Source organism: Thalassobaculum sp., assembly GCF_040219615.1.
In the GTDB taxonomy this organism is placed as follows: domain Bacteria; phylum Pseudomonadota; class Alphaproteobacteria; order Thalassobaculales; family Thalassobaculaceae; genus Thalassobaculum_A.
Window position 1 is genome coordinate 169,577 of record NZ_JAVJSE010000003.1, and the last position, 57,114, is coordinate 226,690.

At 70.1% G+C, this 57,114-nt stretch carries 52 protein-coding genes, 1 tRNA gene and 2 pseudogenes (1 of these 55 running past the window's edge); 25 read left to right on the plus strand and 30 right to left on the minus strand.

All coding sequences use genetic code 11. From position 1 onward, the window contains the following. Positions 1–62 precede the first annotated feature (62 nt). From RIC31_RS01440 to RIC31_RS01455, 4 genes are all read right to left on the minus strand, one after another. A complete protein-coding gene (locus RIC31_RS01440; protein WP_350100317.1) occupies positions 63–377 on the minus strand; it encodes a hypothetical protein in 315 nt (104 codons plus the stop codon). Between the two features lie 124 nt (positions 378–501). After that, positions 502–1,926 carry a ribosome biogenesis GTPase Der gene (gene der / locus RIC31_RS01445; RefSeq protein WP_350100319.1) on the minus strand — a complete coding sequence of 475 codons (1,425 nt, stop codon included), beginning with the start codon at positions 1,924–1,926 and terminating at the stop codon, positions 502–504. A 13-nt stretch (positions 1,927–1,939) separates the two neighbouring features. Then, positions 1,940–3,274 carry an outer membrane protein assembly factor BamB family protein gene (locus tag RIC31_RS01450; RefSeq protein ID WP_350100321.1) on the minus strand — a complete coding sequence of 445 codons (1,335 nt, stop codon included), beginning with the start codon at positions 3,272–3,274 and terminating at the stop codon, positions 1,940–1,942. A gap of 17 nt (positions 3,275–3,291) precedes the next feature. Further along, a complete protein-coding gene (locus RIC31_RS01455) occupies positions 3,292–3,930 on the minus strand; it encodes a tetratricopeptide repeat protein (RefSeq protein WP_350100323.1) in 639 nt (212 codons plus the stop codon). 187 nt (positions 3,931–4,117) lie between these two features. Between RIC31_RS01455 and RIC31_RS01460 the strand changes: the two genes are divergently transcribed. From RIC31_RS01460 to RIC31_RS01485, 6 genes are all read left to right on the plus strand, one after another. Next, entirely contained in the window at positions 4,118–4,456 is a 339-nt protein-coding gene (locus RIC31_RS01460; protein ID WP_350100325.1) for a DUF2794 domain-containing protein, read from the plus strand. Positions 4,457–4,569: 113 nt separating this feature from the next. Then, on the plus strand, positions 4,570–4,929 hold the full coding sequence (locus tag RIC31_RS01465) for a hypothetical protein (protein ID WP_350100327.1): 360 nt from the start codon (positions 4,570–4,572) through the stop codon (positions 4,927–4,929). A gap of 202 nt (positions 4,930–5,131) precedes the next feature. Beyond that, a complete protein-coding gene (locus RIC31_RS01470) occupies positions 5,132–5,485 on the plus strand; it encodes a PilZ domain-containing protein (RefSeq protein WP_350100329.1) in 354 nt (117 codons plus the stop codon). A gap of 21 nt (positions 5,486–5,506) precedes the next feature. Next, entirely contained in the window at positions 5,507–6,091 is a 585-nt protein-coding gene (locus RIC31_RS01475; protein WP_350100331.1) for a hypothetical protein, read from the plus strand. A gap of 134 nt (positions 6,092–6,225) precedes the next feature. After that, entirely contained in the window at positions 6,226–7,002 is a 777-nt protein-coding gene (locus RIC31_RS01480; protein WP_350100333.1) for an SDR family oxidoreductase, read from the plus strand. Between the two features lie 7 nt (positions 7,003–7,009). Beyond that, a complete protein-coding gene (locus RIC31_RS01485; protein ID WP_350100335.1) occupies positions 7,010–7,909 on the plus strand; it encodes a CAP domain-containing protein in 900 nt (299 codons plus the stop codon). A gap of 47 nt (positions 7,910–7,956) precedes the next feature. Here RIC31_RS01485 and RIC31_RS01490 read toward each other — a convergent pair whose 3' ends face one another. Both RIC31_RS01490 and RIC31_RS01495 read right to left on the minus strand, forming a co-directional pair. Continuing rightward, positions 7,957–8,805: a phytanoyl-CoA dioxygenase family protein gene (locus RIC31_RS01490; RefSeq protein ID WP_350100337.1), complete on the minus strand. Its 849-nt coding sequence runs from the start codon at positions 8,803–8,805 to the stop codon at positions 7,957–7,959. Positions 8,806–9,044: 239 nt separating this feature from the next. Further along, entirely contained in the window at positions 9,045–9,668 is a 624-nt protein-coding gene (locus tag RIC31_RS01495; RefSeq protein WP_350100339.1) for a LysE family translocator, read from the minus strand. A gap of 145 nt (positions 9,669–9,813) precedes the next feature. Between RIC31_RS01495 and RIC31_RS01500 the strand changes: the two genes are divergently transcribed. Then, positions 9,814–10,221, plus strand: a complete 408-nt coding sequence (locus RIC31_RS01500; RefSeq protein ID WP_350100341.1) for a hypothetical protein — start codon at positions 9,814–9,816, stop codon at positions 10,219–10,221. Positions 10,222–10,230: 9 nt separating this feature from the next. Here the strand turns inward: RIC31_RS01500 and RIC31_RS01505 are convergent, their stop codons facing one another. Continuing rightward, the gene (locus tag RIC31_RS01505) at positions 10,231–11,088 is read right to left on the minus strand and encodes a hypothetical protein (protein WP_350100343.1); all 858 of its coding nucleotides are present in this window, start codon (positions 11,086–11,088) and stop codon (positions 10,231–10,233) included. Positions 11,089–11,119: 31 nt separating this feature from the next. Then, the gene (locus RIC31_RS01510; protein ID WP_350100345.1) at positions 11,120–12,088 is read right to left on the minus strand and encodes a nucleoside hydrolase; all 969 of its coding nucleotides are present in this window, start codon (positions 12,086–12,088) and stop codon (positions 11,120–11,122) included. 148 nt (positions 12,089–12,236) lie between these two features. Between RIC31_RS01510 and RIC31_RS01515 the strand changes: the two genes are divergently transcribed. The 8 genes from RIC31_RS01515 to RIC31_RS01550 all read left to right on the plus strand — a co-directional run bounded on the left by RIC31_RS01515 (position 12,237) and on the right by RIC31_RS01550 (position 16,757). Continuing rightward, positions 12,237–12,452 (plus strand): DUF3126 family protein, encoded by a 216-nt coding sequence (locus RIC31_RS01515; protein ID WP_502989804.1) that lies wholly within the window; start codon positions 12,237–12,239, stop codon positions 12,450–12,452. A gap of 2 nt (positions 12,453–12,454) precedes the next feature. Further along, positions 12,455–13,363, plus strand: a complete 909-nt coding sequence (locus RIC31_RS01520; protein WP_350100349.1) for a hypothetical protein — start codon at positions 12,455–12,457, stop codon at positions 13,361–13,363. 135 nt (positions 13,364–13,498) lie between these two features. Further along, a complete protein-coding gene (locus RIC31_RS01525; RefSeq protein WP_350100351.1) occupies positions 13,499–14,302 on the plus strand; it encodes a DUF72 domain-containing protein in 804 nt (267 codons plus the stop codon). Between the two features lie 2 nt (positions 14,303–14,304). Next, positions 14,305–14,937: a hypothetical protein gene (locus RIC31_RS01530; RefSeq protein ID WP_350100353.1), complete on the plus strand. Its 633-nt coding sequence runs from the start codon at positions 14,305–14,307 to the stop codon at positions 14,935–14,937. 3 nt (positions 14,938–14,940) lie between these two features. Then, positions 14,941–15,591, plus strand: coding sequence for a DNA oxidative demethylase AlkB (alkB, locus tag RIC31_RS01535; protein WP_350100355.1), 651 nt, complete (start codon positions 14,941–14,943; stop codon positions 15,589–15,591). Next, complete coding sequence (locus RIC31_RS01540) at positions 15,588–15,974, plus strand: DUF488 domain-containing protein (RefSeq protein ID WP_350100357.1); 387 nt, start codon at positions 15,588–15,590, stop codon at positions 15,972–15,974. The genes alkB and RIC31_RS01540 overlap by 4 nt, the downstream gene beginning before the upstream one ends. Before the next feature lie 62 nt (positions 15,975–16,036). Then, positions 16,037–16,420, plus strand: coding sequence for a type II toxin-antitoxin system RelE/ParE family toxin (locus tag RIC31_RS01545; RefSeq protein WP_350100359.1), 384 nt, complete (start codon positions 16,037–16,039; stop codon positions 16,418–16,420). Then, positions 16,401–16,757: a helix-turn-helix domain-containing protein gene (locus RIC31_RS01550; protein WP_350100361.1), complete on the plus strand. Its 357-nt coding sequence runs from the start codon at positions 16,401–16,403 to the stop codon at positions 16,755–16,757. Before RIC31_RS01545 ends, RIC31_RS01550 begins: the two co-directional genes overlap by 20 nt. A 7-nt stretch (positions 16,758–16,764) precedes the next feature. Here the strand turns inward: RIC31_RS01550 and RIC31_RS01555 are convergent. From RIC31_RS01555 to RIC31_RS01590, 8 genes and pseudogenes are all read right to left on the minus strand, one after another. Beyond that, positions 16,765–17,280, minus strand: a pseudogene (locus RIC31_RS01555) (GMP synthase (glutamine-hydrolyzing)); the annotation flags it as partial. 51 nt (positions 17,281–17,331) lie between these two features. Beyond that, positions 17,332–18,957, minus strand: coding sequence for an ABC-F family ATP-binding cassette domain-containing protein (locus RIC31_RS01560; RefSeq protein WP_350100363.1), 1,626 nt, complete (start codon positions 18,955–18,957; stop codon positions 17,332–17,334). A 262-nt stretch (positions 18,958–19,219) separates the two neighbouring features. Then, complete coding sequence (gene guaA / locus RIC31_RS01565) at positions 19,220–20,767, minus strand: glutamine-hydrolyzing GMP synthase (RefSeq protein WP_350100365.1); 1,548 nt, start codon at positions 20,765–20,767, stop codon at positions 19,220–19,222. 97 nt (positions 20,768–20,864) lie between these two features. After that, positions 20,865–21,440: a GNAT family N-acetyltransferase gene (locus RIC31_RS01570; RefSeq protein WP_350100367.1), complete on the minus strand. Its 576-nt coding sequence runs from the start codon at positions 21,438–21,440 to the stop codon at positions 20,865–20,867. Positions 21,441–21,541: 101 nt separating this feature from the next. Further along, the gene (locus RIC31_RS01575; protein WP_350100369.1) at positions 21,542–22,882 is read right to left on the minus strand and encodes an RsmB/NOP family class I SAM-dependent RNA methyltransferase; all 1,341 of its coding nucleotides are present in this window, start codon (positions 22,880–22,882) and stop codon (positions 21,542–21,544) included. A 33-nt stretch (positions 22,883–22,915) separates the two neighbouring features. Then, the gene (guaB, locus tag RIC31_RS01580; protein ID WP_350100371.1) at positions 22,916–24,373 is read right to left on the minus strand and encodes an IMP dehydrogenase; all 1,458 of its coding nucleotides are present in this window, start codon (positions 24,371–24,373) and stop codon (positions 22,916–22,918) included. A gap of 109 nt (positions 24,374–24,482) precedes the next feature. Continuing rightward, on the minus strand, positions 24,483–25,253 hold the full coding sequence (locus RIC31_RS01585; protein ID WP_350100373.1) for an RlmE family RNA methyltransferase: 771 nt from the start codon (positions 25,251–25,253) through the stop codon (positions 24,483–24,485). A 30-nt stretch (positions 25,254–25,283) separates the two neighbouring features. Beyond that, positions 25,284–26,225 (minus strand): Ppx/GppA phosphatase family protein, encoded by a 942-nt coding sequence (locus tag RIC31_RS01590; protein ID WP_350100375.1) that lies wholly within the window; start codon positions 26,223–26,225, stop codon positions 25,284–25,286. Between the two features lie 380 nt (positions 26,226–26,605). Between RIC31_RS01590 and RIC31_RS01595 the strand changes: the two genes are divergently transcribed. The 4 genes and pseudogenes from RIC31_RS01595 to RIC31_RS01610 all read left to right on the plus strand — a co-directional run bounded on the left by RIC31_RS01595 (position 26,606) and on the right by RIC31_RS01610 (position 28,670). Further along, positions 26,606–26,679, plus strand: a tRNA-Gln gene (locus tag RIC31_RS01595). Between the two features lie 128 nt (positions 26,680–26,807). Continuing rightward, positions 26,808–27,564, plus strand: a pseudogene (locus RIC31_RS01600) (IS6 family transposase). Between the two features lie 86 nt (positions 27,565–27,650). Next, entirely contained in the window at positions 27,651–28,232 is a 582-nt protein-coding gene (locus RIC31_RS01605) for a YaeQ family protein (protein ID WP_350100377.1), read from the plus strand. Between the two features lie 138 nt (positions 28,233–28,370). Next, on the plus strand, positions 28,371–28,670 hold the full coding sequence (locus tag RIC31_RS01610) for a hypothetical protein (RefSeq protein WP_350100379.1): 300 nt from the start codon (positions 28,371–28,373) through the stop codon (positions 28,668–28,670). A 141-nt stretch (positions 28,671–28,811) separates the two neighbouring features. Here the strand turns inward: RIC31_RS01610 and RIC31_RS01615 are convergent, their stop codons facing one another. Beyond that, positions 28,812–29,720, minus strand: a complete 909-nt coding sequence (locus RIC31_RS01615) for a LysR family transcriptional regulator (protein ID WP_350100381.1) — start codon at positions 29,718–29,720, stop codon at positions 28,812–28,814. Between the two features lie 109 nt (positions 29,721–29,829). Here RIC31_RS01615 and tcuA point away from each other — a divergent pair, with 109 nt between their 5' ends. Beyond that, positions 29,830–31,308, plus strand: coding sequence for an FAD-dependent tricarballylate dehydrogenase TcuA (gene tcuA, locus RIC31_RS01620; RefSeq protein WP_350100383.1), 1,479 nt, complete (start codon positions 29,830–29,832; stop codon positions 31,306–31,308). A gap of 34 nt (positions 31,309–31,342) precedes the next feature. On the opposite strand, the gene RIC31_RS01625 is transcribed toward tcuA, so the two are convergent. Further along, complete coding sequence (locus tag RIC31_RS01625) at positions 31,343–32,185, minus strand: amidohydrolase family protein (protein ID WP_350100385.1); 843 nt, start codon at positions 32,183–32,185, stop codon at positions 31,343–31,345. A gap of 93 nt (positions 32,186–32,278) precedes the next feature. Further along, entirely contained in the window at positions 32,279–33,790 is a 1,512-nt protein-coding gene (locus RIC31_RS01630; RefSeq protein WP_350100388.1) for a DUF2779 domain-containing protein, read from the minus strand. Positions 33,791–33,937: 147 nt separating this feature from the next. On the opposite strand from RIC31_RS01630, the gene RIC31_RS01635 reads away from it, so the two are divergent. Together RIC31_RS01635 and RIC31_RS01640 are read left to right on the plus strand one after the other, a co-directional pair. Beyond that, complete coding sequence (locus RIC31_RS01635; protein WP_350100390.1) at positions 33,938–34,777, plus strand: nitroreductase family protein; 840 nt, start codon at positions 33,938–33,940, stop codon at positions 34,775–34,777. A 34-nt stretch (positions 34,778–34,811) separates the two neighbouring features. Next, a complete protein-coding gene (locus RIC31_RS01640) occupies positions 34,812–35,675 on the plus strand; it encodes a TIGR01459 family HAD-type hydrolase (RefSeq protein WP_350100392.1) in 864 nt (287 codons plus the stop codon). Positions 35,676–35,722: 47 nt separating this feature from the next. Here the strand turns inward: RIC31_RS01640 and RIC31_RS01645 are convergent, their stop codons facing one another. Continuing rightward, positions 35,723–37,390 carry an FkbM family methyltransferase gene (locus RIC31_RS01645; protein WP_350100394.1) on the minus strand — a complete coding sequence of 556 codons (1,668 nt, stop codon included), beginning with the start codon at positions 37,388–37,390 and terminating at the stop codon, positions 35,723–35,725. Between the two features lie 594 nt (positions 37,391–37,984). Here RIC31_RS01645 and RIC31_RS01650 point away from each other — a divergent pair. Beyond that, entirely contained in the window at positions 37,985–38,764 is a 780-nt protein-coding gene (locus RIC31_RS01650; protein WP_350100396.1) for a class I SAM-dependent methyltransferase, read from the plus strand. Positions 38,765–38,839: 75 nt separating this feature from the next. On the opposite strand, the gene RIC31_RS01655 is transcribed toward RIC31_RS01650, so the two are convergent. The 8 genes from RIC31_RS01655 to RIC31_RS01690 form a co-directional block, all read right to left on the minus strand. Next, entirely contained in the window at positions 38,840–40,477 is a 1,638-nt protein-coding gene (locus RIC31_RS01655; protein ID WP_350100398.1) for a capsular polysaccharide export protein, LipB/KpsS family, read from the minus strand. Between the two features lie 41 nt (positions 40,478–40,518). Continuing rightward, a complete protein-coding gene (locus RIC31_RS01660; RefSeq protein ID WP_350100400.1) occupies positions 40,519–44,070 on the minus strand; it encodes a glycosyltransferase in 3,552 nt (1,183 codons plus the stop codon). A 22-nt stretch (positions 44,071–44,092) separates the two neighbouring features. Next, on the minus strand, positions 44,093–45,136 hold the full coding sequence (locus RIC31_RS01665) for an NAD-dependent epimerase/dehydratase family protein (protein ID WP_350100402.1): 1,044 nt from the start codon (positions 45,134–45,136) through the stop codon (positions 44,093–44,095). Between the two features lie 49 nt (positions 45,137–45,185). Further along, the gene (locus tag RIC31_RS01670) at positions 45,186–48,215 is read right to left on the minus strand and encodes a hypothetical protein (protein ID WP_350100404.1); all 3,030 of its coding nucleotides are present in this window, start codon (positions 48,213–48,215) and stop codon (positions 45,186–45,188) included. Continuing rightward, complete coding sequence (locus RIC31_RS01675; protein ID WP_350100406.1) at positions 48,212–50,674, minus strand: hypothetical protein; 2,463 nt, start codon at positions 50,672–50,674, stop codon at positions 48,212–48,214. Before RIC31_RS01675 ends, RIC31_RS01670 begins: the two co-directional genes overlap by 4 nt. Next, positions 50,652–52,799, minus strand: coding sequence for a hypothetical protein (locus RIC31_RS01680; protein ID WP_350100408.1), 2,148 nt, complete (start codon positions 52,797–52,799; stop codon positions 50,652–50,654). Before RIC31_RS01680 ends, RIC31_RS01675 begins: the two co-directional genes overlap by 23 nt. Positions 52,800–52,991: 192 nt before the next feature. Next, positions 52,992–53,897 (minus strand): class I SAM-dependent methyltransferase, encoded by a 906-nt coding sequence (locus RIC31_RS01685; RefSeq protein ID WP_350100410.1) that lies wholly within the window; start codon positions 53,895–53,897, stop codon positions 52,992–52,994. Positions 53,898–53,911: 14 nt separating this feature from the next. Beyond that, positions 53,912–54,646, minus strand: coding sequence for a methyltransferase domain-containing protein (locus RIC31_RS01690; RefSeq protein WP_350100412.1), 735 nt, complete (start codon positions 54,644–54,646; stop codon positions 53,912–53,914). Between the two features lie 201 nt (positions 54,647–54,847). Between RIC31_RS01690 and RIC31_RS01695 the strand changes: the two genes are divergently transcribed. After that, positions 54,848–55,168, plus strand: a complete 321-nt coding sequence (locus RIC31_RS01695; RefSeq protein WP_350100414.1) for a hypothetical protein — start codon at positions 54,848–54,850, stop codon at positions 55,166–55,168. Positions 55,169–55,286: 118 nt separating this feature from the next. Continuing rightward, entirely contained in the window at positions 55,287–56,363 is a 1,077-nt protein-coding gene (locus RIC31_RS01700; RefSeq protein WP_350100417.1) for a peptidase C39 family protein, read from the plus strand. A 19-nt stretch (positions 56,364–56,382) separates the two neighbouring features. Here the strand turns inward: RIC31_RS01700 and RIC31_RS01705 are convergent, their stop codons facing one another. Next, positions 56,383–56,844 (minus strand): RES family NAD+ phosphorylase, encoded by a 462-nt coding sequence (locus tag RIC31_RS01705; protein ID WP_350100419.1) that lies wholly within the window; start codon positions 56,842–56,844, stop codon positions 56,383–56,385. Next, a protein-coding gene (locus RIC31_RS01710) for an Xre family toxin-antitoxin system antitoxin (RefSeq protein WP_350100421.1) crosses the window boundary here: on the minus strand, positions 56,844–57,114 show its 3' portion. It continues 167 nt past the right edge of the window; 271 of the gene's 438 nt are visible here — the last part of the coding sequence; its start codon lies beyond the right edge, outside the window — the gene reads right to left on this strand; the stop codon is at positions 56,844–56,846. Before RIC31_RS01710 ends, RIC31_RS01705 begins: the two co-directional genes overlap by 1 nt.

A 57,114-nucleotide genomic window follows, 5' to 3' on the forward strand; every position in this document is an offset into this window, starting at 1 on the left:
GCCCGGGTCGCATGGTCCCTCGGTGTCGTCGGAACGAGGTCGACAGCCCGGCACGCACCGGCTTACGGCTCGCGACGCGTCATCTCCATGCCACGAATCGCCAGTTCCAGGTTCTGCAGGATCTGACGCAGCACCTTCGACTGGGACGCCGACTGGTTCTCGTACTGCAGCGCGAAGCGGATGCCTTCGGCGCGCGCCTTCAGCCGGGACAGCCGCACATCGCCCTGGCTCGCGGTATAGACCTTCGGCTTGCGCGCCACCGGAGCCGAGCGCACGGCCGCAAGCCGGATCGGCTTGCCGGCGACCGAGCGGTCGTAGGCCTGCGCCAGGTCCCCGATCGTGACCCTCTGCCCGGAATGCTGCCTGCGCTGTGTCATGCGCCCCCTGCCAGATCGTGTCCAACCGGCCTTGCAGATACCGTGCCATGGTAGCCCGTATCGGCGCGCATGCCACCCCGGCAGCGGAGGCGGAGTTCAGGACCGCGCCGGGCCGCCTTCGGTCTCAGTCGACGTAGGGGTTCTTGCGCTGCCGGAGGTTCAGGCGGATCGGCACGCCGACCAACCCGAACTCGTCCCGCAGCCCGCCGGTCAGGTAGCGGACATAAGAGTCGGGCAGCTCGGCGGCCTGGCTGACGAAGGCCGCGAAGGTCGGCGGCCGGGCTTTCACCTGGGTCATGTAGCGGATCCGCACCCGCCGGCCCTTGGCCAGCGGCGTCGGATGCGCTTCCAGCATGCCCTCGAGCCAGCGGTTCAACCGGGCGGTCGGCACCCGGGTGTTCCAGCGGTCGTAGGTCTCCAGCACCGCGTCCAGCAGCTTGTCGAGGTTGCTGCCGCGCACCGCCGACACCGGCACCCAGGGCACGCCGCGCACCTGCGTGAGCGAAGTGTCGAGCCGGTCCCGCAGGATCCGCGAGGCGCCGTTCTTGTCGCGGATCGTGTCCCACTTGTTGGCCGCGATCACCAGCGCCCGGCCCTCCTCCAGGGCCATCCGCGCGATGGTGAGGTCCTGCTTCTCCAGCATCATCTCGGCGTCGAGCACCAGCAGCACGACGTGCGCATACTTGACGGCGCGGCGGGTGTCGGCGGTGGAGAGCCGCTCCAGCTTCTCCGAGACCCGCGCGCGCCGGCGCAGGCCGGCGGTGTCGACCAGCTTGATCGGGCGGCCGCGATACTGCCATTCGACCTCGATGGCGTCGCGGGTGATGCCGGCCTCCGGACCGGTCAGCAGCCGGTCCTCCCCGATCAGCCGGTTGACCAGCGTGGACTTTCCGACATTGGGGCGCCCGACGACCGCCAGGCGGATCGGCCCGGCGTCCTCCTCCACGATCAGGTCCTCGTCGGCGTCCCCGTCGGCCTCCCCCTCGGCCGCCTCCGCCGCGGCCGCGCCGAAGAAGTCATCGTCGTCGGGTTCCGGGTATCCGTACTCGCCCTTCTCCTCCGCGAGCGCGCGCAGGATGTCGTACAGCTCGCCCATGCCCTCGCCGTGCTCGGCGGAGATCGGGACCGGATCGCCGAGGCCGAGCGCGTAGGATTCCGCGAGCCCGGACATCCCGGCCTTGCCCTCGCACTTGTTGGCCAGCAGCACCACCGGCGGCCGGACCTTGCGGAGCCAGTCGGCGAAGTGGGAGTCGAGCGGCGTGACACCGGCGCGGGCGTCGATCAGCATGAAGACGATGTCGGCCTCGTCGACCGCCCGCTCGGTCTGGCGCCGCATGCGCGCCTCGAGGCTGTCGTCGAAGGCCTCCTCCAGGCCGGCGGTGTCGATCACCCGGAACGACAGGTCGGCGATCCGGCCGTCACCCTCGCGGCGATCGCGGGTCACCCCCGGCGTGTCGTCGACCAGCGCGTGCCGGGTCCCGGTCAGGCGGTTAAAAAGCGTCGATTTGCCGACATTCGGACGTCCGATGACGGCGACCTTGATGGGCACCTTGCGGCCCTCCTCAACGGTACGCGTGCAGCGTGCCGTCGTTGCCCAGGACGTAGACGGTCCCTTCGGCGACGATCGGTGAGACATAGATCGGGTCGCCGACTTCGATATTGCCCAGCATCTCGCCGGTATAGGGCGAGATCGCGTACACGAAGCCGTCGGAGCTGCCGACCAGCAGGCGGTCGCCGACCAGCACCGGCCCGGTGTACTGGATCGGATCCTCGCGATCCTCCATGTCCCCGAACGGCGGCAGGCGATGCACCCAGCGGGCCCGCCCGTCGCGCCGCGACATCGCCACGACCTCGCCGTTGAGGCCGGAGACGAACAGGAAGTCGCCGGCCACCCACGGCATGTGGACGCTGCCGATCGGCCGTTCCCACACCCGGGCGCCGGTACGCAGGTCGATGGCCGCCATCCGGCCGGCGTGGCTCACCGCAAACGCCAGGTCGCGGTCGATCACCGGGTTGCCACGGATGTCGGCGAGCCGGGCGATCGCGCTCAGCGACCGGATGCTCGACAGGTTCTCGAGCCAGACCACCCGGCCGTTCTCGGCCAGCAGCGCGAACAGCTCGCCCGAGGAATACGGGGTCAGGACCGTCGAAGCCGAGACCGCCGGCGCGGCGCCGCCGAGCAACGCCGCGACCTCATTGATGCCGCGATGCTCCCAAAGCCGCCGGCCGTCGACCGCCGACAGGGCGATCGTCCGGTTCTCGATGGTGACGATGTAGATCTGGCCGTTGTACACCGTCGGCGCGCCGCGCACCGGTCCGGAAAGCCGGACCCGCCAGATCTCGCGTCCGTCCTCGACCGACAGGGCGATCGCCTCGCCGACACCGGTGGCGGCATAGAGCCGATCGCCCTCGATGGCGATGCCGCCTGGAACCACGGCGTCGTCGTCGCCGGTGTTCAGGCTCTTGGTCCACAGCGTGCGGCCGTCCCGCGCGTCGAGCGCCGTCAGGTCGGCTTCGGAATCCAGCGTGAAGATCCGGCCATCCACGACGACCGGCTGCGTCAGCAGAGCCTGCTCGTCATCGCCGCCGTCACCAATCGAGGTCGACCAGGCCTTCCGCAGCACGTCGCCGGCGGCCAGATGGCCGAGGTTCTTGGACGGGCTGCCCCCCGCCTGCGACCACGCCGCGTTCACACGCGGCGGCGGCAGCACCACCGGAACCGATTCGAACTCGGCGTCCGGCTTGATGGTCTCGTCGGCCGTCAGGATCGAGATCCGTTTGCCGGGCAGCGGCGTCTCGGAGTTCTCGCCGAAGAAACTGTTACCGCCACAGGCGGACAGCGCCAGCAGGGCCAGAACGGCGGCGGTCGGGGCGCGGCGGCGGGTGGAACCGGACATGGTCTGGGCTCCGACCGTCACCCGCCCAACGCCTTGACCATCTCGGTCGCCCTGGCGCGCAGCTGGCTGGGCGTCGACGGATCGTCGGCGAGCGACTTGTAGAGCTCCGCGGCCTTGCCGGCCTCACCGGCCTGCAGGCGGACCGCCGCCTCGGTCTCGACCGCCAGCGGCCGCCACGGGCGCCCGTCGGCCAGGGCCGGGCCGAGCTCGGCAATCAGCGTCGCCGCGTCGGCGGACCCGATGCGAAGCCGCACCGCCCAGATCCGCGCCAGCTCGCCATACGGCGCCTGGCCGTCGGCGGCGACTTTCTCGAACACCGCCAGGGCGGCATCTGTGTCGCCGGCCTCGGCCAGAGCTGAGGCCTCGCGCAACCGCGCCAGTGTGGCGTAGCCGCTGCCGGCATCGTCGGCCAGCTGGGCGAACGCTTCCGCGCCCTGCTTCGGGTTGCCTGAGGAAACCAGCTCGGCGGCCGCCTCGTAGCTGTCGCCGCGCTTGGCCTGGAGGTCGGTGCTGTAGCGGGTCCAGAACACGTTCCCTGCGACCGCCAGCACGACGCCGACGGCGACCGCGATCAGCCATCCGCCATAGCGTTGCCAGAGCTTGGCAGCGCGCTCCTGCTGGAGCTCCTCGTCGATCTCGCGGAAGATGTCGGCCACGTTGTGCTTCTCCTGATCGGCGGCCGGCCCGGCCACCGCTGGCTGCGGGCGCGCCACCGTAGCGAGCCCCCCATCCGAAATCAAACCGGGACGTCGTGCAGCGACGCTGCGCGGGGTTTACCCCAGCCGCGAATTCAGGAAAACTCCTTCTGTAACAATTCGGCAGTCGGGGGATTCGAATCAGCCGATGGACAATCTGATCCGCCTCCAAAGAGACCGGAAATCCCTCGGACATTTCTTCTTCACGCGCGGCGAGCTGGGCCAGCTCCTGTCGCTCTATGCCAGCCGGGTGGCGGCGGGCGAGTGGCGGGACTATGCGCTCGACCAGCTCGACGACATGGTATTGTTCTCGATCTTCCGTCACGCCCATGAGCGACCGCTGTACTCGGTCGCCAAGGTGCACCCGAAGGGCCAGCGCCGGCCGAGCTATACGCTGTACAGCGGCCCGAAGCGCCTGAAGACCAGCCAGAACCTGCGCGAGTTGCTGCTCGTGTTCGACAAGCTGCCGCGCCTCGTCACCGGCTGACGGGCCGCCGCGACGCGGACGCGGCCCGCCCGGCATCGGGCGGAGGACGCTTGTCCGCCCAGAATGTTCCTGTTATGTTCTCATTCCAACGGACGGACGAGGACGGTCGTGTCATGGGACGGATGAAGCGGGAGCTGATCGATCGCGAGGACCATGCGCTGCAGTCGGCGCGGCTTGCGGACCTGCTGCGCGGACAGGTCGCGGTGTTGTGCTGGTGCAATCGCTGCGGCCACCGGGCCGAGGCGCCGGTGACCCTGCTGGTGGCGCAGCTCGGGCCCGAGTTCCCGGTGCCTGAGATCGGCACCCGGATGCGCTGCGGCTCCTGCGGGTCCAAGGATGTCGCGACCCGCCCGGCCTGGGCGGCCGAGTCGTCGGGAGCCCGGACGGCGGTCCCGCAGACGGCGATCCCGCAGATGGCAACCCCGCAGGCGACGCCGCACGCTGCCATGGCGCCGCGGGCGGCGGTCGGCTAGGCACCGGAACGCCGCCGCACCGGGCAAAATCTACCGAGCGGAAATCGCCGCCCGGCCGACCCGGCCGGATCCCGGCGCCACCGCCCCGAGAATCTAAGGACTTGCGCGGGACGGCCCCCGGCACGGGGGTTGCAGATCGGGGAAGCGGAAACGCCGTCACGGCAATCCGCTCCGACAACCCCCGAATGGAGGCGCCTCCGCCATGCCGTCACCCGCCGCCAAGCACCGCCGGCCGTCCGAGCGCCGGCGCGACCGACGGATCGAAGCTCCCATGACCGTCGTCATCGGCAACACCCCCTACGCGATCGGCGACTGGAGCCTCGGCGGCGCCCGGATCGTCGACTATGCCGGATCCCTGACGCCGGGCGACGTCGCGCAGCTGCGCGTGCTGGTCCCGACCGCCGGTCCCGGCGCGTTGTTCCGCACCGATGGACGGGTGCAGCGGGTCGACGCAGAGTCCGGGTCGCTCGGCCTGGAGTTCGAGGCGCTCGACACCGTCGCCTTCGCCACGCTGAACCGGTATTTTCGGGAACGCGTGTTCCGGGGCCATGCCTGACCTCGGGACGGGACAGCGACCATGACCGCCGAGCGACGCATGCGCCGACCGACCACCCCCTCCGCCATGGCCAGCCGGGCAACAGCCCGGCCGACCGCCGCGCGCCTGCCGGCCGACCCGGCGGAGGAGCCCCGGAACGGCGGCAACGAACCGCTGTTCCCGAGCCTGCGGCGGCGACCGGCCGAGGAGCGTGCCGACGAGATCGTCGAGGCCCTGAAGGATGCGATCCTGAACCCGGGCCGGCTCGACGGCAGCACCGGCATGGCCTACTCCGACTGGTCCAAGGAGGCCCGCAAGCGGATCATCCGCGCGGTCCGCGAGGCCGAGGCCTCGGCCTCGATGCGCGAGCTCATGTCGGCGCACCGGATCGGCGGCATGTGCCTCAGGGTCGGCTTCATGCTGCTGGCGTCGCTGATGTCGTTCACCGCCTTCTGGTACGGCATCGTCCACATCTGGCGTGCCTATGGTCCGGCCTGGGGCCTGGGCGCCACCTTGTCCGCCCTCGGCCTGTCCTTCGCCTTCGTGGTCTCCGGCCTGCTGATGAGCAGCAGCGACATCGAGGAGATGCGCAGCAAGATCCGCGACCGCTTCGGTGCCGACGACTGATCCCGGCCGACGCTGGTCCGTGGCGGGCGGCCGGTAGCGGACGCCCCGTAGCGAGCCGATTGCCGGTCGGGGGCGGCGGCAGCTATCGTCGCCGGCAAGCAACCGACACATCGACCCGACCGGGAGACGCCTCCATGAAACTCGACCTGACCGGCAAGCGCGCGATCATCAGCGCGGGCGGCGCCGGAATTGGCCGCAAGACCGCCGAGGTCTTCGCCGCCGCCGGCGCCCGCGTCGTGGTCTGCGACCTCGACATCGACGCCCTGGAATCCGCCAAGGCCGAGATCCCCGGGCTGGCCGGCTCTACCTGCGACGTCGGCGACGCCGCGGCCTATGAGGATTTCCTCGACGGCGCCATCGAGCGTCTCGGCGGGCTCGACATCATGGTCAACAACGCCGGCACCGCCGGCCCGACCGCGCCGGTCGAGGAGGTCTCGCTCGAGGACTGGACGGCCTGCCTGGCCGTCAACATGACCAGCGCCTTCCTGGGAACCCGCAAGGCGGTGCCGGCGCTCAAGAAGGCGGGCGGCGGCAGCATCGTCAACCTGTCCTCGGCCGCCGGCAAGTTCGCCTTCCCGATGCGCAGCCCCTACTCGGCCGCCAAGTTCGGCATCGTCGGCTTCACCCGGACCTGCGCGATGGAACTCGGCCAGCACGGCATCCGGGTCAACTGCATCCAGCCGGGCCCGGTCGAGGGCGCGCGCATCGACCGGGTGATCCGGGCCAAGGCCGAGGCCCAGGGCATCTCCGAGAACGCCATGCGCGACCAGATGACCTCCGGGACCCATCTGCGGTCCTTCGTCACCGCCGGCGACATCGCGCACCAGATCCTGTTCCTGTGCTCGGATGCAGGCCGCCGCATCACCGGCCAGGCGCTGAGCGTGGACGCCGGCCTGGAAGGCCTCATGTAAGCCGCGGATGGTGTGGGCGCTCGCCCGGTTGCTGCTGTCCGTCGCGCTGCTCGCGGCGACACCGGCACGGGCGGAACCGGGGGCGGCCGGCGACCCGGTCGGCGAGGCGGTCGCCTCGCTCAACGCCGCGCGGGTCGGGCAAGGCCTCGCCCCGGTCCGGGAGAGAACCCAGCTGTCGGCCGCCGCGCGTGTGCACATCGCCGACATGGTGCGGCGCGGCTATTTCAATGCCGACCCGCCGGGCCGCGCGGCCTTCCGGGACTGGTTCGTGAAGACCGGCTTCGTCCCCGGTGCGACCCGCATCATCGTGACCGCCGGCGCCCCGGACGCGGCGCTCCTGATCGAGACCCTGCTCGACGACGGTCCGTTCCGGGAGATCCTGCTCGACCGCCATGCCGGCGAGATCGGCATCGGCCATCGCGGCGCCGCCTACCGGGCCGGACGCGAGCAGGTCACCGACACCTGGGTCATGGTCGTGGCCCGGACCCGCTACGACCCGGTGCCGAACGCCGTCGACGGCCTGGTGCGGGCGGTCAACCGGGCCCGCGCCGCGCGAGGGCTGGCGGCGGTGATGCCGGCGCAGGAACTGGCGGCGGCGGCGATGGCCCACGCCCGCGACATGGTGGCGCGAGGGTACTTCGGCCACCACTCCCCCGATGGCCAGGACGCCGGCGACCGAGCCCGCGGCCAGAACTACCGCTATCGCAGCGTCGGCGAGAACCTGGCGGCCGGCGGCACCGATCCGGAGGATGTCGTCCGGGACTGGACCGACAGCCCCGGTCATGCCGCCGTCATGTACGACCCCGGCTTTCGGGAGATCGGCGTCGGCTACCTGCCCGGCCCGGTCACCGAGCCGACCCGCAGCCTCGGCCAGATCTGGGTGGCGGTGTTCGGGACCCGCCGGTAGCATGGATCGGCGGTGTCCCGTTGGCTATCCGACCGCGCTGCAATCGATCATTCGAAGTACTTCTTCGGCGCGAGCGCCTGGGCCTGGAAGATGCTCCGGACGCCCTTCGGGATCGGAACCGGAACCCGGACCGGGACATCCACCAGCTTCGGCGCAATCACCACATTTCCCGACAGAATGGTTCCGTACATCTGCTCCAAGGTCGTCTTGCTCGCCGCCAATGGCCAGGCGTTGCCGGCGATGGCCGGAAAGACGAACATCCGCCGATCGGCATCAGACCGGTTTCGGTCGGATCCGTGAACGAGCCGGACGTGATGAAAGCTGCACGATCCGGCCGGGCCGGTCATCGGAACCATCGCATCGCTCTGCCGCCGGATCACGTCGGGATCAATCACGCCGACGAACTCGCCATTCGAGTGGTGGTCGTAGACCGGTCCTCGATGCGACCCCGGAAGCACCTGGATAGGCGCATTGTCCAGCGTGACGTCGTCGATGAACACGCTCACGGTCAACAGGCTGTCGTTCGTGTATGGATTGAAGGCCCAGTCCTGATGCCACTCCACCGCGGTTCCCACCCGGGCCGGCTTCATATTGATCTTCCCCGCCCCCCTTCGAATGTGCTTCCCCAACAGAATTCGAAGTATCGACAGCAGACGCTCATCCTGAACGAACGCCTGAAATGCCGGATAGTCCAGAGGGTTAATCAGTCTTCTTATCGGATTCCTTCCGCCGTCGTCCTCGGTTTCCAGATCCAGCTTTGGTGCACTTTCACCCGTCTGGTCGACGATATCCGACAACGCCTGGCGCATACTCTTCACTTCGTCGGAAGAGAAGAGAGACTCCACAATCAGGAATCCAGACTCCTCATAGCGTAACCGGCTCTCTTCGGAAATCATCTGGCTCTCCTCGCGTGACCGTACCGGGAACGTGTTGGGCGGAATCCGCGCGGCGGGAATACAGGCGATCTTCGGATGGTTCCCCGGCACCGGCTGGCCGCCCCCGTCGAACCACTCGGGTCATCGCGGTCCTGGCTGGCTCCGATGAAGAGGGCGGCGCACGAAGACGCCCGAGCAACGGCGCGGACCCAGCAGCGTTCGCCAGGGAAGCCCGGTGAGCCGTATCCGGGCCGCATGGCTCAGTCGGCGCGCCGGATCGCCGCCATGCCGACCCCGGCGGCGACCAGCAGTCCGCCGGCGGCACGCTCGAACCACAACGCCACCGCCGGCCGGGTCGCGAAGCGCCGCAGCCGGCCGGCCAGCCCGCCATAGACCGACAGCACCGCGAACTCCACGACCACCGAGGTAGCGCCCAGGACCAGCATCTGCTGGGCCACGTCGCCGGCCGGATCGACGAACTGCGGCAGCAGCGCGCCGAAGAACAGGATCGTCTTCGGATTGGCGGACTGCACCACGAAGCCGCGGCGCAGCACCTGCCAGCCGGCGGCCGGCTTCGCCCGCGCGATCGCCAGGGTCTCCGGGCGGGTCAGGAGCGCCTGCACGCCGAGCCACACCAGGTACCCGGCCCCCAGCCACTTGATCGCGAAGAACACCTCGTAGGACGCTAGCAGCAGGGCCCCGAGGCCGGTCGCGGAGATCGCGAAGTACATCGTGTTCGCCGACAGGATGCCGAGGCTGGCCGCCATCGCCGGACGCGGGCCCTGCACCAGCCCCTGGCCCATCACGAACAGCACCGCCGGGCCCGGCACCAGGCACAGCACGGTCTCCAGCACCGTAAAGGCAACCCAGGTCTCGAACGTCATCGAACGCGCTCCATAGTCCGGCCGCCACGGCCGGCGCCGCCGCCCCGGGCGATCCCGTGGCCCTCGCCGGACTGCGGTGCCGGTTCCCCGGCCCCGCCGTTGTGGCTATCATGGTGGCCTCGTCCCGTACGGGAGGATAGGCCGTATGCGATCATTCTGCCTCGCCCTCATGCTGCTCGCCCTGGCCGCCGTCGGCAACCCGGCGGCAGCGACCAGCCATCTCGGCGCCGCCGGCGATCACGACGGCCGCCTCGGCGTGCTGCCGCCGTCCTGGGTCGAAGCCCTTGAGCGCAACAACATCAGCGAACGGACCGCGGTGGCCGCGGGCGGCGCCACCGCGGCCGCGATCGGCATCGGCGCGGTGGCCGGCGTCGCCGCCGGCGGCGCGACCGGCGCCACGCTGTTCGCCCTCTGGCTGGCCCACTGGCCGCTGCAGATCGCGCTCATGGGCGGCGGCGGCTATCTCGCGGGAAGCTATCTGTGTCCGGCCGAACCGCCCGGCGGTCCGGCGGCCCCGGCGGAGGCGCAGCCGTCCATTCGGATCGGCTTCTAGCCCCGCGCGTCAGTACAGCGACGGCACCAGCCCCGGCGCCAGCCACGCCAGCAGCACCGCGACCGCCGACGGAACCGCCAGGACTAGGGCCGTGACCAGCGGCCGGACCGCCTGCCCGGCGAGCCAGGGAACGCGCGCCGCGACCGCCGGCACCGCCGGCTGGATCAGCACCGCCGACAGCACCAGCAGCACCAGGGTGGCGTTGACCCCGGTCAGCAGCGCGGCGTCGCCCGCCAGCACCAGCGCGACACCGGGTCCACCGAGCAATCCGGCGGCCCCGAAGGCGAAGCGCCGCTGCGGCCAGTTGCAGAGCAGCCATCCAGACAGGGCGGCCGCCAGCGGCAGCCCGATCGCGGCCAGCCTCGGCTCGCCCGAGACCAGCCCGAGGCAGGCGATGCCGACGGCGATCACGGCAGCGGTCACCGGGCCCTGGAGGCGATCGTCCGACACCTGGGAAAGCCGCGCCAGCAGCAGCCCGAGCACCAGGGACACCTCGCCGAACCGATACGGCCCGGCACCCTCGCCGCTCAACAGCGCCGGCCCGCCGAGCCACGCCATGCCGGCGGCCGGCCAGACCAGCGCGGCCACGGCCGGGGCGATACGGCCACGGGTACCGAGGTCGATCGCCAGCCCGAGCAGCGCGCCGCCGAGCGCCATCCAGGCGAGCTTGTCGATCGCGGCGGTCGGCGGTGCCCAGGGCCAGCCCGGAACCACCGCATAGCCGGCGATCAGCCCGGCGGGCACCGCCACGGCGACCGCCCGGGCGGCATCCATGCGCCGGCATGCGAGCCAGACCAGCACGGCCACCAGGACGGTGGCGACGACGGGGACCGCGAGCCGGGCCAGGATGAGGTCGAGAACAGGCATGGCGTCAGGATGGCAAGGAACGGATGGCCGGTCACGCGGGGATCGGGTGGCCCGCGGGCACGCTGCGCGGGAACCCGCGCAGGCGCTCGAACAGGCGCGCCAGGAACGCCGGTGCGTCGAGCCCGACCACCACCTCGGCGTTCGGCTCGGAAGACGCGAAGTCGGCGAGCGTCCGCCCGCGCTCCGGCCCGGCGTCGGTCCGCACCTGCAGCCGGGCCGGCCGGCGCTCGAACAGCTCCGGCCAGACCAGCACCGCCAGGGCCATGGCGTCGTGGACGTAGGCGCCCGGCCGATCGGTGCCGACATTGGCGTGGTAGGCCCGCAGCAGCGCCGCCGCCTCCGGCGCCACGCCCTCGCCGCAGGCCGCCAGTTCGTCGATCATCGCGGCGGTGACCGGGGCGCCGTGGGTGGCGTCCAGCGGGACCAGCACCGGCCGCAGCCCGGCCTCGACCACCGCGCGGGCGGCCTCGGGATCGAAGAACACGTTGAACTCGGCGGCCGGCGTGATGTTGCCGTGGGCGAGGCCGCCGCCCATCACCACCAGGGTTTCGATCCGCCGGGCGACCTCGGGCCGCTTGACCAGGGCGACCGCCAGGTTGGTCAGCGGTCCGACCGCGACCACCGCCAGCCCCGGCCGGTCCGCCGTCTGCTCGACCAGGGCGTCGACCCCGTGGCGCGCGGCCAGCCCGCCGGGCTCGCCCGGCAGGCTGACGCCGCCGAGGCCGTCGACCCCGTGCACGTCGTCCGCGAACACCGGCTGTGCCAGCATCGGCCGCGGGCAGCCGGCGAACACCGGCACCTCCGGCCGCGCGGCGAGGCCCCGGACCCGCATGGCGTTGCGCGACGTCGACGACAGCGAGACGTTGCCGGCGACCGTGGTGATCCCCGTAACCTCCAGCGCCTCCGGCATCGAGAAGGCCAGCAGCAGCGCGATCGCATCGTCGATGCCGGGATCGCAGTCGATGAGCAGCGGACGCGGATGGGGGCGCGGGTCGGTCACGGAGGACGCTCCAGGCGGGACGGACCGGGACCATATCGGGGCCGGGCTGCGCCGTCACCCGGCAACCGCCGCCGGCCTTCCCGGTTGCGCCGCCCCTCGGGCATGGGATAAGCCCAGGTCACCCTGTCCACAGTCCGGGAGAATGGCCGTGACGCCAACCGACATCGCCCAGGTGCAGAGCTATCTGCGGCGACGCTTCTCGAATTCGCGCATCGGCCTTGTCCGCCGCGGCAAGAAGACCGACTCCGTCGAGGTCATGCTCGAGGACGAGTTCATCGGCGTGATCTACAAGGACGTCGAGGACGGCGAGACCTGCTTCCACTTCCAGATGACGATCCTGGACATCGATCTCGAGGACGTCTGAGCGTGCCGGACCGCGACCCTCGCGCGTTGCTGTCGGAAGAGCAGGCAGCAGCCGCGCAGGGCTCGCCCGAGGCCTATGCGACGGTCCTGAAGGACCGGGTCGCTCGCCGGCCGGTCACCCTCAACCTCGACATCCTCGAGCAGACCCTGGCCGCGAAGCCGTGGGGCGACGCCCTCAGGGAGGTTGCCGGGCCGCTGCTGGTGAACACAGCCGCCCGGCCGGAACTCCTGATTTTCGTGAACACCTTCCCGCGGGTGCCGACGGCCGCCGCCGAGACCGTCCTGGTCGAGGAGCTGGGCCTGCGCCGCGGCAGCCTGCACGCCGTCAACGGCGGCTTCGACAATGCCTTCGACCGGCTGACCGCCCTGCGCGAGCTGAAGCCGCGATCCCTGGTCCGCGGGCACGTCACCGCCACGGTCCGGGTCCGTGCGACGGTCGCCCTGCTGGGCATCCGGCCGATCGTCCTGGTCCGCGACATCTTCGACACGATCGCCTGCCACGCCGACGACCGCGGCGACGAGCCGGTGGCCCCGGGCTATCGCTTCGCCGCCCTGGACCCGGCGACGCGCCGCCGGGTCCGGGTGCTGCGCATGGCCGCCCAGCTGGTGGACTTCTTCGCGTCCTGGCACGCCGAGCAGGCGATCGGGCGTTGCGTCGTCAGGCGCTGGGAGGATGTCCGGCTGGACTGGCCGGGCTTCGTCGCCGACCGTCTCGCCGAGCATGGTCGACCCGCCGACCGGGCGGCGATCGCCGCCCGCATCGCCGCCCTGCCGGCCGACAAGCATTCCGGCACCGTCGGGCGGGGCGAGATCCTGTCGGCCGACGACAGGGCGCTGGTCCGTACCCTGTACCTGCAATACCCGTCGGTCGACTTCCGCCCGATCGACCCCGGGGCCGTGGCCCCTGATTAGCGGACCGCTGCTGACGACGGCCTGTCAGCAACCGGGACCTGCCGGCCCGCGACCGCAAGCGCCGGAGTGCATCCGAGCCCGCGACCGCCTATGTATGCCTCTCGCGACGGAGGCATCGGCAGAGAGGACGAGGACGTGGCACCCCAGGCAGCAGCATCCATCCGCGTCGGGATCGGCGGCTGGACCTTCGAGCCGTGGCGCGGGCCGTTCTACCCGGCCGGCCTGCCGCACCGGCGCGAGCTCGAATACGCCAGCGGCCGGCTGACCAGCATCGAGATCAACGGCACCTTCTACGGCTCGCAGAAGCCGGAGAGCTTCGCCAAGTGGCACGACGAGACGCCCGACGGCTTCGTGTTCGCGCTGAAGGGCCCGCGCTACGCCACCAACCGCAAGGTGCTGGCGGAGGGCGGCGCCTCGGTCGAGCGCTTCGTCACCGGCGGCCTGCTCGAGCTGAAGGACAAGCTCGGCCCGATCAACTGGCAGCTGGCGGCCACCAAGCAGTTCGACCCGACGGATTTCGAGGGCTTCCTGAAGCTGCTGCCGGCCAGCCACGAGGGCCGGCGCCTGCGGCACGCCGTCGAGGTCCGGCACGACAGCTTCCGGGTCCCCGAGCTGGTCGACATGGCGCGCGCCTACGGGGTCGCCGTCGTGGTGGCCGGCGACTCCAAGTACCCGCAGATCGCCGACCCGACCGCCGACTTCGTCTATGCCCGGATCATGGGAACCGTGGAGGACCAGGAGCTGGGCTATTCGCCCAGCGCCCTCGACGCCTGGGCCGGGCGCGCCAGGGCCTGGGCCGCCGGCGGCCTCGCCGACGGCCTGGAGACGGTCGGCGGCGCGCCCGACAAGGCCCCGCGCGACGTCTATCTGTACGTCATCGGCGCCGGGAAGGTGCGCAACCCGGCGGCGGCGCAGGCGCTGATCGAGAGGCTCGGCTAGCCATGCCGACGCGGCCGGGCCCGCTGCAGAACCGCGTCACGCCGTTCGGTGAGGTCGTCGCGGTCCCGGAGCGCGGCACCTTCACCGGCAACCGCGGCATCATCCACGACCCGGCGACCCGCACCCTGCTGACCCGACGCTGGGCCACCAAGGCCTGGATCACCTGCCTGTGCGAGTTCCGCGGCATGCGCCGCGAGGTCATGGCGCGGCGCAGCTGGACCGAGCTGTTCTTCCTGGACGAGGCGACCGCGCTGGCCGCCGGGCACCGGCCCTGCTTCTTCTGTCGACGCGCCGACGCCAGGGCGTTCCAGGCGGCCTGGGCGGCCGGCAAGGGAACCGGCCTGCCACGGGCCCCGGAGATGGACGCGGTCCTGCACGGCGAGCGGCTGAAATGGCGGACCCGGCGCCTGCATCCCCTGCCCCGGCCGGTACCCGAGCTTCCGGACGGCACCATGGTCGCCGCCGGCGGCGATGCCTATCTGGTCCGGCGGGGGCGGCCGTGGCGATGGAGCTTCGCCGGCTACCGGCCGGGCGGCCCGGAAGGTGGCTTCGACGCGCTGGTCACCCCGCCGTCGACGGTAGCGGCCCTGGCCGCCGGCTACCGGCCGGTCCTGCATCCGAGCGTGATGGGCTGAGCCATGGACGACCTGTTCGGCGACACCGATCCGACCCTGCCGGAGCGCGACGAACTGGCCCCGGGCGCGGTGCTGCTGCGCGGCCGGGCGCTGGCGGCCCAGGCCGAGCTGCTGCGAGCGGTCGCGGCGGTCGCCGAGGCGGCGCCGTTCCGCCACATGGTCACGCCCGGTGGATTCCGGATGTCGGCGGCCATGACCAACTGCGGCAGCGCCGGCTGGGTAACCGACCGCAAGGGCTACCGCTACGCCCCCGCCGACCCCGAGAGCGGCCGGCCCTGGCCGGCGATCCCGGCGGTGTTCCTGCGGCTGGCGGCAGACGCGGCGGCCGAGGCCGGCTATCCGGGCTTCCTGCCCGACGCCTGCCTGGTGAACCGCTACGCGCCGGGGGCCAAGCTCTCGCTGCACCAGGACAGGGACGAGGCCGACTACGACCACCCGATCGTCTCGGTCTCGCTCGGCCTGCCGGCGACCTTCCAGTTCGGCGGGCCGAAGCGCGCCGACCCGGTGCGGCGGATCCGCCTGGAGCACGGCGACGTGGTGGCCTGGGGCGGCCCGTCCCGGCTGTTCCATCACGGGGTGCTGACCCTCAAGGACGGCGACCATCCGGCGACCGGTCGGGCGCGGATCAACCTGACGCTGCGGAAGGCGCTGTGAGCGTGCGCATCGTCCGTCTCGGCACGCCGCGGCTTCCCGGCGAGGGGCTGCGGATCGGCACCGTGCGCCGCCTGCCCCGCGCTGTCCGCAAGGAGCGCTACGCCGCCGACGACTGGTTCGACGTCTGGTATCCCGAGCTGTCGCCGAGCGCGGCCCTGGTGGCGCAGGCGCGAGCGGCGGCGACCGAGGCCGAGTGGGACGCCTTCGTGCGCGCCTTCCGCCGGGAGATGGACGCCCCGGCGCCGCGCCGCACCCTCGACCTGCTGGCCGCGCTGTCGCACGGCGCCGATTTCTCGGTCGGCTGCTACTGCGAGGACGAGGCGCGCTGCCACCGCTCGGTGCTGCGCGCGCTGCTTGACGAGCGCGGGGCGAAGCTCGGCTGACCGCCACCGGACAGCCGTCGCCCGGCCCTTGAAACCTCATCCCAATAATGGGATATACGGGTATGGCTCGGGCCCTGGCGAAGGGCGAACGGCCCCTCGACTGGGTGGGATCGGCGAAGAAGGACTTCCTGGCATTCCCCGAGCCGGTGAAGGACCAGATGGGCAATGCACTGGGCTTGGCGCAGTTCGGCGGCAGGCACCCTTCCGCCAAGCCCTGGAAAGGCCAGGGATCTGGCGTCTTCGAACTGGTCGAGGACCACGACGGCGACACCTACCGCGCGGTCTACACGGTGCGCTTTGAGAAGGTCGTGTACGTTCTGCACGCCTTCCAGAAGAAGTCACCGAGGGGCATCAGAATGCCGCAGTACGATATCGAGTTGATCGCGAGACGGCTCAAGGCGGCACAGCAGGACTACGAGGACCGATTTGGCAAAACGAAGCGCTAGCACGATCCACGAGGCGGACGAGACGATCACCCGCGGGACCGGCAACGTGTTCGCGGACCTGGGCTATCCCGACGCCGAGGAGCGGCAGACCAAGCTGCGCCTGGCCCATGCCATCAACGACGTGATCTCCCGCCGGCGCCTGACCCAGGCGGCCGCCGCCGAGCGGCTCGGCGTCAACCAGCCCAAGGTGTCGGCGCTGGCGAACTACAAGCTCGATGGCTTCTCCGTAGAGCGATTGATGACCTTCCTGACGGCGCTCGACCAGGACGTGGAGATCGTGATCCGGAAGAAGCCGCGGTCGCGGGCGGCCGGACGGATCTCGGTGGTCGCGGCGTGACGCCCCCTCACTCCCACTCGATCGTCCCCGGCGGCTTGCTGGTGACGTCGTAGGTCACCCGGTTGATGCCGCGCACTTCGTTGGTGATGCGGGTCGCCACCCGGCGCAGGAAGGCGTGCTCGAACGGGTAGTAGTCGGCGGTCATGCCGTCGGTCGAGGTCACGGCGCGCAGCGCGCAGGCGTAGTCGTAGCTGCGGTCGTCGCCCTTCACGCCGACCGTGCGCACCGACAGCAGCACCGTCAAGGCCTGCCAGATCTCGTCGTTCAGCCCGGCCTTGCGCAGGATCTCCAGCTTGTCGCGGGTGATCGCCCCCGGCACCCGGATCGCCAGCCCCGGCCCCGGGAACGGGTGGCGGCCGAGCGCCCGCACCTCGTCCTTGAACAGCTCGCGCAGCGGCTCGACCAGCTTCAGGTTCATGCGCTCCGGCAGGCCGCCGACATTGTGGTGCGACTTGATGGTCACCGACGGGCGGCCGGTGAACGACACGCTCTCGATCACGTCCGGGTACAGGGTGCCGTCGGCGCGCGGCTCCTGCGCCACAAAGGCCCCGGCCTCGGTCTGCTTCGACGCATCTCAGCCCGGATGCAGCCCCGGCGCCTCCTGCCCCGTGCGCGTCACGTAATCCGTATACCCGCCGCCGAACTGATGCACGCCCCCGGGCGTCAGTTCCAGCACCCGGTTCGACAGCGCCGCCAGGAAATGGCGGTCGTGGCTGACGAACAGCATGGTGCCCTCGAACTCCGCCAATGCCGCGACCAGCATGTCCTTGGTCGCCATGTCCAGGTGGTTGGTCGGCTCGTCCAGCACCAGGAAGTTCGGCGGGTCGAACAGCATCATCGCCATCACCAGCCGCGCCTTCTCGCCGCCGGAGAGCACGCGGCAGGTCTTCTCGATATCGTCGCCGGAGAAGCCGAAGCAGCCGGCGAGCGTGCGCAGCGCGCCCTGCCCCGCCTGCGGAAACGCCGTTTCCAGCGTCTCGAAGATCGTGTCGTCGCCGTCCAGCAGGTCCATGGAGTGCTGCGCGAAATAGCCCATGCGCACGCTGGCGCCCAGCGCCACGCTGCCCCGGTCCGGCGCGGTCTCGCCCGCCGCCATCTTCAGCAGCGTCGACTTGCCCGCGCCGTTCGCGCCCAGCACGCACCAGCGTTCCTTGCGCCGCACCTGGAAATCCAGCCCGGCATAGATCGGCTGGCTGCCATAGCCCTTGTGCACGTCCCTGAAGCTCGCCACGTCGTCGCCGGAGCGCGGGGGCGCGCGGAATTCGAACTGCACGGACTGGCGGCGCCGGGGCGGCTCCACCCGTTCGATCTTGTCCAGCTTCTTCACCCGGCTCTGCACCTGCGCTGCATGCGAGGCCCGCGCCTTGAAGCGCTCGATGAACTTGATCTCCTTGGCCAGCATCGCCTGCTGGCGCTCGAACTGCGCCTGGCGCTGCTTCTCGTTCAGCGCGCGCTGCTGGTCGTAGAAATCGTAGTTGCCCGAATACGTGGTGAGCGTGCCGCCGTCGATCTCCACGATCTTGCCGACGATTCGGTTCATGAACTCGCGGTCGTGCGAGGTCATCAGCAGCGCGCCGTCATAGGTCTTCAGGAAGGCTTCCAGCCAGATCAGGCTCTCGAGATCCAGATGGTTGCTGGGCTCGTCCAGCAGCATGCCGTCAGGCCGCATCAGCAGGATGCGGGCGAGTGCCACGCGCATCTTCCAGCCGCCGGAGAGCAGGCCGACATCGCCGTCCATGCGCTCCTGGCTGAAGCTCAGTCCGGCCAGCACCTCGCGCGCGCGGGCCTCCAGCGCATAGCCGTCCAGCTCCTGGAACCGCGTCTGCACCTCGCCATAGCGCTCGACGATCGCGTCCATCTCGCCGGCCCGCTCGGGATCGACCATCGCGGCCTCCAGCGCAGCCATCTCGGCCGACAGCGCGCTGACCGGCCCGACGCCGTCCATCACCGCGGCGACGGCGCTCAGGCCCGCCATCTCGCCGACATCCTGGCTGAAATAGCCGATGGTCATCCCGGTCTCGACCACCACCTGGCCGTCGTCCGGCTTCTCCTCGCCGGCGATCATGCGGAACAGCGTGGTCTTGCCCGCGCCGTTCGGCCCGACCAGCCCCGCCTTCTCCCCCTTCCGCAGGCCCATCGAGGCGGCGATGAACAGGATCTGATGGCCGTTCTGCTTGACGATGTTGTCGAGACGAATCATGAGGCCCGTGCTGCAAAAGGATGGGTGCCGGGGCGAGGTTATAGACGTCGGGTCGCCCGCGCGTCGTCGCAAATCTCCCGTGCCGGGGCAAAGGCAGGCGCGGTCTGGCGAATGCCTTCGGCCGGTCTTGAACCGTCGGAAGAAATGGAACACAGCCCCACACGCGTCATCTGGGCCATGCGGCACCGTGTCCAGCCGTGCACCTCCGCGTCGCCGGACTGGGCCAGCGCTTTTGTGCCGGATGCCTACGGATGGGCCAAAGTCACTCCCACTCGATGGTACCCGGCGGCTTGCTGGTGATGTCGTAGGTCACCCGGTTGATGCCGCGCACCTCGTTGGTGATGCGGGTGGCGACCCGGCGCAGGAAGTCGTGCTCGAACGGGTAGTAGTCGGCGGTCATGCCGTCGGTCGAGGTCACCGCCCGCAGCGCGCAGGCGTAGTCGTAGCTGCGGTCGTCGCCCTTCACGCCGACCGTGCGCACCGGCAGCAGCACCGTGAAGGCCTGCCAGATGGTGTCGTACAGCCCGGCCTTGCGGATCTCGTCGAGGTAGATGGTGTCGGCCTTGCGCAGGATCTCCAGCTTGTCGCGGGTGATCGCGCCCGGCACCCGGATGGCGAGGCCCGGCCCCGGGAACGGATGGCGGCCGACCAGATGCTCGGGCAGGCCGAGTTCGCGGCCGAGCGCCCGCACCTCGTCCTTGAACAGCTCGCGCAGCGGCTCGACCAGCTTCAGGTTCATGCGCTCCGGCAGGCCGCCGACGTTGTGGTGCGACTTGATGGTCACCGACGGGCCGCCGGTGAACGACACGCTCTCGATTACGTCCGGGTACAGGGTGCCCTGGGCCAGGAACCGGGCGTCCTTGATCTTGTTCGCCTCCTCCTGGAACACGTCGATGAAGAGGCGCCCGATGGTCTTGCGCTTCAGTTCCGGATCGGTGACGCCGTCCAGTTCGCCGAGGAACAACTCGCTGGCGTCGCGCGCGATCAGCGGGATGTTGTAGGCGTCGCGGAACATGGTCACGACCTCCTCGGCCTCGCCGGCGCGCAGCAGGCCGTGGTCGACGAACACGCAGGTCAGCTGGTCGCCGATCGCCTCGTGGATCAGCACCGCCGCCACCGAGGAGTCGACGCCGCCGGACAGCCCGCAGATCACCCGGCCGCTGCCGACCTGGGCGCGGATCGCCGCGATCGCCTGGTCCTTGAAGGCCGCCATGGTCCAGTCGCCGGACAGCCCGGCCACCTTGTGGGTGAAGTTGCGCAGCAGCTGGGCGCCGCGCGGGGTGTGCACCACCTCGGGGTGGAACTGCACGCCGTAGAACCGGCGCTCGTCGTCGGCGATCGCCGCGAACGGCGCGTTGCCGCTGGTCCCGACCACCCGGAAGCCGGGCGGCAGCGCCATCACCCGGTCGCCGTGGTTCATCCACACCGGCTCGATGGTGCCGGGCGCGAACAGCCCCTCGAACAGCGCGCAGTCGTCGGTCACGGTCAGCTCGGCGCGGCCGAACTCCTGGTCGTCCGAGGGATCGACCCGGCCGCCGAGCTGGTGGCACATCAGCTGCTCGCCGTAGCAGATGCCGAGCACCGGCACGCCGAGCTCGAACACGGTCATCGGCGCCTGCGGCGAGCCCTCGCCGAATACCGAGGCCGGGCCGCCGGACAGGATCAGCGCCTTGGCGCCGAACTGCTCGATCCGGACCGGGTCGACGGTGCAGGGGAAGATCTCGCAGTAGACCCCGTTCTCGCGGACCCGGCGGGCGATCAGCTGGGTCAGCTGGCTGCCGAAATCCAGGATCAGGACACGGTCTGTCATGGGGGCTTCACCGGGCGGTTCCGAGAAGCGCCGGACGCTACCTCAAGGGGGGTCGGGCGGCAAGCGCGAAGCGGGTGCGGAACGGCGGAATCCCGCGCTAGGCGGCCGGTGCGTCGAGTCGCTGCACCAGGCGTTCCATGTCCGGCCAGAAATACGGCACCTGGTCGGCCGGCGAGCCGACCACGACCGAGGGAATCGGCTCGCCCGCGGCGCCGCCGATGTGGTCGTAGAAGCGCCGGCCGTGGCGATTCTCGGCCAGGGTCAGCAACGCCAGCGACTCGAAGCCGTGGGCGATCAGCCGGCGGGTGACGTCGGCCAGCAGTGCCCGGCCGATCCCGAGGCCCTGGAAGCTGGGGTCGACATACAGCGCGTAGACCTCGGCCACCGGCCCCTCGCGGTCGACCGCCTCGGCGACGGTGCGGCGGCCGGGCCCGCCGTGGCAGAACCCGATGGCGCGGCCGTGGGCCTCGGCGACCGCCAGGGCCTCCGCGGAGCGCAGGTTGCCGACCACGCGGGTCCAGCGCACCGCGGCGCGCATCTCGTCCAGGTCGAGCAGGGTGTCGTCGGGCAGGACCCCGACATAGGCGTCGCGCCAGGTGTCGATCTGGACACGGGCGAGGCCCAGGGCATCCCCGGGCTCGACCGGCCGGATGAGCACGTTGTGTTCGGCCATGGCAGTCTCCCGGACGGCCACCGGGTGCGGCCGTCGCGGGACAAGTCTAGGCACCGCCGTCCGCGGCTGTCCACCCGGGGGCCGGACGGGCGGCAAGCCGGTCAGCGCTCGTCGCCGGCCCCGAAGCCGCGCTCCAGCACCGCGACGAAGAACCCGTCGGTGCCGTGGCGGTGCGGGCTGAGCCGCAGATACGGCCCGTCCGACGGGCATGCCGGACCACCCTGGGCGCCGACGGTCTCGGCCCAGGCGACGGCGACCGGCAGCGCCCGGAACGCCGTCGAATCCGCCAGGAATCCGTCCACGATCGCCTCGTTCTCGTCGGCCAGCACCGAGCAGGTCACGTAGACCAGCCGGCCGCCCGGCTTCACCATGGCGGCGGCACGCTCCAGGATCATCCGCTGGCTGGCGGTGATCTCGGCCAGCGCCTCGGCGTCGTAGCGCCACTTGGCGTCCGGGTTGCGCCGCCAGGTGCCGGTGCCGGTGCAGGGCGCGTCGACCAGCACCCGGTCGGCCTTGCCGGCCAGCCGCTTGACCGCCTTGTCGCCCTCGACCAGCGGGCGCCGCTCGGCGTTGTTCACGCCGGACCGCCGCAGCCGCACCGCGGCCCGGTCGAGCCGCGACTTGGAGACGTCGTACAGGATCAGCCGGCCCTTGTTCGCCATGTCGGCGGCCAGCGCCAGCGCCTTGCCGCCGGCCCCGGCGCAGTAGTCGACCACCAGCTGCCCGGGCCGGGCGCCGACCAGCATGGCGGCCAGCTGCGAGCCTTCGTCCTGGACCTCGATGCGGCCGTCGCGGAACGCCGGCATGCGGTCGACCGGGCGCCGGCGGTCGAGCCGCAGGCCGACCGGCGACAGCGGCGTCGGCACCGCCGGCACGCTGGCCACCGCCAGCTCGGCGATCACCGTTTCCCGGTCGGCCCCGGCCAGCGGGTTGACCCGCAGGTCGAAGGTGGCCTCGGCGCCGAGCGCGCGGACCGCGGTCTCGACCTCGGCCCCGAACACCGCCTCCATGCGCGGCCACGCCCAGTTCGGGCATTCGGCCCGGACCGCGGCCGGCATTTCCGGATCGTCGAGGGCATGGCCGACCAGCCGGCGCAGGGCGTCGCCCTCCTCGCGGGTCAGGGCCGGCGGCGCATGGCGGGAGCCGTCGAACAGGTCGGCGATCTCGCCGACGCCCAGGCCGTCGGTCAGCGCGACATCGGCCAGCACCCGGCCGCGGGCGTCACGCTGCAGGCCCTTGCCGGCCTTCTTGACCCACCAGTCCAGCCGGGCCCGGCGGCGCAGCACGCCCCACACCCGCTGGGCGACCGCCGCCCGGTCGCTGCCGCCGATGTAGCGTCGGTCCTTGAGATACCGGTCGAGCACCCGGTCGGTCGGCCGATCGGTCGCCGCCGCCGCCTCCAGCACCTCTATCGCCGCCGCTAGGCGGGCACCATCTTTCATTTCATATCAACTTATTACAGTCGAATTCTAACGTCACATATGAGGACGATAGTTCGGCGCCTCGCGGGTGATCGTGACGTCGTGCACATGGCTCTCCCGAAGGCCAGCGCTGGAGATCCGCAGGAACTTCGCCTTGGCCTGCATGTCCTCGATCGAGGCGCTCCCGGTGTAGCCCATGGCCGCCCGCAGGCCGCCGACCAGCTGGTGCACCACCTGCCCGGCCGAGCCCTTGTAGGGCACCTGGCCCTCGATCCCCTCGGGGACCAGCTTCAGGTTGTCCCGCACCTCCTCCTGGAAGTAGCGGTCGGCCGAGCCCCGCGCCATGGCGCCGAGCGACCCCATCCCGCGATACGCCTTGTAGGAGCGCCCCTGGTACAGATAGACCTCGCCCGGGCTCTCGTCGGTGCCGGCCAGCAGCGAACCGATCATCGCGCAGTTGGCCCCGGCGGCGATCGCCTTCGCCAGGTCGCCGGAATACTTGATGCCGCCGTCGGCGATGCACGGTACCCCGGCCTCGCGGCACACCTTGCCGGCGTCGACGATGGCGGTGAGCTGCGGCACCCCGACCCCGGCGACCATGCGGGTGGTGCAGATCGAGCCCGGTCCGATGCCGATCTTCACGGCGTCGGCGCCGGCGTCGATCAGCGCCCGGGCGCCGTCGGCGGTGGCCACGTTGCCGGCGATGATCTGGGTGTAGTTGGCCAGCTTGCGGATCTCGGCGACCGCGCCGAGCACGCCCTCGGAATGGCCGTGAGCGGTGTCGACCACCACAATGTCGACCTCGGCGTCGATCAGCGCCTCGGCGCGGGCGATGCCGTCGCGCCCGACCCCGGTCGCCGCCGCCACCCGCAGCCGGCCCTTCTCGTCCTTGGCGGCATTCGGGTGGGTCTGGGCCTTCTCGATGTCCTTGACGGTGATCAGGCCGACGCAGCGCCGGTCGTCGTCGACCACCAGCAGCTTCTCGATGCGGTGCTTGTGCAGCAGGTCGCGGGCGGCCTCGCGCGACACGTCCTCGCGCACGGTGACCAGGCGCTTGGTCATCAGGTCGCGCACCAGCTGCCCGTGGTCCTTGGCGAAGCGGACGTCGCGATGGGTCAGAATGCCGGCCAGCCGGCCGTCTCGGCGCACCACCGGCAGGCCGTTGATGCCGTGGCGCTTCATCAGGTCGAGCGCCTCGGCCAGGGTCGCCTCGGGCGCGATGGTGAGCGGGTTGATCACCATGCCCGCCTCGAACTTCTTGACGGCGCGGACCTCGTTGGCCTGATGCTCGACCGACAGGTTCTTGTGGACCACGCCGATACCGCCGGCCTGCGCCATGGCGATAGCCAGCCGGCTCTCGGTCACGGTGTCCATCGCCGCCGAGATCAGCGGGATGCCGAGCTCTATGGTCCGGGTGACCTTGGTGCGGGTACTGACCTGGGCTGGCAGGACGTTGGAGCGCGCAGGTTCGAGAAGAACGTCGTCGAAAGTGAGCGCGTCGCGGATGTCCATGGTGCCTCCGAAAGCCGGTGGCGGCGCACTATACACCGCGGCCTTCGGAAGCCAAGCGACCATTCGATGACCGGCCATGCGTCTCGCGCATGGCGCGGAAGTCCGCGGCTCAGCCGGCCTCCGGCTCGCCCCGGAAGCCGGTCGCGACCACATAGGTCTCGGCCGACTCGGCCCGGCTGGCCGGCGGCTTGGCGTGCCGAACGGTGCGGAACGCCCGCTTCATTCGGGCCAGCAGGTCGCCCTCGGTGCCGCCCTGGAACACCTTGGCGACGAAGGCGCCGTCCGGCGCCAGCACCTCGATCGCGAAGTCCAGGGCCGCCTCGCACAGCCCGACGATCCGCAGGTGGTCGGTCTTGGAATGCCCGGTGGTCGGGGCCGCCATGTCCGACAGCACCACGTCGACCGGGCCGCCGAGTTCGGCCTTCAGCCGGGCCGGCGCGTCCTCGGCCATAAAGTCGGCCTCGATCAGGACCGAGCCCGGGATCGGCTCGACCGGCAGGATGTCGAGCCCGACCACCTGGCCGCGGTCCGGCGCACCGACCCGGGCGACGGCGATCTGGGTCCAGCCGCCGGGCGCGGCCCCGAGATCGACCACCCGGGCGCCGGGCTTCAGGATCTTGAACCGCTCGTCGAGCTGAAGCAGCTTGAACGCCGCCCGCGACCGGTAGCCGAGGCGCTTCGACTCGGCGACATAGGGGTCGTTGAGCTGGCGCTCCAGCCAGCGCTGCGACGACGAGGTGCGGCCGCGGGCGGTCTTCACCCGCACCGTCACCCCGCGCGATCCGCCGATCCCGCCTTCCTTGCGTGTTCCGGCCGTTGACCCCGAGGCGGTGCGTCCGCGTGCTCCCGGACGCCGGCCGCCGCCGCGCGCGCCTGCCATGGCGAACTCCCTCTGACCTAGCCGTCTGCGTCAGCCGTTCCGGGCCAGCAGTCCGAGCAGAATGCCTTCTCTCACACCCCTGTCGGCGACACGCAAGCGCGGAACCGGCCAGGCCCGGCAGATCGCCTCCAGGATGGCGCATCCGGCGACCACCAGGTCGGCCCGGTCGCGGCCGATGCAGGGATGCGCGGCGCGGCCGACGAAATCCATGCCGGCCAGCCGCCGGCCGATCGCCCGGGTGTCCTCGATGTCCAGATAGAGGCCGTCGACCCGGTCGCGGTTGTAGCGCCGCAGGTCGAGCCGCACGCCGGCCAGCGTGGTCACGGTCCCGGAGGTGCCGATCATCTGAACCCGGCCCTCGGCGGCGGCGGCGGCAATGCCGTGCCTGTCCTCGAACGCCAGCAGCCGCCCGGCGACCTCGCCGACCATGCCTTCATAGTCCGCCTCGCTGAAGCGGTCGCCGCCGTAGCGCTCGGCCAGGGTGACCACGCCGATCGGCATCGAGACGGCGGCGACGGTCCGACCGCCCTCCGGCCCGCTCCACTGCCAGGCGATCTCGGTGGACCCGCCGCCGATGTCGAACACCAGGGCGCCGGGCACCGACGGATCGAGCAGCGGCCGGCAGCCGGCCAGCGCCAGCGCCGCCTCCTCCTCGGCGGTGATCACCTGCAGGGCCAGCCCGGTCTCGGCCGCCACCCGCGCCAGGAACGCGGCGCCGTTGCCGGCGCTGCGGCAGGCCTCGGTCGCGACCGCCCGGAACCGGGTGACCTGCCGGCGCCGCATCTTGGCGGCACACACCGCCAGGGCTTCGAGCGTGCGCTCGATCGCGTCCTCCGCGAGTTCGCCCGACCGGCCCAGCCCCTGGCCGAGTCGGACGATGCGCGAGAACGCGTCGATCACGCGGAAACCGCGGCCTTCCGGCCGCGCCACCAGCAGTCGACAGTTGTTGGTACCGAGGTCGAGCGCCGCCAATACCTCGTGTGACGTCCGCCCCGCCTTGCCCGCTCCGGCCACCGGTACGCCTAGCCGATTCCCGGCCGTCCCGTCCGACGCCGCCTCCCCGTCCCTTGGTGTCGCTCCCTCGCCGCAGCCGTTGGCCGGCCGTCGCGTTCGTCGCCGGGACGGGGGGCTGCGGCGGCTCTCCAGCCCCCTCACCATCCCGTTCCTCGCAGTTCTTCCGGTTCCTTCCGGACCTGTATCGAAAGTACTGTAGACGGCGGGTCACCCCCCGGCCATCCCCATAGCGCCCCCGGCCGGCCGCCTGGGGCGCCGGGTCTTGATCTAAGGCGTTTGCATCCCAACTCCCCGATGTGATAAGGACACGGCCCGTTCCGCATTGCGGCGCGTCCTGCTGGGGGATCGTCTAGCGGTAGGACAGCGGACTCTGACTCCGCCAGCCCAGGTTCGAATCCTGGTCCCCCAGCCAACTCTCTCTTTTCGCTGAATTGCCCTTGTTTCCCGCCGACGCGCGGGCGGCAACGCCCATTGTTTCAGCCAACGGCGCTGTCACACGAACTCATGGCTGACGCCGGTCGCGGCCGGCAACGTCGCCTCATGAACCCGAGCTCGTACACACGGCTGCACTATCCGTCATCGATCGTCCAGCACGCCGTCTGGCCGTACCTTCGTTTCAACCTCAGCCTGCGGGACGTGGAGGACTTGCTGGCCGAGCGAGGCCTCTACATCAGCTACGAGACGGTCCGGCGCTGGGTCGCGCGCTTCGGGCCGGCCTACGCCCGGCGGCTCCGCGCGACGCGACCGGGGCCCTGCGACACCTGGCACTTCGACGAAGTGTTCGTCTCGATCGGCGGCCGAATGTTGTACCTATGGCGCGCTGTCGATGCCGAGGGCGAGGTCCTCGATGTCCTGGTGCAGCCGAGACGTGACAAGCGGGCCACCCTGAAGCTGATGCGCCGCTTGCTTCGTAAGCAGGGCTTCCCGCCTGAGGCCATCGTGACCGACAAGCTGCGGTCCTACAGTGCCGCCCTACAGTGCCGCGCTCCGCGAGGTCGGTATGAGCGATCGGCACGTGACCCGCGGCCGGCTGAACAATCGCGCCGAGAATTCACACCAACCTCTCCGCCGACGCGAACGATCGTGGATCGGATTCAAGAGACCGGGATCGACCCAGCGCTTCCTCTCTGCTCACGCCGCCGTCTACAACACCTTCAACGTCCAGCGCCATCTGATCTCACGCCGAACCCTTCGGGCCCTACGGAGCGACGCGTTCGCACTGTGGCAATCCGCGGCCAAGGCAGCATGGCCCTCAGAGGATCAGTCGGCTTCGTGCGTGCCGGCTCCGGGTTCGTGACAACGCCGTCGCAGTCCCCTTATCCGCTTTCACAAGGTCGCCGGACCCTGTAAGCATCGCAATCTTCGCAGTTCTTGGGACAAATCATGGCGCAAAATGCCACCATCTACAAAGTTGAGCTTTCGGTCTCCGACATGGATCGTCACTATTACGAGACCCATAAATTGACCGTGGCAAAGCATCCATCCGAGACGGATGAACGGCTGATGGTGCGCATTGTCGCCTTTGCGCTAAATGCCCATGAGAATCTGGAAATGACTAAGGGACTGTCAACCGATGACGAGCCCGACATTTGGCAGAAAAGCTTGAACGGCGCGCTTGATGTATGGGTGACCCTGGGGCTTCCCAGCGAGAAGGTGATGCGTCAATCCTGTGGCAAGGCCGGCAAGGTGATTGTCTATCCTTATGGCGGCAGGTCGGCCGAGATCTGGTGGGACAAGATCAAAAAAAACACCACCCGTTTTGAAAACCTTCAAGTGACAAATTTTCCCGAGAAAGACACAGGCGAACTGGCAAAACTGGCAAGCCGCGCGATGAGGCTCCAGATCAATATTCAGGACGGCGATGTGATGGTCAGTGTGGGTGATCGCATCGTCTACATGACTCCGCACAAATGGAAGAGTGCTGCGGGCTCTGTCACATCGGCGTATGGCGAACTTCGGGCGTGACCGATAGCCTCGCGTCATAAAGCCGATCTCATACGCTCGCCCTCACGGCCCCGTGCCCTCACTGCCCCGTGCCTGGCAATCCGATCCAACCCGCCAACCGGCTTGGGAGACGTGCGACATCCGGGCTAGGGTCGGATCATGGCAAAGCTCCTGGCCCTCTGGAGGGGCGATCTCCCCCTCGGCGATGCGCTCTGGACCTGGACGGTGTTCGGCGGGCTTCTGGTCAATATCTCGACCAGCATCGGCTTCTATGCGCTGCTCATGCTCGACCTGCCGTGGGTGGCCCTGATCGTCGGATACGGTCTGTCGATTCCCTACAACGTCGTGGCGGTGATCGGCGTCTGGAACTCGGCGGCACGTCATGATGGCCCGCAGAGCGAGGCCAACCTCGCGCGCGGTGTGAGTCTGGCCCTGATGGCTGTTCTGAGCCTCACATGAGCCCCGAAGGCGAGAAGACGCCGTCGCCGTTTCGCGGCCCCGAAGCTCGAGGATTTCTGCGGCCTTCCGGAATCGGACCCGGAATCCCCGTCCCCCTGCCAACTCTCCCCTCGCCATCGCATCCTTCCGCACCGGCGGGGCTCAGGCCCCGTCCCGGAAGGCCTCGAACGCGGACAGGATGGCGGCCCTCAACCGGTCGGCGGCGGGCGAGAGCTCGATGCCCCGGCGCTGGACCAGCACGACGTTCCGCCGCAGGTCCGGCTCCACCAGAGGGCGTTGCACCAGCACCCCGTCGGTCCGGCCCCGCATCGCGAGGGCGGGCACGATGCCGACGCCGAGTCCGCCCTCGACGGCGCCGATCAGCGTCGACAGGTGCTGGACCTCGATCCGCCGGTTCGCGGCGCCGGGCGAGACCGACCATAGCGAATGCAGCAAGCGGTTGGTGCCGCTCCGCGACCCGAGCGTCACCAGCGGCATCTCGACGATCTCCCGCCACGTCACCGGCCCTGCCCCGGCGTCGGCCCGGTCGGCGCGGCACACCAGGACATAGCGGTCCTCCATCAACGGCGTGGCCGCGATCGCCGGGTCCGGGGACGCGGTCTGCATGTCGATCCCGAACTCCGCCTCGCCCCGCAGCACATGCGCCGCGATCTCCTGCTCGGCATCGTCGAGTATCCGGACGCCGACGTTGGGATGGTCGTCGCGGAACCGCCGGAGCGCCGACGGCAGCACATAGGTGGCGACCGAGATCAGGCTCGAGATCGTGACCTGGCCGGTCCGGGCCTGGATGAGGTTCCTGAGATCCTCCATCGACTGCTCGAACTGCATCAGCATGCGCTTGGCCACCGGCAGGAAGCTCCGGCCGACGGCGGTCGGCGCCACGCTCCGCGTGGTGCGGTCGACGAGGCGGACGCCCAGGGTGTCCTCCAGCTTCTTGAGGCGCTGGGTCATGGCCGACTGGGTGAGGTGCAGGTCCTCGGCCGCGGCCTTGAAGCTGCCCAGCTCGACGATCCGCACGAAGACGCCGATCTCCTTCAGCAGATAGTCCATTCGATTAACTCATTTTCCTTAATAATATCATTGAAAGTTTCAATTTACTGTCAAATCACCAGGCGTCAACATGCCCGGAAATCGGCGTGGCGCAGGGAAGGAAACAGCGATGTCGGACTATGACGTGGTCGTGGTCGGCGCCGGCAACGCCGCATTGTCGGCGGCGATGGCGGCCCGCGAGAACGGTGCGCGCGTGCTGGTGCTCGAGAAGGCGGCCGAGGAGGAGAAAGGCGGAAACTCCTATTTCACCGCGGGCGGCTTCCGGTTCTGCCACACCGGCATCGACGACGCCGTCACCGACGTGCTGACCGACCTGTCGGACGCCGAGCGCGACCAGATCGTGCTGCCGCCGCACGACCGCCAGGCGTTCTACGACAACCTCATGAAGGTCACCCGCCACCAGTCCGACGAGGACATGGCCTGGATCCTGATCGACGGGTCCCGACCGGCGATGGCATGGCTGCGCGAGCACCGGATCCGCTTCATCCCGATGTTCGGGCGCCAGTCCTTCCTGGTCGACGGCAAGCATCACTTCTACGGCGGTGTGAACATCGAGGCGGTCGGCGGCGGCGCCGGGCTGATCGAGATGGAGCTGGCCGAGATCGCCCGGATGGGCTGCGATATCCGCTACGGCACCGGCGCCACCCGCCTGCTCCACGACAACAACCGCCGGATCACCGGGATCGAGGTGTTCGGCCCGAACGGCTACGAGGAGATCGCGACCGGGGCGGTCGTGCTGGCCTGCGGCGGGTTCGAGTCTAACCCGGAGATGCGCGTGCGCTACCTCGGCCCGGGTTGGGACCTGTGCCGGGTCCGCGGCACCCGGCACAACATGGGCGAAGGCATCCGCATGGCGCTCGACATCGGCGCCAGGCCGTACGGCAACTGGTCGGGCTGCCACTCGGTCGGCTGGGACATCTCCGCCCCGCCCTACGGCGACCGCCGGATCCTCGACAACTTCCAGAAGCACTCCTACCCCTGGGGGATCATGGTCAACATGAACGGCGAGCGCTTCGTCGACGAGGGCGAGGACGTGCGCAACCACACCTACGTCAAGTTCGGCCGCATCATCATGAGCCAGCCCTACCGCACGGCGGTCCAGATCTTCGACCAGAAGACCATCCCGCTGCTGCGCGACGAGTACCGGATCCGCGAGGTCACGAAGGTCACCGCCGACAGCATCGAGGACCTGGCGCGCCAGCTCGAGATCGCGCCCGAGGCGCTGACGGCGACCGTCGAGGCATTCAACGCGGCCTGCCGGCCGGGCAAGTTCAACCCGGCGGTGCTCGACGGCGTCACCACCCGGGGCCTGGCGATCGACAAGACCAACTGGGCGCTGCCGATCGACGAGCCGCCGTTCGAGGCCTACGTGACCACGACCGGGATCACCTTCACCTTCGGCGGCCTCAAGATCAACGACCGGGGCGAGGTGCAGGACCTGTCGGACCGCTCGATACCCGGCCTGTACGCCGCCGGCGAACTGGTCGGCGGGCTGTTCGTCGAGAACTATCCGGGCGGCAGCGGCCTGATGGCCGGTACCGTCTTCGGGCGCCTGGCCGGCAACAGCGCCGCCGTCTACACGACCTGACAATACCCGGGGCGGACGGGACGGCGACCGGGCCCTACGCCCGACCGTCCCCCGGGCGCGGCCATCCCCACCAGTCCCGGACCGCGCCGCCCATGACCCGCGCCAGGTCGGCGCCGGCGAGCCAGGGCAGTTCCTCGGTGAACAGGGTCACGCACTGCCGCCAGGAGCACGGCATCTTGGAGATGTCGGTGCCCCAGAACATGCGGTCGGGGCCGAAGGCGTCGAAGATCTGCCGCAGAGGGGCGTGCATCGCCGGGAACGGATAGGCCTCGCTGGAGTAGCCCGGCGCGCCGGTCGCCTTGACCGCGACGTTGGGCAGCCGGGCGAGCTTCAGGAGATCCGGCATGTGCTCCATGGCGGCGGCGTCCTTCAGGGTGGTGTTGCCGCCCCGGCCGCCGAGATGGTCGATGGTCAGCCGCAGGCCCGGATGGCGGACGGCGGCGTCCGCCAGCTCCCCGAACGAGCCGGTCGCCAGGGTGGTCACCGGGATGCCCAAGCGCTCGGCGGCGGCCCAGAACCACCCCAGCTCGCCGTCGTGCAGGCGCCGGCGGTCCTCGCCGGCCAGGAACATGCAGCGCAGCCCCAGCATGCCGGGCCGGTCGCGCCAGCCCTCCATGGCGGCCCGGCTGGCCTCCGGCCGGCCGAGGTCGACGGCGCCGATGATCGCGAAGCGGCCGGGATAGGTGGCGACGGCCTCGGTCGCCAGCTCGGTCGAGTCCGGGTCCCAGGACGGCGGGTGGATCACCGCGGCGTCGACCCCGGCCTCGTCCATCATCGCGACCGCCTCGGCCGCGGTGAACGACGTGATCTGCCAGTGCGCCGCGTTGCTCGGCAGCCCGGTTCCCCAGACGTGAATCTGCGCGTCGACGATCTCCACGGTCGCTCCCTCTCGGCAATCGGTCTTCCCTGTATCTCGCCGGCCGGCGGACCGCTACCCCGTCAGACGACCTTCCGGTCGACGCCGTGCCTGTCAGTCCTCTTGCGTCCCGCCGTCGTTGAAGAACCGCCAGATCTCGACCATCGCCAGGGTGTCCAGCTCGCAGTACCGCACCAACGCATGCTCGATCTCGGCTTTCCGGGCCGCCGGCGTCGACCGGTCGACCGCCTCGAGATAGGCCTCCATCGCCTGGGTGCCGTCATGCACCCCGGGCAGCGCGCCGTAGTCCAGGTGCGGCGCGACCACCGGCAGCAGGTACTTGATGCTCCAGCTGCCGCGCTGCTGTGGGTGGTAGAAGCGCCGCAGGGCGATCGGATAGAGGTCGACCAGCCGCCTCTTCAGGTCCAGCAGCGGTCCCTGCAGGCCGGTGAAGCGCTGCGCCAGCTCGGCCAGCCGCGCACCCTCGAAGGCGGCGTTGTAGACGAACACCGGCAGCGGTTCGCCGCACAGCTCGACCAGGCGCCGGGCGAAGCGCTCCGAGGGATCGTCGCCGCTCAGGTCCAGGAAGCCGGCATGGGCGAGCGTCCCGTCCCCGTCCAGGCGATGCAGGCTGAACTGGAAGGGCAGCATCTGGAACGGGCGGGTCCCGGCCCAGCGCGGCACCCCGAACTGGATGGTCTCGAAATCCAGGAACCAGGCCGGCAGCGGATACGGCGCCAGGTCGCGGGCCGCGCCCTCTGCGTCGAAATACGGCACGCCCGAGGCCGACACGTCGCGCACCCGCCGTTGCCGGTCGTTGAGCAGGCGGTCGGGCAGATCCCGCAGGTCGTCGACCGCGTGCTCGACGACGAAAGCCTCGAGGGCGGGCGACCGCCGTCCCGGCAGCCATTCCAACGGGAATTCGGCGACCGGCCGACCGGCGGAGCAATGCTCGAGGAAGCCGCACCGGAAGGGGTTCTCGCATTGCGGGCCGACGGCGATCGCCGGCGCCTCGGGCGCGGCCGCCACCGCCTGCGCCTCGTCGATCCAGAGCCCGACCTCGGCCGCCCGCGCAGACGCCGTGTCGGTGAGGTCCCGCTCGACCAGCAGACCGCGGCAGTCGCCGTCGCCCGGATAGGTCCAGGAACTGTCGATATGGGCGATCGCGACGCCACGCAGGTCCACGCCGGCCGCCCGCGCCACATGGCTCTGGATCGCGACGTCGTCCTCCTGGTAGCGCTTGACGGCGGTCGAGGCCTTGACCTCGACCATGCGCCAGCCGGGCCGGTCGGGGCCGCCGGCCCGCAGCATGACGTCGGCGAACGCCAGTGCCCCGGCCGCGGCGAACCCGGCCTCGAACACCGGCCCGTCGCCCTGCAGCAGCTCCCGGCTGCGGTCGAGGGCGGCGGCGAGACCGTCGGCCTTGAAGTCCACGACCTCACCGGTGCCGCCCGGGTCGTAGAGCCGCTGCGCGACCTCGCCGACCTCGTGCCCGGTCCGGAAGACCGCCTGGGTGGCCGGGGACTCGACCCGCAGCTCGGGCCGGTGCAGCTCCAGCCAGAGCCGCTTCGGGCACTGCCGGTACGCGACCAGCTTCGACTTCGAGAGGTTCCCCGGTCCGGCCATGACTCGACGCTAGCCAAGCTGCCCGCCCCTGTCCAACGGCGGCGACTTCCCGTCTTTCGGGAACAGGACCCGTGCCGGTCGCCGGCGATCATTCCGGCGCGGACCTTGGCATCATGGGCGCAGAACCCTAGTCATCCGGATGACCCGATGAACGAATCCACACCGATCACGACGTCCAAGGCGGAGGCGCTGACCCGGCGCTATGGCGTCGACAGCCGGCCAGCAGCCGGACCCTGGAACGACCATATCGAGCTGCTGCTGTCGCACCGCTCCGTCCGCGGCTACCGCCCCGACGCCCTGCCCGAGGGAACGCTCGAGACCCTGGTCGCGGCCGCCCAGTCCGCCGCCACCAGTTCCAACATGCAGACCTGGTCGGTGGTCGCGGTGACCGATCCGGCGGCGAAGGCGGCGCTGGCCAAGGTCGCCAGCAACCAGAAGCACATCGAGCAGTGCCCGCTGTTCCTGGTCTGGCTGGCCGACGTCTCGCGCAACCAGCGTCTGGCCGCCGAGGAACGGGTCGAGCTGGTCGCGCCGGCCTATCTGGAGGCCTTCCTCGTCGCCGCGATCGACGCCGCGCTCGCGGCCCAGAACGCGACGGTGGCGGCGGAGTCGCTCGGCCTGTCGACCGTCTATATCGGCGCGCTGCGCAACGACCCGCTCGAGGTCAGGGAGGTGCTGGGCCTGCCGGACGGCACCATGGGGGTGTTCGGCCTATGCGTCGGCTACGCCGCGCCGGAGGCCGCGAACGAGGTCAAGCCGCGGCTGCCGCAGCCGGCGGTGCTGTTCCGCGAGAGATACGGCAACCCGGACGAGCCGGCGTTACGCGCCGGCTATGACGCCAAGCTGGCCGCCTTCTCGCGCCGCAACGAGATGGTGCAGGACAACTGGACCAGGCGCGTGATCAACCGTATGGGATCGCTCGCGGCCATGGGCGGCCGCGACAGGCTGGCCGATATCGTCAGGGCGATGGGATTTCCCCTGAAGTGACCCGGCCGGTCACCGATCCGCGGGAGCCGTCGGCATGCAGTCACTGACCGGGATCGGCGCCCTGGCCGACGCCTATGACGGCTTCGTCCTGGACGCCTGGGGTACCCTGCACGAGGGCGGAGACGTGCTGCCGGCGGCGCTGGACGCCGTGCGCCGGCTGCACGCCGCCGGCAAGCGGCTGGCCGTGGTTTCCAACACCCCGCAGCTCGGGCCCGTGCTGGCCCGCCGGCTGGCCGCGCAGGGCCTGCCGGTCGACTGCTACGACCTCACGTTCACCGCCGGCGACCTCGCGCACGAGGATCTCGCGACAGCGTCCGGACCGTGGTTCGAGGGCCTCGGCCGCCGCGCCTATCACCTGGCGCCGGACCGGTTCCCCGACCTGCTCCCCGGCACGCCGTTCACGCGCGTCGACCGGATCGAGGACGCCGACCTGCTGGTCAACGGCGGGCCGGACCGCGACGACCTCCCGGTCGCCGCCTTCGCGCCGCTGTTCCGGACCGCCGTCGCGCGCGGCATCCCGATGATCTGCGCCAACCCGGACCGCGCGATCGTCGATCGCGGGGTGCGCAAGATCTGCGCCGGCGAACTGGCCGCCGCCTACGAGGCGCTCGGCGGCCATGTCCGCTATCACGGCAAGCCATATCCCGCGTTGTTCCGGCGGGCGGTCGAAGAGCTGGGCAGCCCGGCCGAACGGACGCTGGTGGTCGGCGACGGCCTCGCGACCGACATAGCCGGTGCCGCCGCGGCCGGCCTGGACAGCCTGCTGATCGCCGGCGGGCTGCACGCCGAGGCGCTGCTGACCGACGGCGGTACCCTGGTCGAGCATCTCGGTGCCGCGATCCGCTCGCTCAGCCCTGGAGCGCGGCCGCGCTTCGCGATGCCCAAGCTCGAGTGGTGAGCCGGGAGTGCCGACCGACCGTCATCCCCGGGGACCGGACCGACCTGTCACCACCCGTCCTTGCTGATTTCCCGCCCCTGGGACCCTCCGACATCCGGCCACTGCCTGGCGAGCGCCCGGAGCCCCTCGGCGAAGCTGTGCGCCGCCGGATGCGCCGAGGCCACGGCAGGATGCCCGAGCAACAGGAGCGCCCGGTCGCTGAGGCGATAAGCCATTGCGACGGTGCAGTAGCGAACGATCGCCGGCCAGTCCGGCCGACGTGCCAGGAAGTCGCGCAGCGACCGCATGTACAGGGCGTGACACCAACAGAGCTCGAGCCGGCTCGGCACCTCCCGATCGCCCGTGCCCAGCCGCCGCAGGCTGCGCCGGAGCAGAACCGCCTCGAAGCCGCGGTCGACAAGGAACCGGTCGATGTCGCCGAACAGGGCCTGCCCACGATAGATCGGCCGGAACTCGGCTTCCACCTGCACCGACAGCAGCTGGTCGCGCACCAGCGGTTCCGCGCCCCGCAGGATCTCGAGCTCGGTGCCCTGGGTATCCAGCTTGACGTGCGACGGATGCGGCAGGCCGAGCGGTCGCAGGACCGCATCCAGCGGCACCGTTTCGACCGGCAGCGTACCGGTCACCGCGATCGCGTCGCCCAGGCCGAGCAGGTTCGCCGTCTCGGGATCCGGCGGCAGCAGCGAGGCCAGGCCGGGCTGACGCGTCAGGTAGAGCTGGCGACGCTCCGTCCGTTCGCCCACCGCAGCCGCCACCGGCCGCAGGTCATGCCAGCCGGCCACGGCGCGGTAGGCCGCATCCAGCCGCGCCGTGGCGGCCTCGTCGGCGTCGATGCCCACCACCGCTGCAACTGCCGGCAGAAGCGGGACATCGCCGAGCGGCAGTCCACGGGCCCCAATATCGACGGCCACCATCCCGGCGGAACGCATGCTGTCCAAGACGCTTCCATCCGGTCCGGCGACCGACCCCGCAAGCGCGGCTTCCGCCAGCGGCCTCAGCCCGGGGGCATGCCTGAGCGCCAGGATGCCCAATGCACGCCGATCGGATTCCGGCCGCGCGTTCCAGGCGGCAATCGCCGCGTCCGTCGGCAGTGCCCCCAGCCCGACGCATTCCGCCGCCAGGGCCAAGCCTCCGGCGCCGCCGGCACGCTCCGCCAACTGCCGCCAGGCGGCGGCCGCGGCGGCAGCCCCGGGCAACCGCTCGTATGCCGACCACAGCGCTTCCACCGTCACCGGTTCGGCCGCCGCCGATGGTGAGATCGCCTCGATCGCCCGGCCTATCGCGTCCCATCCGTCGGCCTTGGGCAGACGGAACGTCAGGATCCTCAGTTCCGCCGCCGGACCGGCATTGCCGAGCGGCTGCAGCCAACGGCTGACCCGGGCGGCGGCGCAACGCTGGCCGACGGCGTCGAGATCGTCGGCAAGCCGGGACAGACCCTTCACGGCCCGCGGGTCGAGAACGACCTCCGCCATGAAGAACCGCACCGCCCGGGCCTGGTCGCCGGACTGCCGCGCTGCCAAAGCGCATGAATGGTGGACGAGGCCCCACCCCGGCGCCAGCCGCCGGATCCGCCGCAGCCAGGGGCGAGCGGCCGCCGGCGAACCGCCCCCGTAGAGCAGTTCGGCGAATCTGACAGCCGCGGCCGTGTTGCCTGGATCCGCCAGAAGCGGCCGCCGCGGATCGTCGTTCGCCGATGGTCCGGACCGTTCTCCCATCGTGGCTCCGCCTCTCAGGCCGACCGCAGATGCAAAGGGGGGACCGGGTTCGCCGCCGCCTGCCGGATCATCCGAGCGGCCGGCAGGTCGGGCATACGCGCAGTCCCGCGGGCGCGGCCGGTCGCCGTCTCCAGGCGGCAACCGAGAGGGGGCCCGGCCCAGGCGTGGATCGCCTAAGCAGACGCCCGGAAGAAGGGCCGCTCCGTTCGGGACAAGTCCGGCGAGAAGGCATCCGACCGCTTCAACCGATGCTCTGCAAGCGTCCATACGAGCCCGCCGCTCCGATCCGAACGGTCGGGGTGCCCTGATCCTGGCGAAACTCTCGCCGATTGTCGATTGGATCGGGAACGGGTCGCCCGGCCCTCAGGTCGGGCAAGCAACGTGCCACATGATGCGGTCACGGCGTCGGGACACCGGTGAGCGATCAACCGCGCACCGATCGTGCGCCGATGCGGATGGCTGACCGCGCGGATCCGGTCCGCCCGGAATTGCCGAATACCGGTGGCAGGAGCGGTGAAATCGCTTTGCAATTCCTGCCCGGCAGCCGTACTTTTTCATTAGACTGGGGCACCGTTAGGTATCGGGGAAAGTTGGATGTTCATCATTGGATTCAATTTCGACGAAGTCATCAAATTCTTGCCCCGCGGAGGTGTCATTGCAGAACTCGGGGTTAAAAGAGGGCGCAACGCCCGAAAGCTGTTCCATGAACTGAGCCCGGAAAAATTGTACCTGGTCGATCCATGGGCAATGGACGAGGACGTCGGTTACGCCGGCCGACTCACCGAGTCTGATCGCAGTGCGCTGGTTGACTACCACCGCGAAGTTCTTGAATGGGGCAAATCCGGCGACAGAGACGGACGAGTTGAAGTAATCCGGGATTATGCTATTCCTGCCTCTCATCAGTTTCCCGATAAGTATTTTGATATTGTCTACGTTGATACGCTCGATTCCTATGACGGATTCTACAACGATCTGTGCACTTACGCTCCAAAGATGAAAGATGACGGCATAATCATCGGTGATGACTTCTACGATCTTAGATTTCGAGTCAACAAGGGATCCGTCCGCAAGGATGGCGTCGGCGACGAAGAGACCAGTCTCTGCATGATCAACGCCGCCAACGACTTCGCGCGCGATTGCGGCTGGGAGCTCCTGGTCATGACGGACGAGTACAAGTCCATCAGACGGCCGCCCCGGTTTCTGGCTGGAAAGAAGGATTTCAACGGGGTCGCGCACAAGGTGCGCGACAAGTTGTTGAGGAATGCGCCTTGGGCGATCGAGGTCGACGACCCGAGACGGGTGCGGCAGACGATGGTCGTTCCGAAAGGGGCGACTTCGCCGATGGACAACCTGTTCTTCACACGGATCGTCTGACGGTTGCCGGTCCCGGTCGGAACCGCCGGGCCCCTCCCTCGACTGTACGCAATCACCGGGACGGCGCGGCCGGCCTCAAACCGCCACGGCATCCAATCCGGCCGTCCGCTCGCTCATGCGATCGGGGCCGTTGTAGATGAAAGGCCGCCCGTCGAGGATGCCGCTGCAGATCACATCGAGACCCGGCGACGCTCCGGGGCGAAGCTGCTCGATGTCGTCGAAATCCAGCCTGAACTGTCCCTTCTCGCCGACGTCGAGCAACTCGACCGGAATCATCCGCCTGAAGAAGAAGTGATAGGCATAGCGACGGGCGCGCTGGAGTTCTGCACTGGTCAGCCGATCCCCGAACGGCAGCTGATCGAGCATCTGCCGGTAACCCGCCGGGGTGACCGCATCTTGCGAGAAGCCCTTGCCGCGGATCCAGGCCTCGCCCGCCACGATAGTCGGCAGACCGCGGGCCGACGACTCGATACCGGTCTTGGTGCTGTAGATCAGGGCCGCATTGCTGCGGTCCAGCAGAACATAGGTGCTCAGATCGCTCTCGGGCGGAACCACCAGCACGTTCTCCGGCAGCGTCGGAAAGTGCCGGGCGATCTCGTCGGCCATCATCTGCCGCGACGGATTGGAACCGGTGACCTCTGCCGGATGGACCCGGACGACCAGTTGGAGGTCGGGTCGGGTCGCGAAATACGCGATGGTGAAGCGGACCCAGTCGACCATCCCCGGGAAGGCGTTGGACTCGTAGTGCAACTGCGCATCCCAGACGACGCTGGTGAGCAGGGTCACGATCGGTCGCGATCCGTCGACGCCGGCCGCCGCCAGCTTCGCCGAGCTGTCGTCCGCGACCTCCTTGTTGAACCAGATCCAGTCGCGCGAGCCGAGCCGCCGGCTCTCCAGATAGGAGTCGAGTGCCCCGCTCCGGGAGTCGTCGAGCCGCAGGTCCTCCCACAGCCCGGGATCCTCGCTGATCATGGTGTGGTGGTAGGAATCGTCGTGGCTGAAGATCAGCGTGTGCTTCTTGTAGGCCGGGTTCCAGGTCACGATCCGCACGCCGCGCCGGGCCGCGGCCTCCCGGACCAGGCCCTGAGGGGTATAGATACCGTGGTTCACCACCACGATCTCGATGCCGCGGTCCGCGATCATGCGGTCCATCGCGAGCACGGTCAGCAAGGCGGCCTGAAAGTACCGACGAAGGATCGCGTCGCCCTCCGGCTCCGCCTCCAGGTCGCCCCGCGCCAGATAGCGCAGCGCACCGGCCAGCGCATGCTCGCCGACCTTCGCGCCGTCGAGTTCGAACAGCGGGATCTCGGAAGCCGGCACCTTGCCGGCCAACCCCTTGGCCGTGGCGATGTCGTCCTCGGTCAGTGCCGCCGACAGCCGATTCAGCGGCAGCCCGAGCTGCCCGACGACCCCCGCCCCCAGCGGGAAGCAGTTCGGGCAGCGCGGCGGCCTCTCCATGGCCAGCAGCGCCGGCGGCGGCACCCCGCCGTGCTTGATGGCGATGCAGGCGGGAAGCGCGCCGTCGCACAGGGCGAATTCCACGTGGGCGCCACGCAGCGTCAGGGCGATGGCGAGCATGCTGTCCACCGTCACCATGTTGTGGTGACTGCCGACCGAGGTCGCCATGAGCACCCGCGGCGCATCGCCGGCGACGGCTTCGCGGTCCGCAGCCCAGGCCGCCTCGTCCTCACCCTGCAGTATTGTCGTCCACACCTGAACCGCCCCCTCACCGGTCTCCCGGTATCAGTGCCCTTCTATCGCCGGCCGAGCACATGCTGACGCAGCGCCTCGAACTCCGCCGGTATGAACGCCTTGGTCCGCACCATGGCACGATATGCACTGCGGATTGCCAGTGGCAGCATGGCCAGTGACGCCCCGATCCGCCGGCCCGGCGGCGCCAACGCCACGTCCCAGATCAGCAGGACTGCGTTGGCCAGGGTCGCCATACGCATCAGGAACGGTGCACGCCCGTCCTCGAACGAGATGGCGAGCTGCCGGACGACCGTTTCCGTGGTCGTCAGCGGGGTCGGGATCAGACCGAACTTGCCGACCTCGGGCGGATCGATCGACGCCCGCTCGACGCCCTTGTAGCGCCGCCACCAGAGCACCTCGTTGACCTGCACGAACTCGCCGACGGCCGCCAGCTCGAGCAGGAACAGGCGGTCCCACCAGACGGTCGTGCGGATCCGCACCCGCTCCAGGGCGGCCCGGCGATACAACCCGTAGACCTTGGAGCCCGAACCCCGCATCCGATCGGTTACCAGCCGCATGCGCTGGGCGATGCCGCGACCGGAGGTATCGAAGCGCGTGAGATGGTCGCCGACCCGAACGCCACGGTCGTCGATCATGCCGAAATAGGGGTATGCCAGGGCAGCGTTCGGCCGGCTCTCGAGTGCTGCGACCATGCGTTCCAGCCAGACCCGGTCATACAGGTCGTGATCGCTCGCCCAGCAGAAGTACCGGCCCCGCGCGAGTGACAGCGCGAAACGGAAGTTGCCCACCGCTCCCACATTCTTCCGGCGCGGATAGATGGTGATGCGCGGATCCCGGGCGGCATGGCTGCGGGCGATCTCCAGGGTGGCGTCGGTCGAGCCGTTGTCGACGATGATCACCTCGAAGTCCCAGTAGGTCTGCGCCAGGATGCTCTCGAGGGCCGCCGACAGGGTCTCGGCGCCATTGTAGACGACCAGTCCCACGGTGACGCTCGGGCTGCCGAGCCCCTTGCAGGCAGCGCTCGCCCCGGTCCGGCCGGTCAGCGCCTGCGTCACGGCGGCGCGCGAGACCGCCACAGTCGTCAGGTAGCGCTCGGTCGCCGGATCGCCGAGGTCGGACAGCCGGAACGAACGTCGCAGCGCTGCCGACAGCTGGGCGTAGCGCGCCGCCCGCGGATGCCCGGCGTCGATCGACAGCACCAGGAACGGGACCGTCCAATCGGCCAGCCGGTTGGCCAGGACCAGGGCACGCTCTTCGGCCACCAGGCTGAGGGCCGACTGCGCGATCACCACCGACGGCACATAGGCCCTGGTCTCGGCGACCCGCTTGTCGAGCGTGTAGACGAAGTCCAGCGACCGGATGGCCTTTCCGGGGAGCGTCTCGACGGCGTCGCCGATGCGCGCGTCCGGGAACACGGCGGCGACCGCCCGCTCGGCCTCGGCAAACCGTCTCTCGACGTCGACCAGGTAGATCGTGAGCCCCGGGAAGACCGCCTTCAGCAGCAGCGCCGACTGCAGCTGTCCCTCGGGAAAATCGATGCCGCCCAGCAACTGCCCGAGCAGGCCGTTAGCGGCCTCCCCGGCCAGCTGCCCGATCAGGCCCGAGCGCTCGAGCCCGCGGACCAGGGCCGCAGCGGCGTCCAGGGCGGGCAGCATGCCCGGACGCGCCAGGGCCTCGCTGTCCCGGAACTCAGCCGCCACCTGCAGCGTACTGCCGGCGGCGGCGAGCGCCCGGTCCGCCGCCTCGACCCAGCGCGGCAGGTCGGCGCGGGCGTCGGGCGCCGCCTCGCCCTCCGGATCGGCGGCCCCCTTCGCATCGTCGAATTCCGACTGCAGCAGCTTCGACACCCGGTCGGCGGACTCGCCGCCGGCCAGCAGCTCGACGCCGTAGCCGAGGAGCTCGCCGAGATTGTGGAAGCGGCTTCGCCGACGCAGATCGGCCGCCTCCTGATACGCCATGCGGCGATCCCGGACCGGGTCGCAGCCGTCGGCGAGGTCGCCCAGACGATGCACCAGCTCGCCCAGCGTGTCGCAGCGATACACGCCGGCGCCGTAGGGATCGTCCGTCCGGGCCGGCAAGCCGTCGGTCCGCAGCACGATGGCCGGACGATCGGCCATGACTGCCGGCGCCAGCTCGCCGGCCGCCGGCGACACTACGGCGATCGCCCGGTGCAGGCCGACCCGGAGCATGGCCCCGGTATTGGAATCCTGGCTGGAGTCGGGGCGCGGCCAGATCACCAGGTTGTCCGGCAACGGGTACTGGACCGGAAACCGGGCCGGCATCGCGGACCGATACACGACGCTCAGCCGGCGGACCGCCATCCGGTTGGACTGCCACAGGCGCGCGGCCAGCGTGCCGGCCCTCGCCAGCTCGAGCTGCGGCGCAACCTCGGGATCGGCCATGTACAGCACGAACCCGGCCCCGACGAGGGTCGGGAAGTCCCGGTCGAAAAGCACAAGATCCCGCTTGTCCGGGGCCGGCCGGTACGCTGCCTCGAGCCCGATGTCGCCGCGCACGACAATCGCATTGCCGGGCGTCGCCAGCACCCGTTCGAGCTCCGTTGCAGCGCCGGCGACGCAACGGATCTTCGGGATCGACCGGTCGATCCGCCGTTCGAGGGGCGTCGGGTTCTCGTCGGTTCCAAGGCCGCAGACCAGGTATCCGGCATCCATGGCCGCTTCCACATAGGGCCCGGCGAACAGTGGATCGGTGTGGTCGAGGCAAACCAGCAGCAGATCGGCCGCCATCTTCCCGGTCCAGGCGCGCAGCTCGCGCCCGACCGGGGCGATCCGGGGCCAACGATCGCAGACCGCATAGGCGCGCCCGACCATCCGGGACAAGGCCGCCAGGCGCCGGTGGTGGATCAGAGCGTGGTCGCTGATCTCGACCCCGGGGTGCCGCCTCAGCCAGGCCTTCAGGTCTAACCGGCCGTCGCCCCGCGGGTTGATCCGCTTGTCCGTGTCATCGGAATCCACGACCAGGACCAGCTTGTGATGGCGCCGGTACAGACTCTCGAGGAGCGTCTGAAAGCTGCTGAAATTCGACCGGTCGCCGAGCACCACGACGATGCAATAGGTCGACCGCCTGGCCTTCTCGTCCAGTTCGTCCGGCCGCAGCCGGGCCCGGACGGAGGCCAGCCGCGTGCGGATGTGCGGGTCGTTCGGTGCCGCCTCCTGCGCCGTCTTCAGCACTGCCAGCGCCTCGGCGTCGCGGCCCAGGAGGCAGAGCAGCCGGCCGAGATGCCCGAGATGAAAGGCGTTGTCCGGGACCTTCTCGATCGCCCGCCGGTGCGCGTCGATCGCCCGCTTGTAGCGATGCAGCCGCTCATAGGACACCGCCAGGTAGCGGTAGCCGGTGACCTTCCCGTGATTGGCGGCGAGCTCCTCCAGGATCTCGATCGCCTTCTCGTCCTCGCCCCGGAAATGATAGGCGGTGCCGAGGTCGAGCAGCGCCGTCAGGGCCTCGTTCCGGATCGGCTCGACATAGTCCGGCCGGGCGCCGCGCATCTTGCGGTAGATGTCGACCTGGATCTCCAGCAGGGCCAGGGAGGCCGGATCCGGAAGATCCTTCGGACGGGCGAGCTTGTATCGCATCGACGGTCGCCTCCCTAGCCGCTCACGCCGGAGCCCTGACCCGGATCCGGTCGTCGACGTATCGCTCCGACATCAGGTGCTGCAGCTGCTTGAGGCGAACGAAGAACCTGGACTGGAAATCGCGCTCCCTGAGATGGCCGGACCGGAGCCAGGCGACGATCTCCTCGCTGCCCCGCTCCAGAGTCCACTCGGCCCGGAAGCCCGGCAGCCGGTCCGCCGCCTTGGCGAACGACACGCGATAGGAGCGCGGGTCGGGCCCGGCCTCGCCGGTGATCTCCAGCCGGACCGAGGGCAGGATCCCGACGATCGTCTCGGCGATCTCCCGGATCCGGAAATTGTTGTCGTCCCGTCCGATGTTGAACGCCTCGCCGGCGACCGCCGCGGCCGGCGCGGTCGCCGCCGCGACGCAGGCCCGGCTCATGTCCGCGATATGCACGATCGGACGCCACGGCGTGCCGTCCGACAACACCCGGATTGCGCCGGTGGTGACGCCCCAGCCGATCAGGTTCTGCACCACGAGGTCGAAGCGCATCCGCGGACTGACGCCGAAGGCGGTGGCATTGCGCATGAACACCGGCTCGAAGCCGGCATCCGCCAGCGCCGCCAGCCCGGCTTCGGTGTCCACCTTCGAGTGCGCGTAGGCCGAGAGCGGATCCATCGTCGCGCCTTCGTCGGCCGGCGCACCGCGCTCGCCGACGCCGCCGTAGATCGAGCAAGACGAGGCGAACACGAAGCGCCGGATCCCGGACTGCTTCGCCAGCGTCGCCAGCCGCAGCGAGGCCTCGGTGTTGATGGCGTGGGTCAACGCCGGGTCGAGATGGCCGAGCGGATCGTTGGACAGAGCCGCGAGATGCACGATCGCATCCACGCCGTCGAGGTCCGCCGCCGACACGTCTCGGATGTCGCGCACGCACTCCCGGTCGGGCGGTGGAAAGCCCTCGAGCGGGTCGACGCATTCGCGGAAGTATCCGACGTCCAGGCCGGCAACCTGATGCCCGGCCTCCTTGAACGCCCGGATCATCCAGGGGCCGACATAGCCGAGGTGACCGGTAATCAGAACCTGCACGGCGGGTGCCTCTCTGCGGTTGCGGGGCGGCGCCGTCGACGCTCCGGGTTCATGTCAGCCCCAGGACGGCATCCATGGCGGCATAGGCCTTGCGGCGCAGTTCCTCGTTCGGATCGCCCTCGGGAACCGGTTCCTCGCTGCGCTGCAGTGCGGCCTTGAACGAGGCCGGCGACGTCAGGTCGACCGGCAGGCAGTACGGCCGGACTTCCTGCGGATGCCGGTCCAGCAGTTCCTGCGGCATGAGCGTATAGCTTCCGGCCGAGATCGCATCGAGCACCTTGGTCTTGAACCCGTATCCGAAGGGCGACAGCAGCGCCATCGAGGTCGCCTCGCTCATCAGGGCGATCGGGTTCTCGACCCGGCCGACGAACCGGCAGCGCGACGAGCGGGCGGCGTAGCGCTCGTCCAGGCTGCCGGTCACGGTGAAGTTCCAGTCGCCCGGGTCGTCGAGGCCGTCGACCAGCCGGACGAAGTTGCGGACCGCATCGTAGATGACCGGTCCGGGACTGGCCGAGGTCAGGCACACGCAGCGGCGCGGCTTCGGCGCCGGGATCGGCCCCTGGTAGATCAGGTCGCGCGGCAGGAAGTAGGGAACGGTGGAGACTTTGCTCCGCGGCCCGATGCGGGGCCAGTAATGCTCGGTCTCCCAGTCGGAGATGCTGAGGATGTGGTCGGCCAGCCCGATGGCGCCGACGTCGTAGCGCCAGTGGGCGAATACGTTGCCGCCCCGGGTAACGGCCTCGCGAGGGTCCAACCAAGCCAGCCTGCTCCCGCGTTCCATCAGCAGCGACGCGGTATGCGTATGGATCCGATGCAGAACTTCGGCGTTGTGGGACCGGACCAGCAGCTTCGCCCTGGGGAAGCGCTCGCGCAGATAGCGCATCAGCGGATGGTGCAGCATCGCCTCGACGATGATGACCTGCGGGTCGTTGTGCCGCTCGGAGTCCAGTCGCTCGATCACCTCGCCGTAGCGCCAGTCGAAGGCGAGTTCGGTGATCACCCGGAAGCCGCGGTCGCGCAGGTATTGCTGCCGGGCGGCCTGATCCTTGTTGCTGCCGTGATACCGCAGGTCCGGCTGCAGGAACTGGTGCCGCGTCAGATGCAGGGCGATCGGCGTCGCCGCCCGCAGGATGCTCGGCATTCCGGGAACCGTCAGGCGGAGCGCCGGCTTCGCCGCGAGCGCGGGGCCGACCGCGGCTTCCAGCGCATTCAGCGCCGGCGCCGCCGCGTCGAGTGCCGCGTTTATCGTGCTGACAACGAAGTCGGTGTCCGACTCCCGGTCCGGGGCCGGCTGCTCGGCCGTCCCGATGCCCGCCGAATGCAGCAGATCCAGGCCCGACGCCAGGACCGCCGCGGACCGCAGCTCGACGCCCGGCCAGTTCGGCTGGGCCTTGACGGTGGCGCCGTCGGCGCGGCGGGCGAATATCGTCACCCGCCCGGCAACCCGCTTCGACGGGAGCGCGACCACGATCCGCGCCGACCGGCCGCGTTCGATCAGCTCCTGGGTGTCCGGCTGCCCGTCGGCCGACGCCACGACCAGGGCCGACGGCTCGGGGTAGCCCGATGGGACCGCGATCTCCAGGACCAGCGAGCGGATCGCCGCGCTGGGTGGAATCGCGAACCAGAAGGAGGTATGGACAAGGTTGCCGTCGCGCAGCCCGAGCAGCACCTCCCGCGACGGTCCCGGGGCGCGTCCGGCCCGCCCGAGCCGCTCGAACAGCGGGCACAGGGGCTCCTCGGAACCGGCGTCGGCGAGGGCGGGAAACGCCTGGCGGATCGTCGCGCCGGTAGCCCTGGCGGCCTCGAACGGATGCTCCATCACCGACCGGCAGACCGCGCTTGCCGATGACGGATCGTCGGCATCGTAGCGGTTGTCCTTGTCCTCGCCGACGCGAAGGGCGGCGGACTGCCGCGCACTGACGAGCGCGCGCCGGCGGGCCAGCGCGTCCTCGATCAGGCCCGGGAGCATCCCGTGCCGGTCGGCCTCGAGAAATGCCGCGCAGTTCTCGGTCAGCCATCGCCAGGTCGCCGGCGCCGGGTCCTCGACGACGGCCAGACGCTCGGCAGCGCCGGACAAAGCAGAGCGAAGCCTGGTCTCGCCGCCGGCAGCGACCACCGCCACCAGCCACGGTTCCCCGGGAACGTCCCTGAGCCCGTCCAGGGCCGCCGCGGCCACCTCGGCCGGAGCCGACGGACTGGTCATGTCGGCCACCATGAAGGATTTGCCGGCAACCGTCCGCAACGCCAGCGGCAGCTGCGGATCGCCGGCGATCCGGGCGGACGGCGGCAGGTGAAGCAACAGGGCCCGCTCGCGATCCACCTCCCACTCGCCGATCACCGTCGCCCGGTCCGACCGCGTCAGGCAGACCAGGTACTCGCTGACCGCCACGGCCCGCGCCAGCGCCGCACGGCGCCGGGCTCGCTCGCCGTGCCCGGCGCCGTGCGGCTCCACCTCCGGGAGGATGGTGATCGTCCTGAACGCCGGAACGTAGTGGTCGGACGGCCCGAAGGGCGCCAGAAACGTGACGATCGGCAGGTCCCGAAGACGGACCGCCAGGTCGCCGACGATCCGGTCGATGCAGATCCGCGAGACGTTGAAGCGGTCCAGGCGCGACAGCACGTCGTGGTGCGCCTCGCGCGTCAGCAGCCAGAAATCCCAGTCGACAAGCCGTTCGAACACCGACGAAAGATGCACCAGGATCCGGTCCTGCACGGCGGCATTGCCGGTGCCGTAGCGGGTCAGGTCGATCAGCGCTCCGCGGATGGCCGGGCGGATGCGCCGTCCCTCGTCGCGCCCGTGCCTCAAGTAGTGCTCGAAAGCGCAGTTGAAGACCTTTTCGTCGATCGCCGTGGCAATGTCCGGATAGATGCTCCGGTAGTAGCCCTCCTGGAACTGCGGGTTCGGGCTCCGCCCCTCCCGGCAGCCGGCCATCACGTAGTGATGCAGCGGGTCCATGAACCAGCCGCGATCGATCAGGGCCGGCACGTCGCCATGCTCGCGAAGATACCACTGGGCGTCGAACGCGAGTTCGTCCGCCGCCTTCGGCTCGGCCGTCATATCGCCATGCAGCTCGCTCATCGCCGGACCACCGCATGACCGAGCCGGCCGAGCGGCGCGAGCGCGTCGGGATCGCCGCCCGCCTCCTCCAGCCCGGGCAACCCGATTGCCGGATCGAGTAGATGCGCGGTCGACAGGGCATCGGGCGGCCAGAACTCCGCCATCCGGCGCAGCATCGCGCCGCGCCAGAACACCGCGCACAACCGCTCGCAACCGAATGCCCCGAGCCGGTCCAGCGCCTCGACCGGGCCGGTCAGGTCGCGCGTCCCCACGACCGTGTCCAGGAGCGCCACGTCGACCGCCACGGCCTGCAGCCGGTCGAGCAGGTAGAGCGGCAGCAGCAGCACGTCGATGTCGTTCAGCAGCGGCAGCACGGCACCGAGCGAATACCCGGTCGCGCTCGCCAGCTTCAGCTCCGGCGCCACCGTGCGCAGATAGGTGGCGGCGCGCAGCAGCGCCTCGGGCTCGTCCAGCAGGATGACCTTGGCGTTCGGGAAGCGCGTCTTGAAGGCGAGCGCGATGCCGCCCCAGCCGGCACCGACGACCGCCAGGGTCCGCCGCTTGCCCTTCAGGAACTCGCCCAGGAAGCCGGCACGGTACAGGGTCAGCAGCGCGTAGCGGACCACGGCGCCGGACAGGTTGATCCGGCCGGCCTTGCCGCCGTAGCCGTAAAGGCCGAGGCCTTCCGGCTCGCCCGGCCACAGGGCCTGATCGTCCCCTTCGGCCAGGGCGGCATGCAACGCGCGCACCGCATTCTCGTGACCCTCGTCGCCCGCGGCGTAGTCCTCGGGCGCGTCGCCCATCGCACGGCCGGCGCCCGCGCGAAGCTCGGCCACCGCCAGCGCGCCGGCATCCATCCAGCCCGAGGCCGTCTCGGCGTCTCGCCCGGCTTCGTCGAGCATGGCGCAGGCGACGTCCCGCGCATCGAGGTAGTTCCTGAACGCGTCGTCGGCCCGCGCTTCCCAGATCCGGTCGGCGATGCGTTGCGAAGAGCCCACGGCCCCTCGATCCTGCGCGGCTCGAGGCTTCACCATCGCGACTATCCTCTCGGCCATGACATCCCCCGCGCTTCGGTCGACTCCCCGGGGCCGGGCGAACCAGGCCTTGAAGCCTCGGCGGCGGTGACGTGTTACATCGATCCCGTCGAGCAGATCGGTCAGATTGCGCTCGACGGCGCGCAGGTCCTCGCACACCACCATCACGTCGCGGTCGGCAAGCACCTTGAAATGGTTGGCCAGACGCTGGGTGCGGTCGTATTCGCGCAGCAGCGGCGTCAGGCACGGGCAGTCGGCCAGCAGCGAGTCGGACATCGCGGTGGTGTTGATCCCGATGGTCGCCGTGGCGTGCGCGAGCATGCTGCGGAACTCGTGGTGCAGTCCCGCCGTCTGCGGCAGGGCCCCCTCGCGCGGCCAGGTCACCACGCCGTCGAGCCGGAGACGCCGGAACACCTGGGCATTCGCCGGGTGCGGCCGGATGACGATGCTGGTCCGGCGCAGCCGGGGATCGTCCGACCGCCTCAGCTCGGCATGGATCCCCTCCACCACCCAGGCCTCGTCCTTGGCGATGTTACGGCTGGAACCGAGATAGATCACATAGGGTTGTCCGGGATCGATCCCCATGCGTTCGCACAGGCTCTCCCGGTCCTCGGGCTCGGCGTCGTCGAACCATCGCTCCAGGAAGGGCGACCCGGCGATGCAGCAGACGTCCTCCGGGAAGCCGTGAAATTCGCGGATGTCGTCGTAGTGGATCTCGTTCCAGAGGAACACCTGGTCCGGAACGACATGGTGGACGCCCTTGGTGCTCAGGTTGTCCCAGGTCATGGTGTGCAGGGCGACCGGCATCGACAGCCGCTTGGCGGCCTTCACATACTCGATCTCCTCGGAGAACCGCATGTTCGACGGAGACACCACGACGACGGCGGGGGCCTCCTCGCGCAGATGCGCGACCACACCGGCATCCGCTGGCGTGACCCGCTCGAGCAGGCGCAGCGCGGTATCGACCGCCGGCGCCGTCAGCAGGGCCTGGAAACGCTCGACCTTGCGCCGGCGGCGGATCCACTCCGGAACGTAGCCGAGCCAGCGATTGACGTAGAACTCCGTCGTGCGCGGACCGCGCCGCAGGTAGTTCGCATAGGACCGGATCTCACGGGCCGGGAAGATCCATCGCCGCCAGCGGTCGGACCGCCTGACCGACCATCCGATCTCGACCTGCGGGTACCGCATGCGGAACGCGTTGAGCGCGTCGTCCTGGAACTGGATGGTCTGCTTGGAGGACCAAGCCTGGTCGAACAGCACCTTGACCCGGGCCCCGCGCCGCAGCAGCGCGACGATCACCGCCTCGTGGTAGACGAAATGCGCGATCGCCCGGCAGACGTACAGCACCTTCGGCCCCGGACCGGCGTTCGGCCCCAGGCGCGCGCCGGACTCCAGTCCGACCGGCAGCGGCGGCGGGCCGGCGTCAGATATCCGCAGAACGGTCATGGCGCCCCTCCTGCCATCCGGCGTCCCGGAACCCGAGCACGCGGTCGAGTGACCGGAACGCCTCGGCCCGGGCCGCCTCCATGTCGACGCCGCCCGGATCCCGGTCCAGCCGGTCGAGGGCCCCGGCCTTCGAAATCGACCTCGGCAGCGCCGCCACGTGACCGCTTGCGGACGGCCCGGTCGGGTTGTCGACCAGGACACGGAAGCCGAGGATGCGTGCGGCGGTCGTCAGCCCGCCGATGTCCGAGAGCGCGATCGCCGGAGCCAGGACGAGGCGCGTCGAATGCAGAATCCGCGGCAGGTCGACCGCAGGGTCGCACCAGCCGAGCGAAGGATGCGGTTCGTCCAGCCCGAGATCGGCTTCGATATGCGAGCGCAGCCGCGGCGACGCGCTGATCACCACAGTCCAGCCATCGCGCAGCAGTGTCGGGATCGCGCCCTTCGCCAGCCCGTGACGACGGATCCGGTTCTCGAGAACGGCCACCGTGTCGATGTGCAGGACGAGTTGGCGCGGCCGGCTCGGATAGGGGCGAGGGAGCCGGCGGTAGATCGCGGGCAGGAATCTGGGAACATAGTCGATCCGGCCGGGCGCGACGCCACCGGCACGATAGTATGCGGCATCCCCGGGCCCGGCCACGACCACCCGGTCCGCGGCAAGCGCGCAGGCCAGGTCGTCCGGCCGTTCGCGCGGGGCGACCGCCCGTCCGCCGGCCGCCGCGCCCTGGTACAGGCGGACGACGTGGCGGCTGCGCTCCAGCCCGTCGGTCAGCAGCGCCGGCGCCCGCGGCGACGTCAGCAGGACGAACCTGTGGTCGAACAGGTCCTGCTTGCGCATGCGGCCGGCGTCGCTCGTCGTGCCCAGCGGCAACTCGAGGAAATCGACCCGGAAGCCGCGAAGCTCCAGGTACTCTCGCCAGGCCGCCACATCCAGCGTGTCGCGACCGGTCCATGACCGCTCGGCATCGAAGGTCGAGACGACCAGGCAACGCGGAACCGCCACCGGCGCCAGCGTCGGCAGCGCCGGCAGGCCGAACTCGTAGGCCGGCCGCGCCGATACCAGGATGTCCGCCCGGGTCATGAACCGTCCGAGGGCCCGCTTCGCCTGGGCCAGGTCGCTGTTGAGGTCGATGATCGCCAGCGCGTCGTGAGGCGTGTCGGTATCGAGCGGAGCCACGACGAGATCGACCGGCGCGGACTCGATCCGCGCCAGCACGATCCGGCTCAGGGCACGGGCGCCGGACTTGCTGGGCCGCAGCGTGATCCTGGTCGGGCCGGTGCCGATCCGCAGCACCGCCCGGACCGGATGCCCGACCGAGACATCCACCTTCTGCGACGTGCCATTGGCCTCCAGCACCAGCACTTCCCTGGCAAGGCCGCTCGCCGTCGGCAGGTCGACCGCCACCGTCACCACCCGTGCCGCATCGCTGGCCGGTACCAGGATCGACATGCCGGCGCCGACGATCCCGTTCGACTCGTCACCGACCAGGCGGCTGCGCGCCCGCAAGCGGGCGAACCAGGCGGCCATTTCCGCGGCAACGGCGACGCGCTCGGCGGTCAGCGCCAGTTCCATCGGGTCAAGTGCCCGGCCCGGATTAAGCGCCAGCACCGGGTCCCCGGACGGCGCCACCGGTTGGCGCGACGCGTCGGCCCGGTCGTTCAGTTCGATCACCCCGACGCCGTCCGGCGGCACGATCCCCTCGGCGCCCAGCCGCACGACGTAGGACGGCCGTTCGGCAAGGACCCTCTCGCTGGCCTCCGACAGGACGCCTGGAGCCCGCACCCACTCGACCCAGGGATGCAGGCCCGAACCCGCCGGAAGCTTCCATCCCGTCATCAGCAGGACCCGCCACGCGGGACGCGCGCGCTGGATCGCCGAGGCCAGTGCGATCGTCGACGGACGTCCGTCGATCGGCGTGCGGCAGCCGTCGATCACACAGCACGGACCGGGGGGCACGCCACGCCGCCCCTCCTGCTCGCCGTTCTTCAGGAAATGGTGATAGCCGCATGCGAAGGCCGATGCCTCGAGGGCGGCGGCAACATCGGGATTGGCGGCGAGATAGTAGGCCTCGTCGAATGCCGGGGTCGGATCGCGACGTTCGGCCGCACCGACCCAAATATAGTCCAACAGGGCACTCCCCAGGAATCGCTCCTGAGCGCGCTCGCGAACGACATCGCTCTGAGCCAGATAAAATGCTCCGTCGAACCTGGTCAATGTCCCCGACCGGATTGTCTCGCCTCAGACATCTCGCAACAATCGCCGGACCATCTCCCGGCGATCACTCCCCACCGAGAACTATCAACGGCGCGGCCACGCACTTCAACGGCCATCTGTCGCAGCATTCGCCGGGCTGTCGGATTCGCGCGTCCCCATGCCGGAAGGCCGCCGCTCGGCGACGATCACGTCCTGGTAGGTCAGGCCGCCGCCTGCGCCGGACCAGGTTCCGCGCAGCAGCGGCTTGCCGACCGAGAACCCGTTGCCCTCCAGGATGCTTTCGACGTAGTCGCGCCGGAAGGCGACCGCCGAGCCCGGCGGATGCCCGACGGCGCCCGCCGTCATGCGGGCGCCCGCGTCCGGAAAGGTCAGCCGCGCCCCGCCCCGTCCCATCGCCTCGACCGAGACATCGTCCAGCAGGAAGAAGGTCGCGAACAGCCGGCCGCCGGTCCGCAGCAGCGATGACAACTGCCTCACCAGGGACTTGAAATCATGGCGCGACAGGTGCGTGAACACCGACGTGGCGATGACGAAGTCGAAGCTGCCCGCGGCGAACGGCAGGGGATGCTCCCACGGGGACGCCTTGCCGGAGGGGTTGTAGAGCGGGTTGCTGTAATCGACGTGACGGAAGGTGAAGTTCGGATAGACCTTCGAGATGCGGCGGCGGCACCAGGCCAGTCCCTGCCGGTTGACGTCGACCCCGACATAGCTCGCGCCCGGCGACAGGTACTGGGTCAGCGGCAGCGCCATCCGGCCGATCCCGCAGCCGTAGTCGAGCACGTCGCTGTCCGGCCGCAGCCCGCCGTGGCGGATGAAATGTTCCAGGAACTCCGCCCCGATCGCCCGGAAGTCACCGTCCCCGACGAAGCTCTGCTCGGCCTTGGGTATCGGCAGGAAGCGGTTGCTCTCGACGACCCGCCGGTACAGCGCCGGGATGTCCGGTGCCGCAACAGCCTCCCCGACCGCCGATCCGGTGTCCGCGATCTCAGCCTTCCTGCGGCGGCGCGCCACGGCCCGTGCTCCCGTCATTTCCGCCGCAGGGCAATGAACATGAACGTATATCGCCGATCGACCCGCTCCCAGTGGATGACCTTCTCCTCGGTGTCGAGTTCGAGCGGCGCCGCCAGGCTGAAGCCGCGCTCCTGAGCCAGGCGAACATACTCACGTATGCCATCCGGTTCGAACACTTTCATCTCGCCACCGTCCGGGCCGTAGGGAAAGATCCCGCCGCAGTCGACCGGCTCGGACCAGTAGTCGGTGGAGGTCAGAAGAAGCCCGCCGCGCTTGAGCAGCCGCGCCATTTCGTCGAGATAGGCCGCCAGGTCGACGTTGTGCTCGATCACCGAGATCGAGGTGATGGTGCTGAAGAACTCCGACTCGTAGCTCGTCCGGGTCAGGTCCTGGATCGAGAAGCGGATTCCGTAAGGCTCGAAGTACGACGGGTCCTTGGCCAGCAGGTCGCATGCATACAGGTTCCGGAACCCCAGAATCGAGAGCCAGCGGTTGATCACGCTGCGGCTCGACCCGACGTCGAGCACCGGCATGTCCGGCTTCTTGTGGGACAGCGCGAAGTGCAGGCACTTCAATGTGTCCCAGTTCTTCTGCGGATCGTGGTGCGACGGCAGCCCGAGCCATTCCACCAGTTCGGCTGCGGCAGTCGCCTCGGCGCGGGTCCGCAGCGCCCGGTTCCGGAACACGTTCCTCAGGAAATCCTGGCGCGCCCGTGCCGGGGTCCCCGGTCCCCCGTCCGCTTCCGCCATCGGTCCGCTCCCACCTGGAAAACCCATACACCCCTGCATACTAGGCATCGCCGCGGAGCCGTCCAGGGCCGGGCGCCGCCGGTGCGCCCGAACATTCGGATAATTTTATCCTAATTTTCACGAATTCCCTACTAGGCTCGACGCCGGAGGAGAGGTCGTCCCGCGGCAGCGCGCGGACGGCGACAGCAAACGGGGAAAATCATGACGCGAACTATTGCACTCGCACTTGCGCTTTCGGTGACGATCGGCGGCACAGCCCTGGCCGAGGACCTGGAATTCACCCTGATCAACGGCAGCAATGCCGATGTGACGGCGTTCCACGTGTCGCACGCCGGAACCAGTTCGTGGGAGGAGAACCTGATCGCGGGCGGCTTCCTGCCGGTCGGCAACGAGATTGATATTCTGATCGCCGACGGCCGCAGCACATGCATCTACGACGTCCGCACCGAGTTCGCAGACGGTCAGACCTTCGAGGACTACGGCCTCGACCTGTGCCAGATGGGCTCCTACACCTTCCAATAGCGGCCATCGGCCAATAGCCACGACCGGCGACCGGGGCTTGCCGAGTCCCCGGCGCCGGGCCTCTACTGTCCGGGGACGCGGCCCGCGATCCGGCGATGCGCCCTGGGGAACCCGCAGCATGGACAGTGCAGGCCTGCCGGCGGACGGGCGGCTGGCGCCGATCGTGGCGAGCGCCGGCGGCGTCGCTGTCGCCGGCGTGGTGCGCAGCGCCACCGGGCTCGCCCGCATCCTGGAGATCGACGGCCCCGGGGCCGAGGCGGCACCGGCGCTGGCGGGCTTCGTCGAGGCCGCCGCGGCGCGCGGATGCACCGTGGTAAGGGCCGAGCTCGCGATCGGCGACCCGGCGACAGCGGCGCTGCGGGCGGCCGGCTTCCACCCCGTCGACCCGGCCGTGCACGCCGCCCAGCCGGCCCGCCCGGTGCGGCGGTTCGAGCGTCGGCTCGACGCCTCGACGCCCCGCACCCTGCCCTACTACGCCCAGTCGACCTGGTTCACCTGCGGCGCGGTCGCCCTGATGCTGGCCCATCGCCGCCTCGACCCGGCGGCCCCGGTCGACCGCCGCACCGAGATCGACCTGTGGCGCCAGGCGACCACCGTGCACGCCCCGCGCGGCCCCGGCGGCTGCGACCCGTTCGGGGTCGCCTGCGTCGGCGCCCGGCTCGGGCTCGGCGTGCGCGTAGTCTCGAGCACCGAGGGCCCGTTCTTCATGGGCCGCGCCTACGAGGACTCCCAGCTCGAGCTGATGCGCTTCGTGCAGGCCGGCTTCCGCGCCGAGGCCGCCGAGCGCGGCGTCGCCAGCGAAATCCGGGAATGGACCCACGCCGACCTCGCCGCGACTGTCGCCGCCGGCGGCTCCGCCATCGTGCTGATCGACCAGACGATGTTCCACGGCGAGGCGATCCCGCACTGGGTACTGGTGCACGGGACCGACGGCGACGCTGGCTACGTTGTCGACGACCCCTGGGTCGAGCCCGACGACCGCGAGACCGACACCGACCGCTACGACCTGCCGGTCCCGGCCGACGCCCTCGACCGCATGGCGTGGTGGGGGGCGGTGTCGGTGCGGGCGACGGTGCTGGTGGAGGGGTTGGCATCCTGCTCGAGCCGATCCGATCGAGGACCGCAGGCATCGGACCGAGGAGCGAGCGCCAAGCCATGGGCCGGACTCCGGCAGGCATCGGCCATCGACCGGTAGCCGCCCCACGCCGGCCCGGCTACAGGAGCCGCACGTCGAGTTCGAACCTCATCATGTCCACGAGGCGTATCCGAGCGGTGTCCGGATGCTCGTGGCTGATGACCACGTTCAGGTCCGGTGAGCCCGGCAGCGGGACGATCGCGGACGGGACCTGCAGGAGCGGGGTCGCACGGAGACCGTGCCAGCCGTCCCCGCGGCGCTGGGTCCAGCCTTCCATCCGCCGCCAGTCGAGCGGCAGGTCGTCGACCCGGAGCCTTTCGACCGCGAGGTCGTCCGGCGCCTCGTAGACGACCATGACGAGGTCCGGCAGCAACGACGGATCCTCCACATGCACCAGCTTTTCGAGCACGCAGAGCGCCGGCGAGGTCGCGCAGTAGGTGACCGCATGGCCGACGCTGTTCCAACGGCCGTCGTACAGCAGGCCATAGCCGCCGTCGAAGGCTTCCGCATGCCGCGTCCCCGACAACCGCCAGAGCCGCATCAGGCGGCGGCACCCCAGGCGATCTTGCCGAGGATGGTCTCGACCAGCCGAACACCCGCCTCGGTCTGAGAGAGCGTCAGCGGCGTCTCGTTGCCGAGCTCGGCCAGCGGCCGGCGCAGCCAGATGGCAGCCTTGTCGGGTTGGCCGAAGCAGTCCTCGGCAAGGGCCTGAATCCGCATCAGGCGGACGGCACGCTCTGACTCCTCGACCGTCAGAGACTGCCGCTTCGCCACCCGGTGCCGGCGGGTCCGTTGCGGGATCACCAACTGC

What these genes read in the sequence shown, in the direction of transcription:
- RIC31_RS01440 (WP_350100317.1), bottom strand. Translation starts at nt 377, where the DNA reads ATGACACAGCGCAGGCAGCATTCCGGGCAGAGGGTCACGATCGGGGAC.
- RIC31_RS01450 (WP_350100321.1), bottom strand. Translation starts at nt 3,274, where the DNA reads ATGTCCGGTTCCACCCGCCGCCGCGCCCCGACCGCCGCCGTTCTGGCC.
- RIC31_RS01460 (WP_350100325.1), top strand. Translation starts at nt 4,118, where the DNA reads ATGGACAATCTGATCCGCCTCCAAAGAGACCGGAAATCCCTCGGACAT.
- RIC31_RS01465 (WP_350100327.1), top strand. Translation starts at nt 4,570, where the DNA reads ATGGGACGGATGAAGCGGGAGCTGATCGATCGCGAGGACCATGCGCTG.
- RIC31_RS01470 (WP_350100329.1), top strand. Translation starts at nt 5,132, where the DNA reads ATGCCGTCACCCGCCGCCAAGCACCGCCGGCCGTCCGAGCGCCGGCGC.
- RIC31_RS01475 (WP_350100331.1), top strand. Translation starts at nt 5,507, where the DNA reads ATGACCGCCGAGCGACGCATGCGCCGACCGACCACCCCCTCCGCCATG.
- RIC31_RS01480 (WP_350100333.1), top strand. Translation starts at nt 6,226, where the DNA reads ATGAAACTCGACCTGACCGGCAAGCGCGCGATCATCAGCGCGGGCGGC.
- RIC31_RS01485 (WP_350100335.1), top strand. Translation starts at nt 7,010, where the DNA reads ATGGTGTGGGCGCTCGCCCGGTTGCTGCTGTCCGTCGCGCTGCTCGCG.
- RIC31_RS01490 (WP_350100337.1), bottom strand. Translation starts at nt 8,805, where the DNA reads ATGATTTCCGAAGAGAGCCGGTTACGCTATGAGGAGTCTGGATTCCTG.
- RIC31_RS01495 (WP_350100339.1), bottom strand. Translation starts at nt 9,668, where the DNA reads ATGACGTTCGAGACCTGGGTTGCCTTTACGGTGCTGGAGACCGTGCTG.
- RIC31_RS01500 (WP_350100341.1), top strand. Translation starts at nt 9,814, where the DNA reads ATGCGATCATTCTGCCTCGCCCTCATGCTGCTCGCCCTGGCCGCCGTC.
- RIC31_RS01505 (WP_350100343.1), bottom strand. Translation starts at nt 11,088, where the DNA reads ATGCCTGTTCTCGACCTCATCCTGGCCCGGCTCGCGGTCCCCGTCGTC.
- RIC31_RS01530 (WP_350100353.1), top strand. Translation starts at nt 14,305, where the DNA reads ATGCCGACGCGGCCGGGCCCGCTGCAGAACCGCGTCACGCCGTTCGGT.
- alkB (WP_350100355.1), top strand. Translation starts at nt 14,941, where the DNA reads ATGGACGACCTGTTCGGCGACACCGATCCGACCCTGCCGGAGCGCGAC.
- RIC31_RS01545 (WP_350100359.1), top strand. Translation starts at nt 16,037, where the DNA reads ATGGCTCGGGCCCTGGCGAAGGGCGAACGGCCCCTCGACTGGGTGGGA.
- RIC31_RS01560 (WP_350100363.1), bottom strand. Translation starts at nt 18,957, where the DNA reads ATGATTCGTCTCGACAACATCGTCAAGCAGAACGGCCATCAGATCCTG.
- guaA (WP_350100365.1), bottom strand. Translation starts at nt 20,767, where the DNA reads ATGACAGACCGTGTCCTGATCCTGGATTTCGGCAGCCAGCTGACCCAG.
- RIC31_RS01570 (WP_350100367.1), bottom strand. Translation starts at nt 21,440, where the DNA reads ATGGCCGAACACAACGTGCTCATCCGGCCGGTCGAGCCCGGGGATGCC.
- RIC31_RS01575 (WP_350100369.1), bottom strand. Translation starts at nt 22,882, where the DNA reads ATGAAAGATGGTGCCCGCCTAGCGGCGGCGATAGAGGTGCTGGAGGCG.
- guaB (WP_350100371.1), bottom strand. Translation starts at nt 24,373, where the DNA reads ATGGACATCCGCGACGCGCTCACTTTCGACGACGTTCTTCTCGAACCT.
- RIC31_RS01585 (WP_350100373.1), bottom strand. Translation starts at nt 25,253, where the DNA reads ATGGCAGGCGCGCGCGGCGGCGGCCGGCGTCCGGGAGCACGCGGACGC.
- RIC31_RS01605 (WP_350100377.1), top strand. Translation starts at nt 27,651, where the DNA reads ATGGCGCAAAATGCCACCATCTACAAAGTTGAGCTTTCGGTCTCCGAC.
- RIC31_RS01610 (WP_350100379.1), top strand. Translation starts at nt 28,371, where the DNA reads ATGGCAAAGCTCCTGGCCCTCTGGAGGGGCGATCTCCCCCTCGGCGAT.
- RIC31_RS01615 (WP_350100381.1), bottom strand. Translation starts at nt 29,720, where the DNA reads ATGGACTATCTGCTGAAGGAGATCGGCGTCTTCGTGCGGATCGTCGAG.
- tcuA (WP_350100383.1), top strand. Translation starts at nt 29,830, where the DNA reads ATGTCGGACTATGACGTGGTCGTGGTCGGCGCCGGCAACGCCGCATTG.
- RIC31_RS01630 (WP_350100388.1), bottom strand. Translation starts at nt 33,790, where the DNA reads ATGGCCGGACCGGGGAACCTCTCGAAGTCGAAGCTGGTCGCGTACCGG.
- RIC31_RS01635 (WP_350100390.1), top strand. Translation starts at nt 33,938, where the DNA reads ATGAACGAATCCACACCGATCACGACGTCCAAGGCGGAGGCGCTGACC.
- RIC31_RS01640 (WP_350100392.1), top strand. Translation starts at nt 34,812, where the DNA reads ATGCAGTCACTGACCGGGATCGGCGCCCTGGCCGACGCCTATGACGGC.
- RIC31_RS01645 (WP_350100394.1), bottom strand. Translation starts at nt 37,390, where the DNA reads ATGGGAGAACGGTCCGGACCATCGGCGAACGACGATCCGCGGCGGCCG.
- RIC31_RS01650 (WP_350100396.1), top strand. Translation starts at nt 37,985, where the DNA reads ATGTTCATCATTGGATTCAATTTCGACGAAGTCATCAAATTCTTGCCC.
- RIC31_RS01660 (WP_350100400.1), bottom strand. Translation starts at nt 44,070, where the DNA reads ATGCGATACAAGCTCGCCCGTCCGAAGGATCTTCCGGATCCGGCCTCC.
- RIC31_RS01670 (WP_350100404.1), bottom strand. Translation starts at nt 48,215, where the DNA reads ATGAGCGAGCTGCATGGCGATATGACGGCCGAGCCGAAGGCGGCGGAC.
- RIC31_RS01675 (WP_350100406.1), bottom strand. Translation starts at nt 50,674, where the DNA reads ATGACCGTTCTGCGGATATCTGACGCCGGCCCGCCGCCGCTGCCGGTC.
- RIC31_RS01690 (WP_350100412.1), bottom strand. Translation starts at nt 54,646, where the DNA reads ATGGCGGAAGCGGACGGGGGACCGGGGACCCCGGCACGGGCGCGCCAG.
- RIC31_RS01695 (WP_350100414.1), top strand. Translation starts at nt 54,848, where the DNA reads ATGACGCGAACTATTGCACTCGCACTTGCGCTTTCGGTGACGATCGGC.
- RIC31_RS01700 (WP_350100417.1), top strand. Translation starts at nt 55,287, where the DNA reads ATGGACAGTGCAGGCCTGCCGGCGGACGGGCGGCTGGCGCCGATCGTG.
- RIC31_RS01705 (WP_350100419.1), bottom strand. Translation starts at nt 56,844, where the DNA reads ATGCGGCTCTGGCGGTTGTCGGGGACGCGGCATGCGGAAGCCTTCGAC.